Annotated in this window: 51 protein-coding genes and 1 riboswitch (1 of these 52 running past the window's edge); of the genes, 18 read left to right on the top strand and 33 right to left on the bottom strand. The window is 32.9% G+C overall.

Annotated elements, in window-relative coordinates; genetic code table 11:
- Window positions 1-1008 carry the 5' portion of a glycosyltransferase family 4 protein gene (locus ABJM36_RS12465; protein ID WP_348451826.1) on the bottom strand. The gene continues 228 nt to the left of window position 1, outside the view, so 1008 of the gene's 1236 nt are visible here — the first part of the coding sequence; its start codon is at window positions 1006-1008; its stop codon lies beyond the left edge, outside the window.
- 143 nt (window positions 1009-1151) lie between these two features.
- The gene (locus ABJM36_RS12460) at window positions 1152-1616 is read right to left on the bottom strand and encodes a heme-binding domain-containing protein (RefSeq protein ID WP_348451825.1); all 465 of its coding nucleotides are present in this window, start codon (window positions 1614-1616) and stop codon (window positions 1152-1154) included.
- A gap of 126 nt (window positions 1617-1742) precedes the next feature.
- Between ABJM36_RS12460 and ABJM36_RS12455 the strand changes: the two genes are divergently transcribed.
- From ABJM36_RS12455 to ABJM36_RS12445, 3 genes are all read left to right on the top strand, one after another.
- Window positions 1743-2315, top strand: a complete 573-nt coding sequence (locus tag ABJM36_RS12455; RefSeq protein ID WP_348451824.1) for an adenylosuccinate lyase — start codon at window positions 1743-1745, stop codon at window positions 2313-2315.
- Between the two features lie 302 nt (window positions 2316-2617).
- Entirely contained in the window at window positions 2618-3961 is a 1344-nt protein-coding gene (gene purB / locus ABJM36_RS12450; RefSeq protein WP_348451823.1) for an adenylosuccinate lyase, read from the top strand.
- A gap of 10 nt (window positions 3962-3971) precedes the next feature.
- Window positions 3972-4148: a hypothetical protein gene (locus ABJM36_RS12445; RefSeq protein ID WP_348451822.1), complete on the top strand. Its 177-nt coding sequence runs from the start codon at window positions 3972-3974 to the stop codon at window positions 4146-4148.
- A gap of 83 nt (window positions 4149-4231) precedes the next feature.
- On the opposite strand, the gene ABJM36_RS12440 is transcribed toward ABJM36_RS12445, so the two are convergent.
- From ABJM36_RS12440 to ABJM36_RS12425, 4 genes are read right to left on the bottom strand one after another with little or no spacing between them, the layout of a single operon-like run.
- Complete coding sequence (locus ABJM36_RS12440) at window positions 4232-4774, bottom strand: DUF4252 domain-containing protein (RefSeq protein ID WP_348451821.1); 543 nt, start codon at window positions 4772-4774, stop codon at window positions 4232-4234.
- Between the two features lie 19 nt (window positions 4775-4793).
- The gene (locus ABJM36_RS12435) at window positions 4794-5354 is read right to left on the bottom strand and encodes a DUF4252 domain-containing protein (RefSeq protein ID WP_348451820.1); all 561 of its coding nucleotides are present in this window, start codon (window positions 5352-5354) and stop codon (window positions 4794-4796) included.
- Window positions 5355-5388: 34 nt separating this feature from the next.
- Window positions 5389-5865 (bottom strand): hypothetical protein, encoded by a 477-nt coding sequence (locus tag ABJM36_RS12430; RefSeq protein ID WP_348451818.1) that lies wholly within the window; start codon window positions 5863-5865, stop codon window positions 5389-5391.
- A complete protein-coding gene (locus ABJM36_RS12425; protein WP_348451817.1) occupies window positions 5852-6361 on the bottom strand; it encodes an RNA polymerase sigma factor in 510 nt (169 codons plus the stop codon). Before ABJM36_RS12425 ends, ABJM36_RS12430 begins: the two co-directional genes overlap by 14 nt.
- Window positions 6362-6709: 348 nt before the next feature.
- On the opposite strand from ABJM36_RS12425, the gene ABJM36_RS12420 reads away from it, so the two are divergent.
- Both ABJM36_RS12420 and ABJM36_RS12415 read left to right on the top strand, forming a co-directional pair.
- On the top strand, window positions 6710-8143 hold the full coding sequence (locus tag ABJM36_RS12420) for a S41 family peptidase (protein ID WP_348451816.1): 1434 nt from the start codon (window positions 6710-6712) through the stop codon (window positions 8141-8143).
- A gap of 11 nt (window positions 8144-8154) precedes the next feature.
- Entirely contained in the window at window positions 8155-8871 is a 717-nt protein-coding gene (locus ABJM36_RS12415; RefSeq protein ID WP_348451815.1) for a diphthine--ammonia ligase, read from the top strand.
- A 15-nt stretch (window positions 8872-8886) separates the two neighbouring features.
- Here ABJM36_RS12415 and ABJM36_RS12410 read toward each other — a convergent pair whose 3' ends face one another.
- From ABJM36_RS12410 to ABJM36_RS12395, 4 genes are all read right to left on the bottom strand, one after another.
- Window positions 8887-9045, bottom strand: a complete 159-nt coding sequence (locus ABJM36_RS12410) for a hypothetical protein (RefSeq protein ID WP_348451814.1) — start codon at window positions 9043-9045, stop codon at window positions 8887-8889.
- Window positions 9046-9232: 187 nt separating this feature from the next.
- Entirely contained in the window at window positions 9233-10198 is a 966-nt protein-coding gene (locus ABJM36_RS12405) for a T9SS type A sorting domain-containing protein (protein WP_348451813.1), read from the bottom strand.
- 143 nt (window positions 10199-10341) lie between these two features.
- Window positions 10342-11415 (bottom strand): DUF5074 domain-containing protein, encoded by a 1074-nt coding sequence (locus ABJM36_RS12400; RefSeq protein ID WP_348451812.1) that lies wholly within the window; start codon window positions 11413-11415, stop codon window positions 10342-10344.
- A 2-nt stretch (window positions 11416-11417) separates the two neighbouring features.
- On the bottom strand, window positions 11418-13244 hold the full coding sequence (locus ABJM36_RS12395; RefSeq protein ID WP_348451811.1) for a TonB-dependent receptor: 1827 nt from the start codon (window positions 13242-13244) through the stop codon (window positions 11418-11420).
- A gap of 29 nt (window positions 13245-13273) precedes the next feature.
- Window positions 13274-13504, bottom strand: a riboswitch (cobalamin riboswitch).
- A gap of 208 nt (window positions 13505-13712) precedes the next feature.
- Here ABJM36_RS12395 and ABJM36_RS12390 point away from each other — a divergent pair.
- The 6 genes from ABJM36_RS12390 to ABJM36_RS12365 all read left to right on the top strand — a co-directional run bounded on the left by ABJM36_RS12390 (window position 13713) and on the right by ABJM36_RS12365 (window position 19090).
- Window positions 13713-14858 carry an ABC transporter substrate-binding protein gene (locus ABJM36_RS12390; RefSeq protein WP_348451809.1) on the top strand — a complete coding sequence of 382 codons (1146 nt, stop codon included), beginning with the start codon at window positions 13713-13715 and terminating at the stop codon, window positions 14856-14858.
- On the top strand, window positions 14859-15890 hold the full coding sequence (locus ABJM36_RS12385; RefSeq protein WP_348451807.1) for an iron ABC transporter permease: 1032 nt from the start codon (window positions 14859-14861) through the stop codon (window positions 15888-15890).
- A gap of 1 nt (window position 15891) precedes the next feature.
- Window positions 15892-16686 (top strand): ABC transporter ATP-binding protein, encoded by a 795-nt coding sequence (locus ABJM36_RS12380; RefSeq protein WP_348451805.1) that lies wholly within the window; start codon window positions 15892-15894, stop codon window positions 16684-16686.
- Between the two features lie 98 nt (window positions 16687-16784).
- On the top strand, window positions 16785-18176 hold the full coding sequence (gene rmuC, locus ABJM36_RS12375; RefSeq protein ID WP_348451803.1) for a DNA recombination protein RmuC: 1392 nt from the start codon (window positions 16785-16787) through the stop codon (window positions 18174-18176).
- A gap of 8 nt (window positions 18177-18184) precedes the next feature.
- Window positions 18185-18451, top strand: coding sequence for a 6-phosphogluconate dehydrogenase (locus ABJM36_RS12370; protein ID WP_348451801.1), 267 nt, complete (start codon window positions 18185-18187; stop codon window positions 18449-18451).
- A gap of 93 nt (window positions 18452-18544) precedes the next feature.
- Window positions 18545-19090, top strand: coding sequence for an acyl-CoA thioesterase (locus tag ABJM36_RS12365; protein WP_348451799.1), 546 nt, complete (start codon window positions 18545-18547; stop codon window positions 19088-19090).
- A 99-nt stretch (window positions 19091-19189) separates the two neighbouring features.
- Here ABJM36_RS12365 and carB read toward each other — a convergent pair whose 3' ends face one another.
- Together carB and rpmH are read right to left on the bottom strand one after the other, a co-directional pair.
- A complete protein-coding gene (gene carB / locus ABJM36_RS12360) occupies window positions 19190-22042 on the bottom strand; it encodes a carbamoyl-phosphate synthase large subunit (protein WP_348451797.1) in 2853 nt (950 codons plus the stop codon).
- A gap of 113 nt (window positions 22043-22155) precedes the next feature.
- A complete protein-coding gene (gene rpmH / locus ABJM36_RS12355) occupies window positions 22156-22317 on the bottom strand; it encodes a 50S ribosomal protein L34 (RefSeq protein WP_034059443.1) in 162 nt (53 codons plus the stop codon).
- 294 nt (window positions 22318-22611) lie between these two features.
- On the opposite strand from rpmH, the gene ABJM36_RS12350 reads away from it, so the two are divergent.
- Window positions 22612-23190 (top strand): DUF2892 domain-containing protein, encoded by a 579-nt coding sequence (locus ABJM36_RS12350; protein WP_348451794.1) that lies wholly within the window; start codon window positions 22612-22614, stop codon window positions 23188-23190.
- A gap of 12 nt (window positions 23191-23202) precedes the next feature.
- Here the strand turns inward: ABJM36_RS12350 and cls are convergent, their stop codons facing one another.
- The 3 genes from cls to ABJM36_RS12335 are packed head-to-tail and all read right to left on the bottom strand — an operon-like array spanning window position 23203 to window position 26281.
- The gene (gene cls, locus ABJM36_RS12345) at window positions 23203-24654 is read right to left on the bottom strand and encodes a cardiolipin synthase (RefSeq protein WP_348451793.1); all 1452 of its coding nucleotides are present in this window, start codon (window positions 24652-24654) and stop codon (window positions 23203-23205) included.
- 6 nt (window positions 24655-24660) lie between these two features.
- The gene (locus ABJM36_RS12340; protein WP_348451792.1) at window positions 24661-25581 is read right to left on the bottom strand and encodes a lytic transglycosylase domain-containing protein; all 921 of its coding nucleotides are present in this window, start codon (window positions 25579-25581) and stop codon (window positions 24661-24663) included.
- A 34-nt stretch (window positions 25582-25615) separates the two neighbouring features.
- Window positions 25616-26281: an alpha/beta hydrolase gene (locus tag ABJM36_RS12335; RefSeq protein WP_348451791.1), complete on the bottom strand. Its 666-nt coding sequence runs from the start codon at window positions 26279-26281 to the stop codon at window positions 25616-25618.
- Between the two features lie 115 nt (window positions 26282-26396).
- On the opposite strand from ABJM36_RS12335, the gene ABJM36_RS12330 reads away from it, so the two are divergent.
- A complete protein-coding gene (locus ABJM36_RS12330; RefSeq protein WP_092852019.1) occupies window positions 26397-26693 on the top strand; it encodes an N-acetyltransferase in 297 nt (98 codons plus the stop codon).
- Window positions 26694-26749: 56 nt separating this feature from the next.
- Here ABJM36_RS12330 and ABJM36_RS12325 read toward each other — a convergent pair whose 3' ends face one another.
- Complete coding sequence (locus tag ABJM36_RS12325) at window positions 26750-27139, bottom strand: hypothetical protein (RefSeq protein ID WP_348451790.1); 390 nt, start codon at window positions 27137-27139, stop codon at window positions 26750-26752.
- Window positions 27140-27259: 120 nt separating this feature from the next.
- On the bottom strand, window positions 27260-28588 hold the full coding sequence (mtaB, locus tag ABJM36_RS12320) for a tRNA (N(6)-L-threonylcarbamoyladenosine(37)-C(2))-methylthiotransferase MtaB (RefSeq protein WP_348451789.1): 1329 nt from the start codon (window positions 28586-28588) through the stop codon (window positions 27260-27262).
- Between the two features lie 88 nt (window positions 28589-28676).
- On the opposite strand from mtaB, the gene ABJM36_RS12315 reads away from it, so the two are divergent.
- Window positions 28677-30296, top strand: coding sequence for an ABC transporter substrate-binding protein (locus ABJM36_RS12315; protein ID WP_348451788.1), 1620 nt, complete (start codon window positions 28677-28679; stop codon window positions 30294-30296).
- On the opposite strand, the gene ABJM36_RS12310 is transcribed toward ABJM36_RS12315, so the two are convergent.
- From ABJM36_RS12310 to ABJM36_RS12280, 7 genes are all read right to left on the bottom strand, one after another.
- Complete coding sequence (locus ABJM36_RS12310; RefSeq protein WP_348451787.1) at window positions 30293-30628, bottom strand: hypothetical protein; 336 nt, start codon at window positions 30626-30628, stop codon at window positions 30293-30295. The two genes, ABJM36_RS12315 and ABJM36_RS12310, sit on opposite strands and share 4 nt — an antisense overlap.
- 130 nt (window positions 30629-30758) lie before the next feature.
- Complete coding sequence (locus ABJM36_RS12305) at window positions 30759-33536, bottom strand: bifunctional aconitate hydratase 2/2-methylisocitrate dehydratase (RefSeq protein ID WP_348451786.1); 2778 nt, start codon at window positions 33534-33536, stop codon at window positions 30759-30761.
- Window positions 33537-33769: 233 nt separating this feature from the next.
- Entirely contained in the window at window positions 33770-34909 is a 1140-nt protein-coding gene (locus ABJM36_RS12300) for an acyltransferase (protein ID WP_348451785.1), read from the bottom strand.
- A 24-nt stretch (window positions 34910-34933) separates the two neighbouring features.
- Window positions 34934-35887 (bottom strand): AAA family ATPase, encoded by a 954-nt coding sequence (locus ABJM36_RS12295; protein ID WP_348451784.1) that lies wholly within the window; start codon window positions 35885-35887, stop codon window positions 34934-34936.
- A 6-nt stretch (window positions 35888-35893) separates the two neighbouring features.
- A complete protein-coding gene (locus ABJM36_RS12290) occupies window positions 35894-37345 on the bottom strand; it encodes a peptidylprolyl isomerase (RefSeq protein WP_348451783.1) in 1452 nt (483 codons plus the stop codon).
- The gene (locus ABJM36_RS12285; RefSeq protein WP_348451782.1) at window positions 37308-38159 is read right to left on the bottom strand and encodes a peptidyl-prolyl cis-trans isomerase; all 852 of its coding nucleotides are present in this window, start codon (window positions 38157-38159) and stop codon (window positions 37308-37310) included. Before ABJM36_RS12285 ends, ABJM36_RS12290 begins: the two co-directional genes overlap by 38 nt.
- A 2-nt stretch (window positions 38160-38161) precedes the next feature.
- Window positions 38162-40114, bottom strand: coding sequence for a peptidylprolyl isomerase (locus ABJM36_RS12280; RefSeq protein WP_348451780.1), 1953 nt, complete (start codon window positions 40112-40114; stop codon window positions 38162-38164).
- Between the two features lie 265 nt (window positions 40115-40379).
- Between ABJM36_RS12280 and ABJM36_RS12275 the strand changes: the two genes are divergently transcribed.
- Window positions 40380-40622, top strand: coding sequence for a hypothetical protein (locus ABJM36_RS12275; protein ID WP_348451779.1), 243 nt, complete (start codon window positions 40380-40382; stop codon window positions 40620-40622).
- A 1-nt stretch (window position 40623) separates the two neighbouring features.
- On the opposite strand, the gene ABJM36_RS12270 is transcribed toward ABJM36_RS12275, so the two are convergent.
- The 6 genes from ABJM36_RS12270 to bshC form a co-directional block, all read right to left on the bottom strand.
- A complete protein-coding gene (locus ABJM36_RS12270) occupies window positions 40624-40854 on the bottom strand; it encodes a DUF3820 family protein (protein WP_348451777.1) in 231 nt (76 codons plus the stop codon).
- A 33-nt stretch (window positions 40855-40887) separates the two neighbouring features.
- Window positions 40888-41427 (bottom strand): DUF922 domain-containing protein, encoded by a 540-nt coding sequence (locus ABJM36_RS12265; RefSeq protein ID WP_348451776.1) that lies wholly within the window; start codon window positions 41425-41427, stop codon window positions 40888-40890.
- Window positions 41428-41456: 29 nt separating this feature from the next.
- Window positions 41457-43412, bottom strand: a complete 1956-nt coding sequence (locus ABJM36_RS12260; protein ID WP_348451775.1) for a LysM peptidoglycan-binding domain-containing protein — start codon at window positions 43410-43412, stop codon at window positions 41457-41459.
- Window positions 43413-43714: 302 nt separating this feature from the next.
- Window positions 43715-45250 carry a glutamine-hydrolyzing GMP synthase gene (guaA, locus tag ABJM36_RS12255; RefSeq protein ID WP_348451774.1) on the bottom strand — a complete coding sequence of 512 codons (1536 nt, stop codon included), beginning with the start codon at window positions 45248-45250 and terminating at the stop codon, window positions 43715-43717.
- Window positions 45251-45341: 91 nt separating this feature from the next.
- A complete protein-coding gene (locus ABJM36_RS12250) occupies window positions 45342-46712 on the bottom strand; it encodes an aminotransferase class V-fold PLP-dependent enzyme (protein WP_348451773.1) in 1371 nt (456 codons plus the stop codon).
- A gap of 4 nt (window positions 46713-46716) precedes the next feature.
- Window positions 46717-48318, bottom strand: a complete 1602-nt coding sequence (bshC, locus tag ABJM36_RS12245) for a bacillithiol biosynthesis cysteine-adding enzyme BshC (RefSeq protein ID WP_348451771.1) — start codon at window positions 48316-48318, stop codon at window positions 46717-46719.
- Window positions 48319-48582: 264 nt separating this feature from the next.
- Here bshC and ABJM36_RS12240 point away from each other — a divergent pair, with 264 nt between their 5' ends.
- The 3 genes from ABJM36_RS12240 to ABJM36_RS12230 all read left to right on the top strand — a co-directional run bounded on the left by ABJM36_RS12240 (window position 48583) and on the right by ABJM36_RS12230 (window position 53346).
- Window positions 48583-50115, top strand: coding sequence for a hypothetical protein (locus ABJM36_RS12240; protein ID WP_348451770.1), 1533 nt, complete (start codon window positions 48583-48585; stop codon window positions 50113-50115).
- A gap of 74 nt (window positions 50116-50189) precedes the next feature.
- A complete protein-coding gene (locus ABJM36_RS12235) occupies window positions 50190-52007 on the top strand; it encodes a cytochrome c peroxidase (protein ID WP_348451769.1) in 1818 nt (605 codons plus the stop codon).
- Window positions 52008-52083: 76 nt separating this feature from the next.
- Window positions 52084-53346, top strand: coding sequence for a carboxypeptidase-like regulatory domain-containing protein (locus ABJM36_RS12230; protein WP_348451767.1), 1263 nt, complete (start codon window positions 52084-52086; stop codon window positions 53344-53346).
- Between the two features lie 30 nt (window positions 53347-53376).
- Here ABJM36_RS12230 and ABJM36_RS12225 read toward each other — a convergent pair whose 3' ends face one another.
- The 3 genes from ABJM36_RS12225 to ABJM36_RS12215 all read right to left on the bottom strand — a co-directional run.
- Window positions 53377-56052 carry a DNA gyrase/topoisomerase IV subunit A gene (locus tag ABJM36_RS12225; protein ID WP_348451766.1) on the bottom strand — a complete coding sequence of 892 codons (2676 nt, stop codon included), beginning with the start codon at window positions 56050-56052 and terminating at the stop codon, window positions 53377-53379.
- Window positions 56053-56061: 9 nt separating this feature from the next.
- On the bottom strand, window positions 56062-56196 hold the full coding sequence (locus ABJM36_RS12220) for a hypothetical protein (protein WP_348451765.1): 135 nt from the start codon (window positions 56194-56196) through the stop codon (window positions 56062-56064).
- Window positions 56197-56352: 156 nt separating this feature from the next.
- Window positions 56353-57671 (bottom strand): toprim domain-containing protein (locus ABJM36_RS12215; RefSeq protein ID WP_348451763.1); only part of this gene is annotated, 1319 nt, incomplete at its 5' end.

The following is a 57671-nucleotide window of genomic DNA, read 5'->3' as shown; positions in this document are numbered from 1 at the left end:
ATATAATTGAATAGCCTTATTTGCAAAACAATTAGCATCATCCTCAATAAATCCGTTAGGTTCAAAATCGCCAAACATCCCTTCTGCCCCAACCGTAGTGGTTACCATAGGCGTTCCATTTTGCATAGCATCAATTAACTTCCCTTTTAGACCCGCTCCAAACCGAATTGGCGCTAAACATACTTTGGCCTGTTGCATAACCATGTTTACATTGGTGGCAAAACCTTTTACTATAAAACCTTGCTGCTTGTTACTTAGTTGGGTAACTTTTTGAGAGACATAAGCACCATAGATATGTAATTCCGCTTGCGGTAATTGCTTTCTAATTAATGGCCAAATGGTATCTTTTAAATAAAGTACAGCATTGTAATTAGGTTCATGTAAAAAATTACCTATACTTAAAAAATGTGCTCTGTCCTCAAACTTAGGAAAGGTATTTATAGCATCATTAGGAACCTGTTCTAACATAAATGGAAGATAAAGCAACAAAGCTTCATCTACCTTAAAATCATTTTTTAAAATTTCCATTTCTGCTTGCGAAATAATTAAAGTTATATCGCAACGATATATACTAGCTATTTCTCGCCTTGCAGTATCGCTAAACAAATAGGTTTTATTAAATGGTTTATGATCTTTAAAGGCTTGCTGCCTGCCTTTTCGCAAACAATGTAAATCTTCGGTATCTAAAATTTTTAAGGCATTGGGACATTGTTCTGTAACACGCCAACCAAACTGCTCTTCCATCATAAAGCGATCGAAAAGCACAACGTTTGGGTTTAAATCTTTTACAAAATTATCAAATGAAGTGTTATTTAATTCAATGGAAACTTGAGAAACACCAATACTTTCCAGATCAAAAGCATTGTCACTTTTAGCACAAGGGCTTGCAAACGTTATTTGATAATTTTCAGATTGAAACACATTAACAAGTTGCATCATTCTACTTCCTGCCGCAGAACTTTTAGGTTCTGGCCATACAAAACCAATAATGAGTAGATTTTTATTCATGAAAATTTTCTAAATCTCAAAATATAAAAAAACCAAATTCCAATTATGAAACGAATCGCCTTGGCATTTGGAATCCGTTTTTATAACACGCCTTTTACAAGAATCTTTATTTCTAGCTTTCTTTGCCAAGAATACGTTAAGTATTACTCCGGTTTAGGTTCTAGACCATATTTTACGCGAACTAATTTTGCCCAATCAATAACCGATTTAATTTGAGCTTCGCTAAGTCTAGCTTCACTATGTGTCCATGTATAAGAGTTTAAAGGCATCTCACCTTCTTCAACCATTTCTATAAGTTCTTCAAATTTATGATCTTTTCGTTTTATAGAATTCCCTTCCCAATTAGACAGATTAAAATGTTTTTTTCCATCTTTAACATGGTGGTTTAACCAATAATTAACAGGGGTAATGTTATTATACCAAGGATATTTAGTAACATCGCTATGGCAATCTATACAAGCATCTTTTAAAATAATTTTTACATCTTCTGGCGGATTGGTTTCAGCCATAAAAGCATCGATAGACGTTAAATCACCTTCATTTTTTTCTGGTCCAAAAAACTGAGCAATTACAAATACAAGAAGCAATAACAGTACTATTTTTTTCATTTTAATTAATTTTAAGTTAACTCACTTTCTATGCCTAAAAACTTATAAAAAATCATATTTTATTGTAGTTTTAAACTTAATTACACTTTTTAAACACAAAAAGTGGGTTAAAAATAAGAAAACCATTTGACTACAGGGCAACTTTATAACGAATTAAATTATGTAAATCATTCGCGAGAAAAACGGTTGTTTTATGCCCATCTTTTAATAAAAAACCCAGACTTAATTCCAAAACTATTGGATATCCTATTTAGGGTAGATGATAAAATTTCGCCACGTGCCGCTTGGGTTTTCGAGTTTATGTGCAACCATAATATTGAAACGATTGTACCATATTTAGATGTGTTTACTGAAAACATGCATAAGGTCCATAAAGAATCGGCAGTAAGACCTATAGCTAAAATTTGCGAATTTTTAGCAACGGCTTATTCTACAAAAACGGATAATCTAATTAAAAGGAATTTAACCCAAACACATATACAACGCATTGTAGAAACCTGTTTTGATTATATGATTAACGATATAAAAGTAGCTCCAAAAGCGTATAGCATGACAACACTTTTTTTGATTGGAAAAACTTTGGATTGGGTACACCCAGAGCTCGCTCGTATTTTGGAAGACGATTTCATGAAACAAAGCGCTGCATATAAAGCACGAGCACGCCATATTTTAAAAAAGATTAAGCGAGAACAAAAGTAACTTGATCTCCCATTAGCATAGATTAATTTATAACTAGTATACGTAGACAAGCTATCCAAGAGTTAAATAGCAATGAGAACTTTAGCAGATAGACCCGCGTGAGGGATTGAAGCGGCATCCTTTTTTTGCTGCCATAAATGGCAAAAAAAGATACAGTGAAAAGCCCGCCCCTTGGGGCACGCCCAAATAATTCGTTAATAGAACGAGATTACTATGAATTTGCTTTAATCTTAGCGTTTGTAACTTCGTACTTCTAACTTTCTTTTCTATCTTTGCAACTTCTTAAAAACCAAACACAAATTATGTCATTATCAGCATTAAATGCCATCTCGCCAATTGATGGCCGTTACAGAAGTAAAGTAAGTGAATTAGCGCCATATTTCTCTGAAGAAGCGCTAATAAAGTATCGTGTTTTAGTAGAAATAGAATACTTTATTGCACTTTGCGAAATTCCGTTACCTCAACTTCAAGATGTAGATACCGCTGTTTTTACTAGCTTAAGAGCGATCTATAAAGAATTCTCATCGGAAGATGCCTTGGCTATTAAGAAGATTGAAAGTGTTACCAACCACGATGTGAAAGCTGTTGAATATTTTATTAAAGAAAAATTTGACACCTTAGGATTATCTGAATTTAAAGAATTTATCCACTTTGGACTAACATCTCAAGACATTAACAATACGGCTATTCCTTTAAGTATTAAGGAAGCTATGAATAACGTTTATGTTCCAGAATATTCAATAATTTTAGAAAAACTAAAAGACCTATCTAAAGACTGGGCAGACATACCGATGTTGGCAAGAACCCATGGCCAACCAGCATCTCCTACACGTTTAGGTAAAGAAATAGAAGTTTTTGTAGTACGTTTAGAAGAACAATTTAATTTATTAAACGATATACCAAGTGCCGCTAAATTTGGTGGAGCTACAGGTAATTTTAATGCGCACCATGTGGCTTACCCAAACATTGATTGGAAGGCTTTTGGCGGACAATTTGTACAAGATAAGTTAGGATTACATCACTCGTTTCCAACAACTCAAATTGAGCATTACGACCATGTGGCTGCTTTATTTGATACTTTAAAACGTATTAATACCATTATTTTAGATTTAGATAGAGACATCTGGACTTACGTTTCAATGGATTATTTTAAACAAAAAATTAAAGCTGGCGAAGTTGGAAGTTCTGCAATGCCACATAAGGTAAACCCAATAGATTTTGAAAACTCTGAAGGAAACTTAGGAATAGCAAACGCTATTTTTGAACACCTTTCGGCTAAATTACCTGTTTCTAGATTACAACGTGATTTAACAGACAGTACTGTTTTAAGAAATGTTGGCGTTCCTTTTGGTCATACATTAATTGGATTTAAATCGACTTTAAAAGGTTTAAACAAATTACTTTTAAATGAAGGTAAATTTGCTGAAGATTTAGAAAACAATTGGGCGGTAGTTGCCGAGGCGATTCAAACTATTTTACGTCGTGAGGGGTATCCAAACCCATACGAAGCGTTGAAAGGCTTAACAAGAACCAATTCTAAAATCAATCAAGATTCTATTTCAAATTTTATTGATACCTTAGAGGTTTCTAATTCGATAAAAGACGAATTGAAACAAATTACACCTAGTAATTACACAGGTATTTAATAGATAAAATATGATAAACGACAAACAAGCTTTAATACTTTCTGGAGTAATGATTGGGGGTATTTTTGTTTTTGGAATATTAAAAATTCTCGACAATTTTGTTGTTTTAACCGTACTAACTATTATTTTTTTTACTATTATTTTAAGTATACTTTCTAAAAAGTCAAAACAAAATAATCAGGATTAAATAGAGTACCTATAACATACCACAACAAAAAGGCTTCCTAATTAGGAAGCCTTTTTGTTGTGGTAATTTCAGAAAATAAAAGTCTATTTAAAGAAATTTATAATAGGATCTATTTGCCCTTCTTCAAAATTTGCATGTTGCATAGCCTCAACTAAGGTCACCATTTTTTCAGGATTCATATCGTCGCCTAATATTCTAACAATACCAAAACCCATATCTTTATGGCTACCAAAAACAATAAACTCATCGGTATCATCATCTTCATCCAAATATTTTATCGATATTTTATTGCCTTTATCGCTAAACTCCATTAAGTCATTATATTTACTATGGCTTAAAATAGCTTTTACTTTTTCAACCTCAGCGTTAAAGGTTTGGCTATTCGTCTCATCAAATTTATATCCTAAAAAATTTAATTTATTTACAGAGTTATAAGCTTCTTCTTGCGCTTCTGAAAAATTAGATTTATCAATATCTAGCATCGATAAAGGTAAATCTTGAGAAATAAAATTTTTACTTTCTTGGTGCTCTACAAAATACCGTTGCAAACTAACATCATTACCACAGCTAGTAAAACTTACTGCGGTAATTAATGCTATTGTTAAAAAGTTAATTGTTCGTTTCATGATTGAATAAATTGATGAATTATTTATTTTTTTCAAGGTGTTGCCCTCCCGGAATATTCATTTTATCGGTAAGTTTCGAAATTTGATTAAGATCAATATCTCCAGTAAGCGATACCACTACAGTTTCAATTTTACGTTCCTTACCATTAATTTCAATTTTATCTTCCATCATACTATCAATGCCGTTTACAAAAATTAATAGCTCTTTTACGTGGTCTACATCTTTTCCTTCTTTTACATAAAATTTAACCTCGCTACCATCATCTTTAACTTCCATTAACTCTTCTAAGCCACCAGATCGCGATGAAACCCATTTAGAAATTTCGGCCGCAATGGATTTATTATCGGTTACAATCGTCTTAAAACTAGTAATACTTTGAACCATATCCATATAAGCTCTAGCCTCGGCATCATCAACATTAATACCCATTTTGGCTATCATTTGAAACATTTTAGGCTTTATCGATACATAAGTAACATCTGAATTGTCACTATATTTATCAAAAATATCCTTCTGTGCCATTCCTGTTAACGGTAATAACATCAAGGCCATTACGAATACTATTAATCTATTTTTCATTGTTCTTGTTTTTAATTTATTTGTAATCATTTTTTTAATTCGTTTTAAAAATTATACGTGTTGTGTTTTCAACTTCGTTAAGATATCCAAGAGTCGAAGTGCCTTTACTCATCTCATTTAAATAACTAACAGTTGATGCGCCTTTATTAAATTTAGACGAAATCATTTCCATAGATTTCGAAAACTCATTAAACGCTAATTCGGGATCTTCGTAAGTACCTAAATCACTTTGATTTATTTTAGTACCAAAATAAAACCCTAGCATAAGCACAGCTATTGCTGCGACCGAAATCCATTTGTAATCAAAATTACGTGTTGTTTTTAATGGAACGTCTTTAGTAAATTGCTCTTGCTTGTTTACCAAAAAATACGTGAACATAGGTTTGTACACCTCTAAATGTGGCGCTACAGTTTCTTGCGAAAAATAGTTTTTTAACTGCTGCTCTTCCTTAAGCGATGTTTCACCGTTTTCGTACTTTTCTAGTAATTTCTCTATATTATTTAACACCATAACTGTGTGTATTTGTTAATTTTTCTCTTATTGTTTTTCGTGCTCTAGATAGGGCTACTCGTACTGCTGTATTATTCATATCCAGCATTTTGGCAATCTCATCAAAATCATAATCCTCAATATCTCGTAACTGGATTATCATTTTTTGTTGTTCTGGTAAATCTTCAATAATTCTTGATACCCAATTCACACTATCTTTTAATTCTAATTGCTTTTGTAACGGTGTGTTTTTTTCCTCATAATTGCTATGTACAATTTTTAAATTTTTGGATTGTTTCGATTTTAACCTATCAAAACAGTAATTCTTAGTCATGGTCATTGAAAAAGCCTCAACATTTTTATACTCTGCTATTTTCACCTTATTATTCCACAATTTCAATAATACTTCTTGCGTGGCGTCCTCGGCCTCTTCTGTCGATACTAATAAGCGTTTCGCCAATCGAAATACTTTGTCCTTAAAAGGCATTACAATATTTAAAAACTCTTTTTGAGTCATTTTGGTTTGGTTTAAATAAACAGCTTGGTTACGGCTATTTCTATTACGACGACACAGTATTTGTTTTGTTACGCAACATATTAAAAAATATAAAACAATTCTATTCATTTGGGGTGTAACCCCGAAGGTTCGGTCTTGAAGCTTGTATTGAGCAAAGTCAAAATACCACAAGTCCGCGCTCCTCAAAAGGCCCCTTAGGGCTTTCTTCTGCAGTCTCCTACACGGGTATATCCGGTAAATTACAGGCAGAAGCCAACTAAAATCTTATTTTTTAATCAGAAATAGGATATATACAATAATGTAACTAATTTTAAAGTTTTACCTACGACACTTATAAAAATGTAAAATATGAAAAAATTAAATGCCCTAACACTAATTTTTGCTACGCTACTTTTTACCAATTGTTTTCAAGATCATGATGATGTTCCCGCTACAGACAATGACATATTAGATTTTGTATGGAAAGGCATGAATATTTTTTACTTATATAAGGACAATATCCCTAATTTGGCAGACGACCGATTTACTAATAACGCCGAATACACGGCCTACCTAAACACCTTTGATTCACCATTCGATTTATTTAATCATCTTATATACCAACCCGAAACCGTAGATAGATTTAGTTGGATTGTGGACGATTATCTAGCCTTAGAGCAGCAATTTCAAGGTAACACGCTTACCAGTGGTATGGAATACGCATTATACGCAGCACCAAATAGCACAACCGAAGCTTTTGGTGTTATTCGTTTAGTACTACCCGATAGTCCAGGAGATAATGCAGGTTTAAAAAGAGGTGACATTTTATATGCTATTGATGGTATAAAATTAACTCAAGCTAATTTCTCAGCTCTAACCAACCAGGATAGTTACACATTAAATCTCGGCTTTTATAACGATAAAGGCACCTTAGGAACCACAGACGATAGTATAGACCCCTTAAATGAGAATATACTTGTTAGCAAAGTACAATTTACGGAAGCCCCTATCTATAATACTCAAATAATAGATATAGGTGGCGAAAATGTGGGCTATATTATGTACAACGGGTTTACATCTGGCTCTGAAACCGAATTAAACATTGTATTTAGCGAGTTCAAATCTAAAAACGTACAGCATTTGGTTCTCGATTTAAGATACAACCCAGGAGGATCGGTAAGCACAACAACTTATTTAGCAAGTATGATAACTGGGCAATATACTGGTGAGCTTTTCGAAAAACTTATATATAACAACACTTTACAAAGTAACAATACCGAATATAATTTTACTAACACACTAGACAATGGGACTACAATTAACAGTTTAGGTTTAAATAAAATATATGTTCTAGTCACTGGAAGATCCGCTTCTGCTAGCGAAGGCTTAATAAATGGCTTAGAGCCCTATTTGGATAACGTTATTAAAATTGGCTCTAATACCGTTGGTAAAACACAAGCCTCAACAACACTTTATGATTCACCAAATTTTGGAAGACAAGGTGCAAACCCTAGTCATACATACGCTTTGCAGCCTTTAATAGCCAATGGTGTTAATAAAAATGAAGAGACTGTTCCTGGTGATGGCTTACCCCCTTCAATAGGCTTTGAATACTTAGAAAACCCACTTAATTATGGTATTTTAGGCGATGTAAACGAACCTATGCTAGCCCTTGCTCTTGCAGATATCGAAGACTCAATGGCTAAATTTTCAGTAATTAAATCAAAATCATCTCAATCTTTTAAATTATTAATGGATAGTAATGAATTAAACCCACTTGATGGTGGCATGATTATCGACTAAAATCTAGTTAATTGAAAAAACAAAAAACATACTTCAACTGGAGTTCTGGTAAAGATTCCGCTTTAGCACTTTATTACTTACTACAAGACAAAGGTTTTACAGTAAACGAGTTAATTACAACCGTAAACAGCTATTACAATCGGGTTTCTATGCATGGGTTAAGAAAAGAGCTTCTCATTGCTCAAACTCAGGCCATAGGTATTCCTGCTAGTTTAATAGAACTACCGGAAATGCCAAGTATGAATGTTTACGAACAAAAAATGCTAGAAATCACTTCTAGGTTAAAAAAAGAAGACTTTACACATACTGCGTTTGGCGATATTTTTTTAGAAGATTTAAGAACTTACCGCGAACAACAACTAGAAAAACAAGGTATAAAAGCCATATTCCCGCTCTGGAAAAAAGATACAAAGACACTTTTAAACGAGTTTTTAGATTTAGGTTTTAAAACCATTGTAGTTTGTGCCAATTCAAAATATTTTAACGAAGATTTTGTCGGAACAATAATAGACGAAAACTTTATAAAAAACCTACCCGAAGGCGTTGACCCATGTGGCGAAAATGGCGAGTTTCATACCTTTTGTTTTGATGGTCCTATTTTTAAACACCCTATTCAATTTAACATTGGCGAAAAAGTATACCGAGAATATAATGCGCCTAAAACGGACAATGATTCAGTTTGCTCCACAGATAATTATGGCGTTTGGTACTGCGACTTAATTCCATAAATAGCGTGGAAGGTTTTATTTATCAACTTGGTTTTTATTTCTACTATTTATTCGCCTTTCAACATCTTTGAAATAACGTTTTTCCTTGTATTTCCTAAAGATAAATACAGATATAACAACTAAGCCTAGAAGCATCATTCCGCCTTGACCTGTTAAGTATTCAATTGTTTTCATTGCTAGTAATTATGGGTGTTTTAGTCGGCGATAAATATAAAACTTTCATTTCTAAAGTTTATTTATCAGAACTAAATATTTGTGCTTTAAAAAAATTATCAAACATGTTGTGCATTACGATTTAATCCCACAAAAAAGGCTACCATAAATTGGTAGCCTTCCTTAAAACAACATAAAATGGGTATCGTTATTTCTTTATTAATCTTTGGGTATTCACACCGGTTTCATTCGATAATTTCACAATATAAACACCAGATATTAATTGGTCTATGGTAACAGGAATACTTTTATTATTTACAACCTGTTCGTGAATTAAACGTCCAGAAACCGAGTATATGGATACAGTTCCCGATTTAGGAACATAAAAACTAGTTAATGCAGGATTAGGATATAAAGCCAATGCATTTTTGCTAATGTGATTTAAGCTTAATGAAGCCGAATTAATAACACCAACAGCATCCAAATCGAAACCTGAAGAACCAAACGGAGTCGCGTAAGGATCGTTAACGATATTCCCATAACTATCATAAGTGGCGTATGTAGGATCTATGGTGCCAATAACATCAATAAGTTTTACGTGTGTAATAGCATTTTTATCCAACAAAGCATCATCAGTAATATCATCCAAATCGAAAGGCGTACCATAACTCGCTCTATATTTTCCTGCTAAATTATTTATATACGTTGGGTCAACACTTCCAAAACCTCCAACTTGAGTATCGGTTTGTGTTTGGCTATGTGAAGGAAACCTAAAATAGTTTACACCATCTGAACTAACTTCAACAAAAGCTAATTCTAAAAAGGTATCGCTAAAGCTGTTTTCAAAAACCGCAAAATCAAAACCAGAGTTATTGCTTATAGCATTCTCGAAAGTTAAAATTGCTGTTCCGCCATCGCCTAGGCTTACAATCTGCCCATTAGATTTATCGATGGCATTTTCTGGAACTCCAAAATTTGCGACATCTCCGGTTGGGTTCGTAATATTTTGAGGTCCGCGAACAACAGTAACTCCTGTTGCCCACGCTGTAAAATCTTCAGAATCGCGATGAATAGCTGTTGTGCCTTCTGCTCCTGCTTTTGGGGCATAAGATTGTGCGATAACAGATAAATTAAACAGTAAAAAAAGTACTAAATTGAGGGAATTTTTCTTCATAATTTTTAAAATTTGGTGTAAAAAAAACAGTCACAAAATGCAACTGTTCTTATATGTTGTTACTTACTTTCTAATATTAACCCCTTTAAATCAAAGCATTAAAATACCTTAAGTGGTTAAATTTTCTTTATAATTAATGATTTTTAGTTAAAATAAATTTTAGCAGCTCCAATTGACAACTCAACAGTTTCAATAAGCGAAGCGCTATCTAAATCGTAAATAAGTAAATCGCTTTCTTCTGTAAAATTAGAGTTCGCTACGTATAATGTATCATCATCAACAGAAATTCCATAGGCGCTAATTGATGACACATCCAAAATAGCTGATGTTGGCAGCACATCACTACTATCATCTAATTCGTATACTTCACCATTCAAAACATAAAACAATTCATCATCATCATCATGAGTCATTATACTTGGATGCTCTCCTTGAGCAAATTCCATTACATCCAGAATAGCAGAATTATTAGTGCTTATACGAGTAATTGAAGCCAAAGTTTCAACTGCCGGGGTTAACCAATATTGATTAGCACCACTACATAAAACAACTAAGTTCCCATTGGAATCTAGAGCCATTGCTCCCGGAGCGTCGTTAACTTCTATAGTTCCAACATTATTATCTGAAATGTCAATTACAGAAATAATATTGTTTACACCCCAACCACCTTTATGTGATACGTATAACAAATACTCGTTTTCTAAAATATATTCAGGCCCTTCACCTACCTGAATCGTATTTGAAACTGTATTGGTGTCTAAATCTATAATAGCCACAAAATCATCAGTAGAATCACCACCATCTCCCCAATTTGTTACATAACCTTTTCCGTTTGAAACGGTCATATATCTTGGATTTAGTAAGCCCGAATTTATGGTTGCTACAGACTCAAATGTGTAGCGATTTAAAACTTCTATTTTATTCGAAACATTTAAAACTACATAAGCAAACTCATCACTAAAGGCTATGCTTTGTGCTGTATCCCCTAATGGTGAACCATTTACGTTACTAAATACATTATTTTCGACTGTTAAAAGATCATCCGACACAAAGGATACAGACGCATTTCCTTGTCCAAAATTGCCTTCGTGAGAAATTAATAATCCATTTTCATAATTACCTTTTGGTACAACTGGGGTATCATCGCTATCTTCACTACAAGAGGAAATAAAAATGCTTGTTAATAAGGCTAATACTAGTAATTTGTTGATTTTCATTTTTAAAATTTAATTATTGTTTGTACTTGAACGTTTCTATTAGGCATGGGCCTTAAGGCCACATTTTCGTAATATGTATTGTATAAATTATTTACTTTAAAATTTAATGTTAATTTGGTTTCCCTTGTTAGGTTAAACAAATAGCTCATGTTTAAATTCCCAAAATCATACTCTGATAAGGAGTTTCCTAATATAGAAACATCTCCATTAAACATGTGTTGGTAACGCAAAGTAAATCGTTTAACCCCATACGAGACACTTAAGTTCCCTTTATGAAAAGGCACATAAATAAGCTGCTTATTAGTTTCTAAATCTTCAGAAACGGTGTAAGAGTAATGTCCCGAAAAATTAAATTGATTCTTATTAATGGTGTAATGCGATTTCACCTCTACTTCCGCCCCATAACTGGCAACCTCACCTATATTTATGGGAGACCATATACCTGTATTATCTGGCACCCACTGAATCATGTCCTTAGTATTAATATAATAGCCATTAAGCTTTACATTAAAATTTGGATAATTAAAATGCTGCCCTAAATCTATTTGATAAGACGATTCTGGAACCAAATCTAAATTACCTCCAGGTTGCCAATACAAATCGTTAAATGTAGGAATACGGTAGTTTTTAGAACCGTTTATTTGAATATGATAATGTTCAAATAAATCCAAACCAGCATCAACAGAATATACAAAGGGTCTCTCACCTCCTGTTGTAAAATCTTGTCTAAGGTTAATGCCGTAACGAACTACGTTATTAAGTTTGTGATTAAGTAACGCTGTTGTAGAAAATGCGTTTCTTACCGGTTCCTTAAAACTATCTCCTTTTCCTTTTGTGTTCGAATATTCTATTATGGTTTTAAACTGTAATTTATCGCTAAAACGCACATTAAAATTATGATTAACTAATACTGTATTTACGCTACCTAAACTAAAATTAGCTTTGTCTTTGTTTTCAAAATATTTAAACAATTCGTGTAAATGCACTGCTTTAACTTTCGAGCTAAACTTCCCCGAAATTCGAGACCACTCCAACATGGTTCTAAAATTTTCGTCTTCATATTTACTTTTAGAAGGGCCAACTAAAGTTCCTGAGAAATTTCGATTACCAAAATAACTTTGATGGTAAAGCTTTACAATATCCTTACTCGATACATAAAACCCTAAGTTGGCGTTTAAATTTAGGTTACTAAACTCGCCATTCTCGTTTACTTGACTGGTTCCTAAATATTTATAATCGTTATCGGAATCCAAATAAGATACTGCAACATTTCCGGTCCATAATTTACTTCCAAAACCAGTATTAAAACCTAAGTTTTTAGAATTAAAGCTTCCGTATCCTGTTCTTATAACAGTCTCGAAATGCTCGGTAAAACTTAAATTATTATTTAAATGAATGCTCCCTCCAATAGAACCGCTACCATATTGCACGCTTCCCCCACCGCTTCTAATAGCTATGGAATTATAATTTGATGTATTAATGGTATTGAAATCTGTTTGACCATTTAGTTGAGAGTTTATATTTATCCCATTCCAAACCACAGCTGTTTGCGATGCGTTCGTACCTCTAAATGAAGGAGATGAAACCATTCCGAAACCGTTTTCTTTAAAATATATATTGGAATTAAAAGCCAATAGCCCTGTTAGGGACGTTGCATTATTAGTGATAATGGAATCTGAAAGTATTTCTATTTTTATACCATTGGCGTAATCCAATAACTTGGTATCGCTAATTACAACTTCATCTAACTTTTGCACAGCATCAACCTGAGCCTTTGCTACAGTAGAAAAGCCTAAAACGAATGGTAGTAATATGTATATATTTTTCATAAATCTTTAAAACTCTTTACCCGAGAGTTATTTTAGATGATGAAAATGGCAGGTCTCCTGACTTATCTAATGTTGCTTTTCCTTCCCAGCCTAACGCCAGTGGTTGTAGTGCACAACACCCTCTTTAAGAGGTACTAAAACATGTTTAGCATAAACTTACAGTTGCGGGAACAGTTCTGGAATTAATTATAAAATTTCACCAGATTCCCTTTTAATTTGTTTTGCAATTACAAAACAAAACCAAAATTCTCTGCAAAAGTAAAGGATTTAAATAAAGTAAACAGATAAAATTTTACTTTTTCTTATTCATTTTATAGAGGAGATAAATAAAGCCTGCAAGAAAATGAACTATAATAACTACAGCTACTATATATATTGTTAAATTTGACCCGTTTCGCATAGGATTACTATTTTTTTCAAAATTAACTATCTAAAAAATATACTGCGTTCCTAATGTTACATGATGGTATGAGGTCTAAACTATTTTTATTATTACTATTTGTTATTTGCTTCAATTGTAAAAATGAAACAAAGCATCACATTGAAGAACTTGAAATAAGCCAAGAGCTACTTGTAAAATATGCTAAAGGCTTTTCGATTAAAAACTATAAAAACTATAAAGTTTTAACCATTGAAAAACCTTGGCCTAATGCCGAAAAAAAATTCAAATACGTTTTAGTTAATAAAGAGAACGCAGCCAAAACTAGTTTTTTGAAGGATGAATATGATGATCTTATTATCAATCCTATTCAAAAAATAGTGGTAACATCTACTACACATATTCCGTCATTAGAGCTTTTAAATGTGGAACAAACTTTAGTCGGATTTCCGGGAACCGATTATATTTCTTCTGAAAAAATAAGAACACAAATAAATAACGGAAGTATAAGAGAATTGGGTAAAAATGAAGGATTAAATACCGAAATACTTTTAGAATTAAACCCAGACTTAGTAGTCGGATTTGGAATAGATGGCAACAACCGATCTTTAGAAACCATTAAAAAAGCAAGGATTCCTGTTATTTTTAATGGCGATTGGGTAGAACATTCGCCACTTGCTAAAGCAGAATGGATTAAGTTTTTTGGGGCCCTGTACAATAAGGAAAATAAGGCGGACTCCATATTTAAAACCATAGAAAAGGAATATTTAAAAGCTAAACAATTAGCAAAAAACGTAAAATACAAACCTACCGTTTTGAGCGGCGCAATGCATAGCGATATTTGGTATTTACCTAATGGCACAAGTACTGAAGCCCAACTTTTTAAAGATGCTAACATTAATTACCTATGGCAAGACACCAAAGGGGTTGGAAGTTTAAAATTAAATTTCGAATCGGTATTTGTAAAAGCTAAAGGTGCCGATATTTGGCTAAGCCCTTCTAATTATTCAAGTTTAAAAGCTTTAGAAAATGGCAATAACAACCATACGCTATTTGATGCTTTTAAATCGAAAAATATTTATAGTTTTACCAATACAACAGGAGCTTCTGGAGGTGTATTGTATTATGAATTAGGGATGACGCGACCAGACATCGTTTTAAAAGACCTAATTAAAATTTGCCATCCAGAATTATTAGAGCATTACACCCCCTTCTTTTTTAAACGCCTAGAATAGTTGACAGATAAAAAAACATACCATTTACCCTTTATTATATTGATTGCTATGTTAGTAGCGTGCTTTTTCATGAATATAAGTTTAGGATCGGTCTCTATTCCTTTTAAAGCTATTTTTAATAGTTTAATAGGCAGTACCACAGAACAAGAAACTTGGCAACATATTATTCAAAATTATAGATTACCAAAGGCTCTAACAGCAATAATTGTAGGTTCTGGTTTGGGGATTTCGGGTCTTATTATGCAAACCTTATTTAGAAATCCTTTAGCAGGCCCTTTTGTTTTAGGTATTAGCTCTGGTGCTAGTTTGGGAGTTGCTATGGTTATTTTAGGCTCCAGTGTTTTTGGTGGCATTTTTGCCGCATTATTTCTATCAAAATGGGGTATTGTCCTTGCTGCTAGCGTAGGAAGCTTTCTAGTACTATTGGCTGTTTTAATGGTTTCTATAAAAGTTAGAGACACCATGGCTATTTTAATTATAGGGCTTATGTTTGCAAGTATTACCGCTGCCATAGTTAGCGTACTCTCTTATTTTGGTTCTGCCGAACAATTACAGCAATATGTGTTTTGGGGTTTTGGAAGTCTAGGTAATTTATCATGGACAGATCTTACCATTCTATTTCTAATATATAGTATCGGTTTAATGCTTGCCATATTTTCAATAAAAACATTAAACACGTTGCTTTTAGGCGAAAACTATGCTAAAAGTTTAGGTTTAAACATCAAAAGAAGCCGATTAACTATTATCATAGCCACCAGCTTATTAGCAGGAACGATAACAGCATTTACTGGACCTATTGCGTTCATTGGTTTAGCAATTCCGCATCTTACAAGGCAAGTATTTAATACGTCTAATCATAAAATTCTTTTACCAGCTGTATTTTTATTTGGTGCTATTGTCATGTTAATTTGCGATAGCATTGCCCAATTACCATATAGCGATTTAACCTTACCCATAAATGCAATAACGGCATTAATTGGTGCTCCTGTAATAATTTGGTTATTAGTAAGTAAACGAAAAATGGTATTTTAATATGAATAGCAAGCAGCCACATATCATTTTAAAAACTAACGATTTATCAATAGGTTATGTTTCCAAAAAGAAACAAACATGTATTGCTTCAAATATAAATATCGAATTAAAAAGAGGCGAACTTGTTGGATTAATTGGTGCAAATGGTATTGGAAAATCGACATTACTACGAACATTAACACAAGTTCAAAATCCATTAGATGGCGCTATAGAAATTAACGGCAAAAAGGTATCGGATTATGCGCCAATAGAATTAGCCAAAGTAATGAGTTTGGTGCTAACCGAACAAATTACATCAAAAAACCTATCCGTTTTGGAGTTGGTGGCTTTAGGAAGACAACCTTATACAAACTGGATTGGTAATTTGTCCAAATTAGATACCGAAGCTATTAATAATGCCCTGGACCACACAAACATTACAGAACTAATACACAAAAAATGTTTTGAGCTAAGTGATGGTCAATTACAAAAAGTTATGATAGCACGAGCTCTGGCTCAAGATACTGACTTAATTATTCTAGATGAACCCACAACTCATTTAGACATGTATCATAAAGCATACATTTTAAAACTGCTTAAAAAACTAGCTAAGGACACCAATAAAACGGTTCTGTTTTCATCTCACGAAATAGATTTAGCCATCCAATTATGTGATAATATAATTGTTATGACTGAAAATCAAGTGGTTTCAGATGTACCATACAACTTAATTAAACAAGGTGTTTTCGAAACCTTATTTCCAAAAGATTTAATAGCTTTTGATGAAAAAACAGGAAGTTTTAGGGTGAAAAATTAAGAATGATGAAAAACTCATTTTAAAACATAAATCTTCTTTACCCACCACTAGAAGTTCAAACTAAAAAAATTATCTTTGATTTTATCACACTTTTCTAAATGAACGACAGTCTTATTCTCATTATCGCAATACTAATTTCCGCAGCTATAGGTGGTTATTTAGGTATGCTTTTCACAAAACTTAAAAGTAAAAGCGAACAAAGTACCCTTGAAGAACGCAATACCAACCTTCAACTACAAATTGATGATTTAAAAGCATATCATCAATCTGAAAATGAAAAACAAAACAACAATTTTTCAAGTCAAATTGAAGAACTGCGTCAGGTTATTTCTAAAACAGAATCAGAACGCGAAGATATTCGACGCGAGAAAGATTTTTTAAACACCGAATTGGCTAGAAAAAATTCTGAATTCGAAAACCTTCAAGAATTAAACTTAAAACGCGATAAAGAATTAGAGCTACGCCAAGAACAACTTCGTAAAGATTTTGAACTATTGGCTACTAAAATACTTGATGAAAAATCGGAGAAATTCACACTACAGAATAAAGAAAACATTAAAAACATTTTAAATCCGCTTCAAGAAAAAATTAAAACTTTTGAAGAAAAGGTAGATTTAACACAGAAGGAAAGCATTAGTATGCATTCGGCTTTAAAGGAGCAATTGTTAGGTTTAAAAGATTTAAATCAACAAATGACAAAAGAAGCCACTAACCTCACTAGAGCTTTAAAAGGCGATAGTAAAATGCAAGGAAATTGGGGCGAATTAGTTTTAGAACGCGTTTTAGAAAAGTCTGGACTAGAGAAAGATAGAGAATATTTTGTACAACAAAATTTTACTCGCGAAGATGGAACCCGAGTATTACCTGATGTGGTTTTAAATCTTCCGGATGGAAAAAAGATGATTATTGATAGTAAAGTATCTTTAACAGATTACGAACGATTGGTAAATGCAGATGATGATGATAAAGCCTTGCACTTAAAAGCGCATGTTAATTCTATTAGAAGACATGTGGATCAACTTTCTGAAAAAAACTATCAAGATTTATACGATATAGAATCACCAGACTTTGTCTTGTTATTTATCCCCATAGAGCCTGCATTTGCAGTAGTTGTAAATGAAGACAACTCCATTTACAACAAAGCTTTTGAGAAAAATATTGTTATTGTAACACCATCTACACTATTGGCTACATTACGTACTATTGATAGCATGTGGAATAACGAAAAACAACAACGTAATGCCATTGAAATAGCCAAACAAGCTGGGAATTTGTATGATAAGTTTGAAGGCTTAATGAAAGATTTAATTGGTGTAGGTAAAAAAATTGATGCTTCTAAAGTGGACTATAATTCTGCCATGAATAAGTTGTTTGAAGGTCGAGGCAATTTAATTACCAGTGTTGAAAAACTTAAGAAGATGGGTGCGAAAGCTAAAAAATCACTTCCAGAAGCTATAATTAAACGTGCACAAGGCGATGACGGTATCTAAATGTATTTATGAAATTTCTATTTAAAACATTTATAGCTTTCCTTTTAATAGTAGCAGGATATTTCAGCTTTATATCTTTTGTACATTATAATGAAGGTGTTCGCGCTAGCAAACTCGTTAAAATTAGCAGCAGAGGTATGCTTTTTAAAATTTGGGAAGGCGAAATAAGCCAAGAGCTATCTGAATCCCAAATATTTATTTTTTCGGTTGAAGACCATCAAAAAGAAGGTATTGAAGACCTCACAAAGTGTCAAGATAAGTTTGTAAAACTTTAATATTTTGAGCCTAACAAAACCTTATTTTGACTAGTAGATTTTAAATATTTTATAACAAACGTAGTAAAAGTAAAACACTAAAACCAACACAATATGTTTAAACACGCTAAAGATTCTCAAGTATCAATTACAGAACTCATGTTACCTGCGCACTCCAATTTTAGTGGTAAAATTCACGGGGGGCATATTTTAAATTTAATGGATCAGATTGCATTTGCTTGTGCATCAAAACACTCTAGGCATTATTGTGTTACGGCATCGGTAAACAAAGTTGATTTTTTAAACCCAATTGAAGTTGGCGAATTAGTAACCCTTAAAGCTTCGGTAAATTATACGGGTAGAACATCAATGGTAATTGGCCTTCGTGTAGAGTCTCAAAATATTCAGACTGGAGAAATAAAACACTGTAATTCGTCTTATTTTACCATGGTAGCTAAAGATGAAAACGGTAAAAACGTTCCGGTTCCTGGTTTAATTTTAGATAGCAAACAAAGCATTAGACGTTTTGCTAGAAGTATTGCTAGGCAAGAACAAACAAGAACGAGGTCTTCTCGCTTTAATTCTTCGGAATTTAAAATGGAAGAACATATTGACTTGATTAAATCGCAAAATGCCACTATTGAGTTTTTTGAGTCTTAATATACTAAAAGCATAATCTCAAAAACGATAACAACTAGTACTTTATCTAACAAAAAAATCCCGTATTAAACGGGATTTTTTTATATATAATACTTAGAATTATTTACTTAAATACATTTTACGTCTTGAATATAAATCGTAAAAGGCATCATCTTTTAAGCTGTCTATAAATAAGATGCTTTCTCCAGTACTTTTCATTTCTGGTCCTAGTTTCTTATTAACATTATGGAATTTATTAAACGAGAATACCGGTTGTTTAATAGCATAACCATTTAACTTTGGTTTGAAATCGAAATCTGTTACCTTCTTCTCTCCTAACATTACTTTTGTTGCATAATTTACATAAGGCTCGCCATATGCTTTGGCTATAAAAGGAACCGTTCTAGATGCTCTAGGGTTTGCTTCTATAATATAAACTGTGTCGTCTTTAATTGCAAACTGTATGTTTATTAAACCAACCGTATTAAGCGCTAATGCGATTTTTTTAGTGTGGTCTACAATTTGTTGCATAACTAAGTCGCCTAAGTTAAATGGAGGTAATAATGAGTTACTATCTCCTGAGTGGACACCACATGGCTCGATGTGTTCCATGATACCAATGATATATACATTCTCACCATCGCAAATGGCATCGGCTTCTGCCTCAATAGCACCATCTAAATAATGGTCTAATAATAATTGATTCCCTGGCATTCTGCTTAATAAATCCACTACATGCTTTTCAAGCTCTTCTTTATTAATTACAATTTTCATGCCTTGACCACCAAGTACGTAAGAAGGACGAACTAATATAGGAAAATCTAATACATCGGCAATTGCAGCAGCTTCGTCGGCTGTTGTAGCAATATCAAACTCAGGATAAGGAATGTTGTTTTCTTTTAATAATCTTGAGAAATGCCCTCTATCTTCTGCTAAATCTAAAGATTCAAAACTAGTTCCTAATATTTTAATACCGTATTTTGTTAATTTTTCAGCTAATTTTAAGGCTGTTTGCCCTCCAAGCTGTACGATAACACCTTCTGGTTTTTCATGTTTAATAATATCATAAATATGCTCCCAGAATACCGGTTCGAAGTATAACTTATCGGCAGTATCAAAATCTGTTGAAACCGTTTCTGGATTACAGTTAATCATGATGGTTTCATAACCACATTCTGCGGCAGCTAAAACACCATGAACACAACAGTAATCAAACTCAATTCCTTGACCAATTCTATTTGGACCAGAACCTAAAACAATCACCTTTTTCTTGTCTGTTACTACACTTTCGTTATCTGCATAACGGTTACCATTGGCAGTTTCCATATCACTTTCAAAAGTAGAATAGTAATATGGTGTTTTTGCTTCAAATTCTGCAGCACAAGTATCCACTAATTTATAAACTCTGTTTACACCAAGCTCTTCTCTTTTGCTATAAACTTGACTCTCCAAACAGCCTAACATGTGTGCTATTTGTCTGTCGCCATATCCTTTTTGCTTTGCTTCTAAAAGTAAATCCTTTTGTATGGTATCAATAGTAAAGGTTGAAATTTCGTTATTTAAGAAATGTAAATCTTCATATTGCTTTAAGAACCACATATCGATTTTAGTAATCTCATGGATTCTACTTAATGGGATTCCCATTCTAATGGCATCATAAATTATAAAAACCCTATCCCATGAAGCATAGGTTAGTTTTTCTATAATTTCGTCGTAATTTTTATTCTCTTTTCCATCGGCACCTAAACCATTACGCTTAATTTCAAGTGATTGCGTTGCTTTATGTAGCGCTTCTTGAAAAGAACGTCCAATACCCATAACTTCACCCACAGATTTCATTTGAAGTCCTAAGGTACGGTCTGATCCTTCAAACTTATCGAAGTTCCAACGTGGTATTTTAACAATCACATAATCTAAAGTCGGCTCAAATAAAGCTGAAGTCGATTTTGTAATTTGGTTATTCAATTCATCTAAATGATACCCTAAGGCTAATTTAGCAGCAATTTTTGCAATAGGATAACCTGTTGCTTTACTAGCTAATGCCGAAGAACGTGAAACACGTGGGTTAATTTCAATGGCAATAATATCTTCTTTTTCATCAGGACTAACAGCAAATTGCACGTTACAACCACCAGCAAAATCTCCAATATTACGCATCATGTGTATAGCCATATCACGCATTTTCTGAAACGTTTTATCGCTTAAAGTCATTGCTGGAGCAACCGTAATAGAGTCTCCGGTATGAATACCAATTGGATCCATATTTTCGATAGAACAAATAATAACAACGTTATCATTTGAGTCTCTAAGTAACTCTAACTCATATTCTTTCCATCCAATTAAAGCTTTATCAATCATAACTTCATGAATTGGAGAAATCTCTAATCCGCGAGTTAATAATTCGTCAAAATCTTCTTCCTTATATACAAAAGAGGCTCCTGCACCTCCTAAAGTAAAAGAAGCTCTAATAATTAAAGGGAAACCAAACTCTTGCGCAATTTCTTTTCCTTTTAAATAAGATGTTGCTGTTGCTTGAGGTGCCATAGGCACGCCAATTTTAAGCATTAACTCTCTAAACTGTTCTCTATCCTCAGTGATGTTAATGGCATCAATGTTAACACCAATAATTTCAACATCGAAATCTTTCCAAATGCCTTTTTCATCAGCTTCAATACATAAATTCAAAGCAGTTTGCCCACCCATTGTTGGTAAAACGGCATCAATTTGAGGATGTTCTTTTAAGATTTGAATAATCGATTTAGTATTTAAAGGCAGCAAGTAAACATGATCGGCCATAGCTGGATCGGTCATGATAGTTGCAGGATTAGAATTGATTAAAATAGTTTCAATTCCATCTTCTCTAAGTGAACGTAAAGCTTGAGTTCCAGAGTAATCAAATTCACATGCTTGTCCGATTACGATAGGACCTGAGCCAATAATTAATATCGATTTAAGTTTAGGATTTTTCGGCATTTTTACTCGTTATTATGTTGTATTTTAATGTGTTGCAAAAATAGTAATCAGCAGATATAAAAAAAGGCATTACCGTTAAGTAATACCTTTTAATTATCAACAATTGTTAATCATTATTTTTTATGTCTAGTTTCAGTTGAAACAGATAATTTTTTTCTTCCCTTAGCTCTTCTACGTGCTAATACCTTTCTACCGTTAGCAGAAGCCATTCTTTCTCTGAAACCATGTTTGTTTCTTCTTTTTCTCTTTGATGGCTGAAACGTTCTTTTTGGCATGTCTTATGTTTTTAAATCTGTATAGTAATTTATGAATAAATGGCTATGTTAAAACCGAGGGCAAATATACAAAGCCTTTATTACTTTGCAAATCATTTTTAAAAAAAATTTAGAAATATTTTTAAGAAACTTAAAACTCATGTTAGACCTTTATTTATTTGGGGTACCACTATACATTGTCAATTATCTATATGTATATTTTAATAAAATTTTAGTTTCTTTGCACTCTTAAATTCTAAAAGCAGTATATTTTAATATTTAAAAAGCGCTTTTTTCTATTATCAAAATAACATTATGTACAATAAAATTATAAAACTAATCATTGCAGCAGGAATAATTGCTTTTGCTATTTATCAATTTATAGAAGGTGAAATTGGAAACGGTATTGCCCTTATATTTTTATCTCTAATTTTTATATTTCTATATTTTAAAAATGAATTTATTTTACTCGCATTTTTAAGATTAAGAAAACAAGATTTTGAAGGAGCAAAAAAATGGTTAAACAAAATTAAAAATCCTGAAGCTGCATTAGTAACAAAGCAACAAGGCTACTTTAATTACTTACATGGTATAATGGTGTCGCAAGATAATATGAATGAAGCCGAGAAATACTTTAAAAAATCGCTATCATTAGGATTATCAATGGATCATGATATTGCAATGGCTAAATTAAATTTAGCAGGTATTGCTTTTTCTAAACGTAGAAAACAAGAGGCTCAAAAATTACTGTCTGAAGCACAGAAATTAGACAAACAAGGTATGCTTACGGATCAGATTAAAATGATGAAACAAAACATGAAGCAGGCAGCTGGTCCTAATCAACATTATGGTGCTGGTGCTTCATTAAGGTCTCAAAAAAGACGTGGTAGATAATATAAATAGAAATTAAATTAAAGGTGACCACAATCTACAATACGATTCTTTAATTTTTTCGAATTTAGACCTATATAGCCATTGATTTGGATTCACTTTTTCACATGCCTTAAGGTCATTTAAAAAATGCTTTTTTAATACTTTACTAGTATCTATATCGTAAATAAAAGCATTTATTTCAAAATTAATATTAAAACTTCTGTAATCCATATTAGAGGTTCCTACTGTTGAAAAAATATCATCAACTACTATCGTTTTGGCATGAATAAAGCCTTTGGTATAGCGATACACTTCAATATCAGCATCAAACAATCGCTCTAAATAGGAATTGGTTGCATGTTTAACAACCCAAGAATCAGATTTTTTAGGAATAATTAGTTTTACATCTACACCACTTTTGGAGGCCACTTGTAATGCTGTAATAATTTGATCGTTTGGCACAAAATAAGGCGTTGTAATATAAACATAATCTTCTGCAGTTGTTATAGCCGTAAAAATGGCTTCCATAATATTGGCCCAATCTGTATCAGGACCACTTGCAGCTATTTGAACCGCAACATCATTTTTACATGTTACTTCTGGGAAATAGGATTTATCTATTTTAAGATTAGTATTTGAAACAAAATGCCATGTAGTAAAAAAATTGATTTGCAATGATTTTACAGCTTCTCCAACTAGTCTTAAATGGGTATCTCGCCAAAATTTATTGTTATTTGCATTAACGTATTCATCAGCAATATTAATACCACCAACATAAGCAATAGCCCCATCAATAACAGCTATTTTTCGGTGGTTTCTATAATTCATCTTCCCTGTGAATTTAGAAAAAACAACGGGCATAAATGGATAATGCTCTACACCGCTATTGTTTAATTGCTGCTTCATTTTAGAAGATAGCTTACTTCCAACATCATCATAAGTTAACCTTACATCAACACCCTCGGTTGCTTTTTTACATATAATATTTAAAAGTTGCGTACTTATATTACCATCTTCAACTATATAATATTCTAAATGAATATGATGTTTAGCTTGTTTTAAATCTTCAAACAATTTTTTAAACTTGTCATCACCAGTGGTAAAAAGTTCTAATTCGTTACAAAGCGTTAAAGGTGAATTTTCATTACTATAAAGAAGTTTTACTAATTTGACTTTATTGTCTAGATAATCATCAACTTTTCTAATAGCCTTACCATCTAATTCTAACTCTTCATGTATTCGTTTTACGGTAGATTGGTTAAGAACTTGTTTTCTGTTGAAAATTTTATTTTTCCTATATTCTTGCCCAAACAGGTAATAAATAAGAATTCCTAGAAAAGGAAAAAACACTAAAACAATAATATAAGATAGTGTTTTAGTAGGGTTTACGTTTTTAAGAACTATAGTTATAACTGCCGTTATAGCTACTACATAATTAATTATTAAAAGAACACTCCACAAATCACTATTTAAAAAGCTAGACATAACATGTTAGTTATAATAGCCTTCCTTAGGAATTTCCAGATAATATTGTTTTCTTGATTTATTATTGAGATGCGGTTCGCGTAACCAAGGGTTATGAAGTTTTAAAACTTTATAATTAATCCCGAAACGTTGTGCAAACTTAGTAAAATCGGTTACTGCAGTATCTACTTCTACTTTATAGGTTGGAACATTGGTGTATAAATCTTTATCTCGAAAGTTAAATCCGTAATTTTTAGGATTCGATAAAATCTCCTTTAAAGCTACAATTCTAAATAAATAACGCCCTGTTTCTTCTCCTAATAGTAAATCGTAATATCCAGTTACATCTTGCTCGCGTAAACGTCTAGAAACACCTGCATTTCCTGCGTTGTAAGCAGCAGCAGCCAGTGTCCATGACCCTAATTGATCCTTAGCCTTGATAAGATACTTACATGCTACTTCTGTAGCTTTTTCTAAATTATAGCGTTCATCAACATTTTTATTAACCTCTAAGCCATTTTCTCTTCCCGTTGCTGGCATAATTTGCCATACCCCCCTTGCTCCTGCTGGAGACACTGCGTTTGTTAAACCACTTTCAATAACCGCTAAATATTTAAAATCGTCTGGTACGCCATGTTTTGCTAAAATAGGCTCTATAATTGGAAAATATTTTTTGGCACGTTTAAACATAAGTAATCCGTTTGATTGCCAATACGTATTTACCAACAACTCTCTATCCATACGTTCAAAAATATCAGGATTTTCAAGCGGCATAGGCTCTCCTGCAAAATCTAAATAATCTGGTACCTGAAGCGCATAAACATTATAATCATTTATTAATTTAGTTTCAAAATTTTCGTCTGTTGGAGCATCTTGTAACGCAAAAATAAATAAGCCACATAAACTTAATAGTCCCACAAACGCCAAGGCTTTCTGTATAATCTTCATTTTAATAAGTTTTTTATAAAATTACAAAAATAGTTTAGCTACCTATAATTAGTTTAGGTAAATTTTCGTTAAACCATTTATATTTATTTATAATGGCAATATGAGTACCGTTTTTAATAACGATACAATTTTTAATGTTTTTTATAGGGAATACTGAGTCTTTATCTCCATGGATATGAATGATATCTCGATGACAAGTTTCTTGACACCAACACACCATTTCTTTAATTGCCCAACTTAAATATTTATTATCATTTACGGATAAATATTTTTTATAAAGTTCAATTCTTTTGGCAATAGTTTCTCCAAAAACATAGTTCTCAAAAACATCAATTTTACTTGCTAATTTAGTAGGTACTAAAGCATAAGCCTTGGTAGCTTTAGCAATACGCATCCTATTAGGTAGCTCATGCATAGACTTTACGCTAGACACAATAATAAGTTTTCTAACTAAAATAAATTTACACATTTCTTGAACTATTACACCTCCAAACGATACCCCTAACAACACTATGTTTTCATGCTTTATTTTTTTACATAAACGGCGTGCATAGTCAGCAATAGATTCTTCTCCGAGTGGAATTAGCCATTCTAAAAAATGAATTTCAAATTGGTCTTTGGGCAATTTAATATATTCAAAAATTTTAGGGCTAGCTGCCATTCCTGGCATGAGATAAACATGTATTAACTCTTGAGACATAAGGCATTATGCATTAATTAACTTTACTCTGTCAATTATTTTTCGTACTTTTGCACAAAGTTATTGAAATAGTACTCACTATTTTAACTTTCCTACAAATTAAAACAAAATTAACATGGTTGAAGCTGCAGAATTAATTGACAACGATTTTCTTCGTCAATTTGAAATTAAAGTAGACAATGATTTAGCAATAATTGAATACTCATTACAAGAAAGGAAAATATTTTTAACCAAACTAATTATCCCAGAAAACATTAAAGATGAAGATTTTAAAAAGGAATTTTTATCACTTGTTTTTGAAGAAATAGGATCCCGCAACTTAAGTGTTATGCCTACTTGCCCGGAAATTGCGAAATTTGTACGAAGTAACAGAAAATACAAACGAATGCTTCCCGTTGGTGTAAGAATTTAAGTTTTAAAAACACATATTAATTAAAAAAAAGCTAAGGTAACAACCTTAGTTTTTTTTTATTCCTTTCCGTAATATTTTGAATAATCATTAGAAATTTTACTCAAAACCACGCCTTCATCTGAAACTAAAACCAATTCATTGTCCACATTAAATTGATAGGTCGCTTTTACTGTTCCGATAACTTCAATAGTATCATTTGCTATTTTCCATAAAAATGGGGAAGCTGAAGATGTTATTTCTCCAGAATCAAATTCAACTTTATTAATCTCGAAACCGGTATTCTTTTTCCCAAAAACTAACTGTAAAGTATTGGTTTGATCGCCAACTACTTCTACTTGTTCCCAAATACCACGTAAATTATTTTCTGCATCATTTACATCCTTTGTACAAGAAGTAACAACAAGTAATAATAGGGCAATTACCACAAATTTTAATACACGTTTCATTGAGAGACTTTTAAGGATAAAACCAAAAGTAATATCATGATAAAACTTAAGACAATTAAATCGTTAAAAAGCATTAAAGAGAGGTGAATTACCTTAAAAATTACATGAATACATTGCTATTTAGCCTTTTACTAAGGCGGCAACAAACTTTAAACGTACAAGACCATCATTGTCTATTTCTGTTAATTCCACTTGATGCAATGAATTTACCAACTCTGGATTCCAAGGTGTTTTTACTTTTACATAGTTTTCGGTAAAACCATGAATATAACCTACTTTATTTTCACTTTCAAACAATACCGTTCGGCTGGATCCTATTTGTCCCTCATAAAAGGCGCGACGTTTTTTAACAGATAACCCACGTAACATTTTACTGCGTTTACTTCTAACAGAATTAGGAACCACATTATCCATTGCAGCCGCTTCGGTATTATCACGTTCCGAATAGGTAAAAACATGTAAATATGAAATATCTAAGTCCGTTAAAAAATTATAGGTTTCTAAAAAATGCTCGTCTGTTTCTCCAGGAAAACCAACAATAACATCCACACCAATACAGGAATGTGGCATAACTTCTTTTATTTTAGCAACTCTATCTACATATAATTCACGCATGTAACGGCGTTTCATTTTTTTAAGAATAGCGTTACTACCTGATTGCAAGGGAATATGAAAATGAGGTACAAAAGCTCTAGATTTTGAAACCAAATCTATGGTTTCATTTTTTAGTAAATTAGGCTCAATGGATGAAATACGCAGGCGCTCGATACCTTCTACCCGATCTAACTCGGTTACTAAATCTAAAAAAGTATGCTCGTGTTTTTTATTACCAAATTCACCTTTACCATAATCACCAATATTAACACCAGTTAAAACAATTTCTTTTATGTTTTTAGCCGATATTTCTCTAGCATTCTCTAAAACATTGGCCATAGTATCACTTCGCGAAATACCTCTTGCTAATGGAATAGTACAATAAGTACATTTATAATCGCAACCATCTTGAACTTTTAAAAATGCTCGTGTTCTGTCGCCTATAGAGTAGCTACCTACGTAAAAATCGGCTTCTTCAATCTCGCAAGAATGTACTTCGCCAAAATCGTTTTTAGATAGATCATTTATATAGTCGGTAATCTTAAATTTTTCGGTTGCTCCTAGCACCAAATCCACACCATTAACATCGGCCAATTCTTGTGGTTTTAATTGCGCATAACAGCCAACCGCGGCCACAAATGCATCTGGATTAGCTTTTTGAGCTTGCTTAACAATGGTTTTAAAGCGTTTATCGGCATTTTCTGTTACAGAACATGTGTTTATAACATAAATATCTGCTTTTTCAGCAAAATCGACCCTATCAAAACCCTCATCATTAAAATTTCTAGCAATGGTAGAGGTTTCTGAAAAATTTAGCTTACAACCTAAAGTATAAAATGCGACTTTTTTATTCATTATAATTTGTTAATCTGAACTTGTTTCAAGGTAATTTAAAATTTATCTTTACCACTAAAAGATTGCAAATTTACAACTTATAACTTACATGAAAAAAACTATTAAAACACAACTAATCCACTTTTTATCAGTTAGTTGTATTTTGTTTTTCCTTTTTTCGTGCCAGAATAGTGCTTCTAAACAAAATGATCATCTCGTATTTCGTTATAACGAATACGCCAATATTAACACTTTAGATCCTGCATTCTCAAGAACACTTCAAGATAATTCGGTGTGCAACCAGTTATATAATGGCTTACTTCAGTTAGACAACAATCTAAACCTTTTACCCTCAATAGCTAAAAGTTGGAACGTTTCTGATGATGGTTTAACCTATACTTTTAATTTGCGACAAGATGTTTACTTCCATAATCACAAATTATTTGGCAAAGATTCCACAAGAACGGTGGTTGCTAACGATTTCACCTATAGCTTAAACAGATTAAGAGATGAAAGTATTGCTGCTCCAGGCAGTTGGGTTTTAAACAAGGTTGATAACTTTAAGGCTATTAACGATACTATTTTTCAAATCAAATTAAAACAACCCTTCCCTGCTTTTATAGGCCTTTTAGCCATGAAATATTGTTCGGTTTTACCTAAAGAAATTGTAGAACATTATGGCGTCGATTTTCGTGCTAACCCTATAGGAACAGGTCCTTTTAAATTTAAACGTTGGGAAGAAAACATAAAACTTGTTTTTAGAAAAAATGAAAATTATTTTGAAAAAGATAGTACCGGGAATAAACTACCATATTTAGAGGCTGTGGCACTTACCTTTTTACCCGACAAGCAAAGTGAATTTTTACAATTTGCCCAAGGTAATATTGATTATTTATCTGGTTTGGATGCTTCATATAAAGATGAATTGTTAACGGCCGATGGCAGACTAAGAGAGAAATACAACGAAACCGTTGATATGATTCGGGGACCGTATTTAAACTCTGAATACCTTGGATTTTATTTAGATTCTAAATCTCCAGAAATTCAGTCTGAGTTAATTAGAAAAGCCATTAACTATGGTTTTGATAGAAAAAAAATGATGCTGTATTTAAGAAATGGCATAGGAAACCCAGCTAATGGTGGCTTTATTCCTAAAGGATTACTAGGACATGATACCTCTATAGGATTTAGCTACAAACCTGAGTTAGCAAAACAATTGGTAGAGCAATTTAAAGCAGAAAGCGGTATTAGTAAACCTGAAATCACATTAAACACAACCAGTAATTATTTAAGTTTCTGTGAATTTATACAGCGTGAACTTGAAAAAACAGGCCTACAAATTAATGTTGATGTGTTACCAGAAGCAACCTTAAGATCCGCCAGATCTAACGGGAAAGTAGACATGTTTAGAAGTTCCTGGATTGCCGATTATTTAGACGCCGAAAACTACCTGTCTATTTTTTACAGCAAAAATTTTGCTCCTGATGGTTCTAATTACTTCCATTATAAAAATGACATGTTTGACAGCCTTTATAATAAAGCCTTTACCATAACCGACATTGAAAGGCGTAAACATTTGTACACTAAAATGGATTCCTTAGCTATGGATAAGGCCCTAATGGTACCATTATTTTACGATGAAGTTGTTCGTTTTACAAGAAAAAATGTAAAAGGTTTAGGCATTAACCCAATAAACATGTTGGATTTAAGGTATGTTCATAAAAATTAATTACCCTCTATATTTTTACCAATATCTTCTATTTCATCTTTAACAACTAGCATCGAGTTTTTCCACCTGTTTTCTAAAAACATGTAAAAACCCCACAATGAAAGTAAGCCCGCTGGTAGCCCTAAAAGGTTGGCGCCCCAGTTGCTATCCCAATCCATTCCCCAATCGAAAACATATATATCTAAAAGCGCTATAAGTATTCCAAAAACAAAGCTTGATGTATAATATAATACAACACTTAAAATAGCGTAAACCCATTTGTTTTGGTTGTATTCTTCAGATAAATCGTAAAACCGTTTACCAATTATGTAAATAAATAATAGTCCTAACATACATATGGATTTATAGTTGTAAAATTAAAAACCTGTTGTTTAAACAAACTCTTAAGATAACTAATACTATTAAAAACAAAATCCCGAGTCAAGACCCGGGATTTTCAAATATTATTATATAACCTTTTAATTAGCTTACCAATTGCTTTTGAGAAGGCTTAAACTTTGTTAAAACAATACCATCAACAGCTGCTTCATACTCTGCCATAGTAGGTGTTCTACCTAAAATTGTAGATAATACAACCACTGGAGTTGATGATAATAGGGATTCTCCTTTTTTCTCACCCGTATCCTTTACAACTCGTCCTTGGAATAAACGTGTAGATGTTGCCATTACCGTATCTCCTGGTTCTGCTTTTTCCTGGTTACCCATACAAAGGTTACAACCTGGACGCTCTAAATACAACATGTTCTCATACTTAGTACGTGCTAAACCTTTTGGAGCACTATCGTCAAACTCAAATCCTGAGTATTTAACTAAAACATCCCAATCACCTTCTGCTTTCAACTCATCAACAATATTATATGTTGGAGGCGCCACTACTAAAGGGGCTTTAAATTCAACTTTTCCGTGTTGTGCTTCAATGTTTTTCAACATTTGAGCTAATATTTTCATATCGCCTTTATGTACCATACAAGACCCTACGAAACCTAAATCTACTTGTTTAGTTCCTCCGTAGAAAGATAATGGACGAATAGTATCGTGTGTGTAACGTTTAGAGACATCATCATTATTTACATCTGGATCGGCAATCATTGGTTCAGCAATTTCATCTAAATCAATAACAACATCTGCGTAATAATTAGCATCAGAATCTGGTTTTAAAGCTGGTTTAATCCCTGTCTTTAATTCTTGGATCCTAGCATTTGCTTTATCTACTAAACCTTTAAGAACTTGCTTATCATTATCCATTCCCTTATCAATCATGATTTGGATACGGCCTTTAGAAATTTCTAATGATTCGATTAGAGTTTCTTCTTCTGAAATACAAATAGAAGCCTTAGCTTTCATCTCTGCTGTCCAATCTGTAAATGTAAAGGCCTGATCGGCAGTTAGCGTTCCAATATGAACCTCAATGATTCTTCCTTGGAATACATTTTCTCCTCCAAATTGCTTTAACATTTGTTGTTGTGTAGCATGAACAACATCACGGAAATCCATGAAACTTCTCATTTCTCCTTTAAAAGTTACTTTTACAGATTCTGGAATTGGCATTGTAGCCTCACCTGTAGCTAATGCTAAGGCAACAGTTCCTGAATCGGCTCCAAAAGCAACCCCTTTAGACATACGTGTGTGGGAATCTCCACCAATAATAATATCCCAATCATCAACAGTAATATCATTTAAAACTTTATGAATTACATCGGTCATGGCGTGATATTGCCCTTTAGGATCACGTGCTGTAATTAATCCGAAATCGTTCATAAAACTCATTAACCTTGGAATGTTAGCCTTAGACCTATCATCCCAAACAGAAGCTGTATGACAACCCGATTGGTAACCTGCATCTACAATTGGAGAAATGATAGTTGCCGCCATCATCTCTAATTCTTGAGACGTCATTAACCCTGTAGTATCTTGAGATCCTACAATGTTTACTTCAACACGAACATTAGAACCTGCATGTAATGTTTTTCCTGGTGTATTTCCAACAGCGTTTTTATTGAATATTTTTTCAACAGCTGTTAAACCTTGTCCTTCAACAGATACTTCTTTTGATGGCGCGTAAACTTGAGGAATATCAATTTCTAATATTTTACAAGCTAAAGTTTGTAATTTTTTACCGAAAACCACAGCATAAGAACCTCCTGCTTTGATAAACTCCATTTTTGGTGGTGTTAAGGCAGCAGAAATATCTTTTAACTCTTTATCTCCGTTATATAATTTTTTTGTTTTTGTATTTATCGTTAAGACCGTACCTGTAGCTACAGAATACACTTCTTTTAAAACTGGCTCTCCATCTGCATCTACAACAGTATTTCCATCTGCATCTTTTTGTTGTACCCAGTTTTTTAAATCGATACCAATACCACCTGTTACTCCAACAGTTGTTAAGAAAATTGGTGCAATACCATTTGTACCAGCAATTACCGGAGCAAAATTGATAAATGGCACGTAAGGACTAAAAGGAACACCTGTCCATAACGCTACGTTATTTACACCAGACATTCTAGAAGATCCAACTCCCATAGTACCTTTTTCAGCAATTAACATCACACGTTTATCAGGGTGTTGCTCTTTTAAAGCCAACAACTCGTTTTGCATCTCTTTGTTGTGCTCAAACATACACTGACCATGTAATTCACGATCTGATCTTGAGTGTGCATCTGCTCCTGGAGATAATAAATCTGTAGAGATATCTCCAACGCCAGCAATATAAGTAACTACTTCAATTTCTTCTTCAACCTCTGGTAACTTAGTAAAGAATTCTGCTTGCGAGTAACTTTCTAATAATTCTTTAGCAATAGGGTTTCCCGCTTTATAAGCATTCTCTAAAAGCTCCATGTCTGCTTCGTATAAAAACACTTGAGTTTTTAATACTTTAGCAGCCTCGGCAGCAATAGCAGCGTCATCGCCTAAAGCCAAAGCTAATAAAACTTCTATAGAAGGTCCACCTTTCATATGCGACAGTTGCTCAAAAGCAAAGCCAGGAGTAATTTCTTCAACTATAGATTCACCTAAAATAATTTCCTTTAAAAACTTAGCTTTTACACCAGCAGCACTCGTAGTACCGGGCAAAACATTATAAATAAAAAAGTTAAGAGAGTCTTCTCTATACTCATTATTTACATCTTTAATTTGCGCAATAATTTCGGTAAGTAATTCTGCTCCATCAATGGGTTGGGGATGTAGACCCTGGCCTTTTCGCTCTTCAATCTGGTTGAGATAGTCTTTATAAGTGTTCATAAAAGAATTGTTTTCAATGTTAAAATGACATGAATACTTATATTCAATGCCATGAAATATTATTTTAGTGTTGTTTTTTTAGTCCTTGCAAACTTAAAGAATTTAAAGCAAAGTTTTAAAAAGAAACTATGGAATACAACAAGTAATTATAGTTATTTATTATAGTAGTATTATTTATTTATTTGATTGCCTATTTTTTATCATTTCACCATTTAAACTGATAATTTTTCAAGCTAATCGCAAAAAAATCGTTTAATATATCTTGAATCTCTTAAATTAGTGATTGGATTTTCAAAAAACTTATATAATACATATGCCAATAAAAATGAAATTAACCAATAAGCCAGTAATATTACTAATTTCATAACATTTGAATATATGTCAATATTTACAAAATACTGAATTGTAAGCAACACTATTGAATAGTTAACCAAGTACAATCCATAGGATAATACACTTATAGAAGTGATTTGTGTGTTGAAAAACCACTTTGGATTCCATGTTATAAAAAAAGGAAAAAGCAATAATAAACTTATGGATAAAAGCGGCAAATAAAATATATTAAAAAAGAAGGTTGCATTTTCTGGCTGCACACCAAAACTAAAAATTAAAACATGAACTCCTAAAAAAAGCACAAGACCTAATCCAAAAAACAAATTCTTATATTTCCCTATAAAATTGTTGAATTTATAAATTACAAAAGCCGCTAAAAATCCATAATATATACTATCGATTCTATAAATAACGACTTTGCGAATATGCTGACTCCATTCATGCATAGAATGTATACTATTATTAAAATGAAAATTAAATCTGAAACAGGTTACCGCGATTATTACAGAAAAAACAGTTACTAAAAACAGGGTATTATTGCTTGTTTTTCTAAAGAAGCTTAATAAACAAAACAAAATTAAAGGCCCAACTATATAGGCATATTCTTCAATTGATAAACTCCATGCTTCGGTAAAAAAATCGGGATGTGGGCTTTTGAAATTTTGTAGAAACCCAAAATAGGCTGCTACTCCATTTAAAATCTCTCCTTTTAAACCCCACAAAAGTGCCATGTTTAAAACTAGAATTAAAAAATAATTTGGTAAGGTTCTAAACCAGCGTCGCACCCAGAAATACCCGAAATCTTTAAACTTTGTTTCACCCTTTTGTAATTGCTTTAAAAGTATGGTTCCTATTAGAAAACCACTTAACACAAAAAACAAATCGACACCAACAGTACCAAAAAACTGAATTACAGTTATTAAAATATGCTCTTGATTAGGAAAAAGTAAAAGTGTAGAATGTGAGAACAACACCAATAAAATGGCTAATGCTCTAAGAACATCTAGTCCGAAGATTCTATTTTTAAGATTTATATACATCGAAGTTTATTCAATGTAAAGCTATTAAAATAAACTTTTAATAATTTGCTCTTCTGAAATGCCTTCGGCTTCGGCCTTATAATTTTTTATAATTCTATGACGTAAAATACTTTGTGAAACGGCTTGTATATTTTCGATATCTGGTGAAAACTTACCATGAATAGCGGCATGAGTTTTTGCTGCTAACACTAAATTTTGCGAGGCTCTTGGACCAGCACCCCAATCGACATAATTTTTTATAAGTTCTGGCGCTGCATCACTGTTTGGCCTTGTTTTCCCAACCATAGAAACGGCATATTCAATAACATTATCAGCCACTGGTATACGACGAATTAAACCTTGAAATTCAACTATCTCCTGAGCCGTAAATAAGGCATTTACTTTTACTTTAACATCGGAAGTTGTTGCTTTTACAACTTGTACTTCTTCTTGATATGTTGGATATTCCAAATTAATAGCAAACATAAAACGGTCCAACTGCGCTTCTGGTAGTGGGTAAGTTCCTTCCTGCTCTATTGGGTTTTGAGTTGCCAGAACAAAATATGGTAAGTCCAAATTATAACGATGACCGGCCACCGTAACCGAGCGTTCTTGCATAGCCTCTAATAGGGCCGCTTGGGTTTTAGGTGGTGTTCTATTAATTTCGTCGGCTAAAATAATATTTGCAAAAATGGGCCCTTTTATAAATTTAAAATGGCGGTCTTCATCCAATATTTCACTACCTAAAATATCGCTAGGCATTAAATCTGGTGTAAACTGAATACGTTTAAAATCTAATCCTAAAGCTTGTGCAATGGTATTAACCATTAATGTTTTTGCTAAACCAGGAACACCTATTAATAGGGAATGTCCGCCAGAAAAAATTGAAATAAGTATTTGAGTTACAACTTCGTCCTGTCCAATAATAACTTTGGAAATTTCAGTTTTTAAAGCTTTAAACTTATTTACAAATCCTTCAATTGCAGCAACATCAGACATACCTTTTTATTTTTTTAACCAATTACCAGAAAACTCACAAGATCTATGCTCCTTACTTATTTTAATATAAGTATCAAGTATTTTTTCATCCTGCCACTTTTCAATAGCTCTAATTTTCTTTTCTTCTAAAGCTAAATCTTTAATTTTTAAATAATCACGAGCATAATCTGCTTTATGCTCATCTATTCTATCAGTAACCATTAAAAGTTTAAACTTCTGTCCTCCTGTTCTATCTTCTTCTCTTAAAACTAAACTTAATTCATTGTCTTTTAAATTTTGAATTTGAGCATATAACTCTGGATCCATTCTTGTTAATTCAAAATTATAATCTTGAGTAGTTGGGTTAATTAATTGCCCCCCATCACCTCTTGTTTCTTTTTCGTCACTCATTTCTCTGGCAGCATCAGCAAAAGTAATATCGCCTGCAACAATACGTTCTCTAACTTTTTCTAAACGCTCCTTGGCTTCTGCAACAGCCTCACTAGAAACTTTAGGTGTTAATAAAATATGCGCGACATCATATTCCTGTCCTCTAATTTTTTCTAATGTAATGATATGGTAACCAAAATCTGTTTTAAAAGGCTCTGACACTTCTCCTTCTTGCAGCGCAAATGCCACTTGTCTAAATTCCTTTACCATTCTTGGCTGCTTTTTGTTAAGCGTATACTTACCTCCTTTACTTGCCGAACCCGGATCTTGAGAATACAATACCGCTTTAGAGCGGAAACTTGCTCCGCGTTCTATAATATCCGCTTTAAATTGTTTTAAGCGATTAATAACACGTTCGCGTTCTTCTTCCGAAATCTTAGGCTCTGCTACAATTTGTGCTACTTTTAGCTCGGTACCAAAAGTTGGTCTTTGGTCTATTGGAATTTTATTAAAAAAATCTCTTACTTCCTCAGGAGTAATTTCAATTTCTTCAACAATACGCGCTTGCATTCTTTGAGCTAGTAAGTTTGATTTATTAATTTCAAACATTTCGTCTCTAAAAGTTTTCTCGTCGTCTTTTTTATAAAATTCTAAAAGACGCTCCATAGAGCCATTTGTTTGTTGTAAAAACTGCTGGATTTGATAATCTACATTTTTTCTTACTTCGGCATCAGAAACAGGAATACTATCTTGAATAGCATGATGAGCATAAAGTTTTCTTTCTAGCATTAAGCCAAATAATTCGCAATCTTCTACTCCGTCAATTGATCCTCCACTTGCTATTATTTGATCTTTCTCTTTTTGAATATCAGATTCTAAAACTATAAAATCACCAACTACAGCTGCTACACCATCTACCTTTCTAGCATTTGACGTATCAACAGAATCTACTTTTTTAGTTACCTCTTTAACTTCATCTTCAATAATCTCTTGCGCATTTACAGTATTCACTGTTACTAAGGCTACGCATAAAGAAAACACGTACTTAAGGTTAATTGTATATTTCAAATTGTTTGTTTTTAATCGCATCTTTAGTGATATCTTTTTCTAATTCTCTTATAAACTCAAGCTTACGCTTGTTAATAACTATTTGGTCGATGGTTGGCTTAACATATTCTAATGGAGCCGTATCATTTCTAACCAAAACATCATTTATTTGCATCAAATATACTCCTAATGAATCTTTGAGTTGTACAAAATTAGATTTTTTTAACAGTTGATTTCTATTTTCAGAATTTACAGCTGGAATTTTCTTAATAACTTGACTTAATTTAATCCAAATGGAGTCGTTAAGGGAATAGGATTTAAACTGAATTGAAATAGAATCTAAAGCTTTTTTATCTTCGGCATTATAGCGTTTCAGTTTCTTTTTAATATTTTCAAAATCTATGATATTTTCATTTACATGAATATAACGGAATTTAATAAGCTCTTCATTTAATTTAAAAACCTCTTTATTATTGTTATAATATATCTCTGCCTCCTCAAACGAAACTTTTCTATCGACACTACGCTCTACCAATGCTTGAATATAGGCTTTACTATATAAATCATTTTTATACTGTTGCACCAACCTGTCAAAGGCGGCTTGTTTATCTTCCCCAAGGTTTAATTTTGCTCCATCAACTAGTAATTGTTGGGTTGCCCAACGCTTAATAAAATTTTGTACTAATAAGGTGCTATCCTCTTTCGAGGCATCTTCGGAAACTAAATCTTCGATATCTTCTTGATAGAGGTAGTTTTCATTGACGCGTGCAATAGGACTTCCTTCATCCGATGTTTTTAAAAAACCGCATGAACAAACCGCCACAAATAATAACAGTATATATATTTTATTACGCACCTTTATTTTTTAAGTTTAGTTTTTACAGCTTGCAAAACGTCTTGATTAATATCTATTTTATATTTAGCTTTTAAAGCTTTAAGCCAAGTTTCTTCTTTATAATTTTGATAATCACTTATTACAGCACCTTTAGCCTCATCGAACGTTTTTTGTGCTTTTGGATATATTTCTTTAACCTTAACGACTACAAAAGCATCGTTATGCTTATATATTTTCGAAACACCTTTTTTAAATTTGAAATTTTCTGGAAGTGTTTGATGGTTAGCATCCATGACATCTGAAGTAAAAATAACATCGACATTATCATTACTATTTACTAGTGTTTTAATACGATCTATTGGCATATTTTCACTTAGTAATTTAGACACTTTTTTTAATGTTTTTTGTTTTGGAGATGTCGCCACCACAGCATCCATACGCTCTGGGAACATATAATTAGCGTTGTGACTGTCATAGTACTTTTGAATACCTGTGGAATCGGTTTTAGAGGCATTCCATATGGTTGTTTCCATTAAATCGAACAACAATAAACCATCTCTATATTCTGCAACTATATGCGCATAATCCTCATTATCTTCTTCCAAATGCGCTTCTTGATAACTGATTAAACTATCATTTAAAAAGGCTTCATATTTTTTTAAAACTAAGCTCTTTAAAGCTTCTTTACCGGAAGTGTTACGTTGTGTATTACTTAAATAGACTCCAAAGTCATTATATGTTATTTTTTTATCACCAATGGTAACAAGGGCCTGATTACCGGAAAAATCTGTTGGAAGTTTCCAAGTTCTTTTAAAATAATCATCATTCAAAATAGAAACAAAATAGTCTAAATTTGGTGTTGTATCGCTAATGGAATACTTAGCCCTAAGCTTATCGGTTAGTGCTTTATCAATAAGTTTAGATCTGCTATCGCGTTTTACTTTATCTACCAACTCTGGCTTAATTGTTTCTAGGCTTGGTACAGGCGAAATCTTATGTAATTTTACAATATGCCAACCAAAATCTGTTTTAAAAGGTTTAGAGATATCGCCTATATTTTTTAATCCGAAAGCCACATTTTCAAATTCCTTTGCTCTTAACTGCCCACTAGAAAAAGCTTTAAGCATACCTCCTTTTGGTGCTGAATTTTTATCATCGGAAAACTGCTTCGCTAAAGCATCAAAAGCCTCACCCTGATTTAGTTTTTTATAAATATCTTGAATTCTAACTTCTGGATTTTCTGCTAAAGAGTCATTTTTATTTTCGACAATCATAATATGAGCAACGGTACGCTCACCTTTAGACTCTCGTTTATCCAAAACATTAATAATATGATATCCAAACCGGGTTCTAAACGGCTGGGAAACATCACCTACTTGTGTATTAAATGCAACGTTTTCAAATTTATAAACCATTTTAAAACCACCAAAATAACCAAGCTTCTCACCATAAATCGTTTGTCCGTTATGTACTTCTGCCCTAACTTTCTCAAAACCTTCCTTTAAAGCTCTTTCTCTTAGTTTTGTTATTTTATTAAAAGCGATAAGAGAATCCTGAGGAGAAGCATTTTCATTAAGCTTAACTAAAATATGATTAGCGTTAACTTCGTTTAACGTTCTATCGTAAGCTTCTTCAACCAAAGCTTCAGTAACTTTAGAATCTGTTATATAGTTTTTTGCCAGTTGTTTTTTATAGCTCGACAATTCTCTTAAATAAGTCGGTTTCTTATCTAAATCCAAGCTTTTGGCTTCCTTAAGCTTTAACTTATAGTTTGTAAAAAGCGTTAAATAAGCATCTACATCTTTTTGGGATTCATCTTGAACCAAATCTAAATTTTTATTGTAAACCCTTATAAATTCTGAGGCATAAACAGGATCACCATCTACCGAAAAAAGCACATCGTCTTCTGCTGTTTGTCCGGTTACATTTAATACGGTTAAAAATGAAAACAGATTAAATAAATATCTTAATGTCATCAGATTAAATTTTATAGTATTCATCGATTGGGTAGAATTCGGCTGTAATTATCTATAACATTACAACTCCATAGTTTAGACTCCTAATTTATAGCGTAATATTTTTTTTTGAACGCTTACAAAAATAATAATATAAACGTATTAAACAAGTTGTTTTACTAACGATTAAAAAAAGTAATTATTATAACTAATAAACTTTAAAACAACAGATTATATTTGTTTCTATTAGCTTTATATTTGCACCCAAAAACAGCTACCAAAACACATGCGTAAACTAAAATTAATTTGGGACTTTCGCGGGCCAGATGCTTGTAAAATAGCAGAACATCACGAAATTCATTTAAAAGAATATATACAATTAGAAAACTTAAATATTTCCATTACGGGCATTGAAACTTTAAGCCAACTTCACACTATAGCTTTTTTAGTAGTTAATGAAGACCAAATGCGACCAATTAGAGATGCCTTAAAGCCACACCGAGGAGAAGTTTATAGTGACCCTAAATAAATTACCGTTTGGGATATTGCTTCCTAATATTCCAAATAAGTTCTTCCAAACCATTTAATTTCAATTCATAAACCTGCTCCAACATAGTGCCCAATTTCCCTTTAGGAAATCCTTTGCTTTGGTACCAAACCACATAATATTCTGGCAAGTCTATTATGTAACGATCTTTATATTTACCAAACGGCATTTTTGTATGCGCCAAGTCTATTAAAAATTGTTTATCAGGCAGCATAGTTCTAGTTTGTTAATTTAAATTTTATTAGTGTTAATTTAATTCGTATTTCGAATGCTTTCTAAGTTCAGAATCCATAAAAACATCCCATGAGGCCTGTGCTTCCCTATTTCTTGAAAAATCTGTTTCGCTATCGTACTTTTTTTGCATCACAGCTAATTCCGAATTAACCTCGTTATAAAGCGTATTGAGTTCTTGTTTAATAGAGTTGGATACTTTTAACTGACTAATCCTATACCTAAACTTTCGTGCAAATAACTCAGTAATATTAAAATGAGTTTGTTCATGTCCTAAAATATGTGTGGTAGCTCGTTCTTTTTTATACCATGATTTTTCGGGGTAAAAATGAGCAAATACCTCTGTAGTAAAACTTACCACTTGTTCTTTCTCTGTTTTAGTAACCGAATACCCAAATGTTATTCCAGAGGCTGTATTAGCAACTGCAACCTCATCCATTTTAGGCATTCCCTTAAAATCTTTCCAAGTTAGCTTATCGGCAGCACTCCAAACCAAAAATGACTCGGTATCTTGAATACTAAAAACACATAAAAAAATTAGAAAAACTTTACTCACAAGAATAGAACGACTAGTTTTAAGTATTATTATTTAACCTCAACAACAGTTAAATTGTCGTACTTAACTAGATAAACAGAATCGTTATAATAACCTCCAAAAAGCTTCTTTTTATAAGCAAACTTATTTTCAACATACTCCGTTAATGGCGCATTAATTACCGATGCATATAAATCGTTAGACGATACTAAACGCAATACAACATCCATAGTTAAATCAAATCCTTTAACAGCCCTTTTATTTGGCGTAATATTATAAAGTTCCTCATACGCTTTAACAAACGTATTATGATCATTTTCACTATACTCCTTTGATGCTGAAGCAAAATGAAACTGTAAACTAGATAAATGCGAGTTATTAATTTGGTCGCCTTCAAAGGCAGAATTAATATTAGTAGTAAGCAATATAATTTTTGTCGCTTCCTCGTCTAATTTATCGGGGTTTATTCTATTATTTAAAGAAGCTAATACACTTGTTACATTCGACGCATACCCTTCGTTTTGAGTTTCTAAAAACACCATGTTTTTACCTGGTTTGAGAGCCGACTCAATATCTTCTTTAGTTACAAAAAACTCATCTTTACCATCTTCATTTTTTCTAGAGTAAATCACTTTTGCAGCATTAAACTCACGTTTTAAACTATTAGCAATAGTAATATTTTTAGTATCTGCTATAATGATAATATTACTTGCAATAGTGTCAGATTTCACAAAATTAACCACCTTATCTTTCAATAAATCATTAGAGGGTCTTGATTGAAACACATTGTCATGTAATTTTAAGTTTGTACCAATTGGAGAAATTACAGGAACGTTATACGGTTTTAATTCTAAGGCAACCTTATTAAAACTTGTTGGTGTTAATGGCCCAATAACAGCATCGACATTTTCAAAATTATTTTCTCTTATAATTCTAGACACTTCACTAACCTCATATCGTGTATCATAAACATCTACTTTTAAAGACACACCCAAGGTTTTCAAAGAATCTAAAGCCATTAACACACCCGAATGAAAATCTAAAGACACATCTAAATAAGGGTCTCTTTTTAAACTGTTTTTCATATCGCTTACCGAATCAAAATCAACACGGTGCATTCTAAAAGGCAGCATTATAGCAATATGCTTTGTACCATAATCTGAGATATTTGTAGACAAATTACTTGCCTTTCCTTCTTGCGCTATACCCAGAGCGTCATTACCATTTGCTACGCCAACATTTGTGGTATATGGTATTTTTAAAATCATACCAGATTTTAATCCCGTTTCTTTTAATCCTGGGTTTAAAGCTTCAATTTCAGCTTGCTCCAATTCTAATTTTAATTTTAAACGATAAAACCCTTCTTTAGGTAGCACCTTATAATAGCTATATTGCTCATCAAATTGCATTTGCTCCTTAGTTTCAAGATTTGGCACATTAACAATCGCTCCTTCATTTAAAACAGCCGGCATATTTGGATTTAAGGTTTCCAACTCATCAACAGTAATACCAAACTTATAAGCAATACGCCATTTACCTTCTTTTGGCAGTACTGTGTAAGCTTTAGTAGCAGCAACCTCCTCAACGGTTTCTGTAATTTTAAATTTAGGAATTTGAAGTTTATCGCCTTTTTTAAGCGGGTTTGCATACAAGAATTTATTATACTTTTTTAAATCATCCTCAGATACCTTATACTTTTTAGCCAAACTGTAAAGCGTTTCTTTTCGCTTAGTTTTATGCTCTATAAAACCTGTTAACTGCTTATTAACAGTCACTTTTGGCTTATTAGCCTTAGATACGGGTATTATTAAAATCGTATTGGGCTTTAATTCCTTTTTAGCATCAGGGTTCAACTTATAAATATCGGAAGGCGATACGTAGTAATGCTTTGCAATCCCTTCAACCGTTTCTCCATTTTTAACTTGATGGGTACTAAAATTTTGTGCTTCAACCGCAGTAAAACTAAACGCTAAAACCCAAATAAGTGCTAAAAAAAATCTATTCATGTTGTTGTAATCTGCTAATAAATATAAAAATCTCGACTATCTAAAATTATATACGGATCAACCCAAAGAAAAGGATTGAAACAAAACTTTTTTTCTTAACAACAGCACATAACATGCCAAAAATTAATTGGGCGTTACCCAAAAAGGGTCGGGCTTTCCGCTACAAGTCCTCGCTTCCCATAAAAATGGGTGCGCTGTGGGCTATCCACTGTAATCCCTAACGCAAAATAGTACGCAGTATTCAGTTTTCAGTTTGTAATCATCAACAACCGCCTACTTCAACCTGAATACTGCTCACTAAATTATTCCCATTCAATAGTTGCAGGTGGCTTACTACTAATATCGTAAACTACTCTATTAACGCCTTTAACCTTATTTATTATATCGTTAGATGTTTTTTGTAAAAACTCGTAGGGCAAGTTTACCCAATCGGCAGTCATACCGTCAGTACTTTCAACAGCTCTTAAGGCTACACATTTTTCGTAAGTACGCTCATCGCCCATTACACCAACACTGTTAACAGGTAATAACATAGCTCCTGCTTGCCAAACCTTATCGTATAAGCCCCATTCTTTAAGGCCATTAATAAAAATAGCATCAACTTCTTGAAGCATACGTACTTTTTCAGCAGTAATATCACCTAAAATACGAATTCCTAAACCAGGACCAGGAAACGGATGACGCCCCAATAACTCAGGATCAATACCTAAAGTAGCACCAACACGTCTCACTTCATCTTTAAAAATGGCCCGTAAAGGTTCTACAATTTTAAGTTTCATAAAATCCGGTAAACCACCTACATTATGGTGACTTTTTATTGTAGCCGATGGTCCTCCAGTTGCCGAAACACTTTCAATAACATCAGGGTAAATAGTACCTTGTGCCAACCATTTAACATCTTCTAACTTATGAGCTTCATCATCAAACACTTCTATAAACGCATTACCAATAGCTTTACGTTTTTTCTCTGGGTCTTCAATTCCTGCTAAAGCATCTAAAAATCGTTTAGAAGCATCAACACCTTTTACATTAAGCCCCATGCCTTCGTATTGTTTTAATACACTTTCAAACTCATTTTTACGAAGCAGACCATTGTTTACAAAAATGCAATATAAGTTTTTACCTATTGCTTTATTTAATAGTACTGCCGCCACTGTAGAATCCACACCTCCTGAAAGTCCTAAAACCACTTTATCACCTCCTACTTTATCTTGAATAGCCTCTACAGTTTCTTCAACAAAAGAATCAGGCGTCCAATCTTGATTAATACCAGCAATAGTTACTAAAAAGTTTTCAAGTAGCTGTTTCCCATCTGTAGAGTGATAAACTTCAGGATGAAATTGAATAGCAAATGTTGTTTCACCTTGAATTTTGTAAGCTGCATTTTCAACATCTGTAGTACTAGCCAATAATACACCTCCTTTAGGTAAGGCTTTAATGGTATCACTATGGCTCATCCAAACTTGAGAACCTTCAGATATATTAGAAAAAAATGGTTCTCCCTTTTGGACAAACGATAAATTTGCACGACCATACTCTCTAGTATTAGATGGTGCTACTTCACCTCCCGAAAAATGAGCCAGGTACTGAGCGCCGTAACATACAGCCAGCATTGGTTTTTTTCCTCTAATTTCCGAAAGGTCTGGATGCAACGCATCTTCGCCTCGTACAGAGTTTGGGCTACCAGAAAGTATTACAGCTTTGTAATCCTCTATGTTTGTTGGAATTTTGTTAAATGGATGTATTTCGGAGTAAATGTTGAGTTCTCTAACTCGACGAGCAATAAGTTGTGTGTATTGCGATCCGAAGTCTAAAATTAATACCTTATCATGTTGCATGCGCAAAAATAGTAATGATTTTATAATTATAAATATCTATTCAAGTTTTTTTACGGCTACTTTTCAACAGTTTATTTTTATAACATTTTAATTAAACCATAGAATCTAAAATAGCTTTAATATCCTTTTCAGTAGTATCTGGATTTATAAAACAAAAACGCGAAACGGTTTCAAAAGTATCGCCATTTTTCCACTTAGTAGGCGTTACTAATGCAAATCCAGATTTGTGATTTTCATAGGTCCAATGCGTATAATCTTCTGGCTTCCATCCTATCCTTCTATATAACACACAAGACAAACTAGGTGCTCTTACCAATTCTACATTTGGGTTTTCTTCAATTAACCTGCCTGCAATTTGTGCTAATTCAATACCGCGTTCTATAGCTTCTTTATATCTCTCTGTTCCGTGTGTTGCTAACGAAAACCATAAAGGCAATCCTCTAACACGACGTGTTAATTGTATTTGGTAGTCGGTTGGATTAAACCCATGAGCGCCTTCATCTTTAAAAATATCTAAATAGGAGCCTTGTTGTGAATGAGCATTTTTGGCTAATTCTGGATCTTTATAAATAATGGCGCCGCAATCGTAAGGTGAAAACATCCATTTATGCGGATCTATGGTTATGCTATCGGCACGCTCTATACCATTAAATAAATGCCTCACCGAATCGGCAGCCAAAGCTCCACCGCCATAAGCCGCATCAACATGAAACCAAATATTTTCGTTCTTACATATTTCTGCTATACCCTGTAAATCATCAATAATACCTGCATTGGTTGTACCTCCGGTTCCTACTACAGCAAATAATCGTGTCCGTTGATGCTCAGTTAAACCATCAATCGTTTTTTGTAAATCTGAGCCATACATAACATCTTCTGTATCGACTAAAAGAATATCTACATCGGCTACCTTTGCCATAGCTTTTATAGAAGAATGTGCTCCAATTGAAGTAATTATTAATCCTTTTTCGCCTTTAAAAGCATCGTTCTTCCTCCAATGTTCCCGAGCAGTTACGATGGCCGATAAATTGGCTGCTGTTCCTCCACTGGTAAACACCCCAAAAGCACCTTCTGGCAAACCTGTTAAGGACACAATCCATTTCATGGCTTCATTTTCGCAAAAAATACCACCAGCACCTTCCATCCAATACGCACCATGAATACTTGATGCCGAAGTTACCAAATCGAACATAATCGCTGCGCGTGTTGGAGCCGCTGGGACAAATGCTAGATTTCGTGGATGATCTACTGGGACATTCGCTTTCATTAAATGCTTTCTCCACTTTTTAAATGCAACTTCCCCTCCAATACCTTCTTTAGTAATAGTTTCTCCCACCAATGCTTTTAACTCTTCAGCCTTTTTGGGTTTCCCTATTTTAGGGTTAGTAGATGAAATTCTATCAATGGTGTACTTCATGACATCCATAGTCATTTCTACTAATTCAATATCTATTTTGTGCATGCTTTTACAAGTTTAATATTAAAAACTCGCCTTTTAAAGGCTCTAAGTTTTTAATTAGATTAGGAATTAATTGCGCACCAAATTCCAAATAAAATTCTGAAAAATTGGCATTTCGTTCTTGCAAACTTCCGTTGGGAAATAAATCATTTTTTATTGCTGTCATCCTTTCTACCTCATCAGATAGTTTTCTTTTTTGTGCCTTCAGTAGTCGTTTTTCAAGATTATCAAGACCTTTTAACTGTTTCAACTCCTGTGCTTTTACAGCGCCATAAAAAGATTTATCAGTTTGCTCGGCCAATTCATACAACCCTTTAAACTGCTTTTCTAAATGTGCTTTTTGCGATGAAAAATCAATATCTATATTCGAAATATCTCTTACTTTTTTATTAATTAAAGAGGCTCGTTTTAAAAATAAATTTTCGGTTGTAATATTTAACTTCTCAAGTTTCTCCAATTGCTTTTCAGTCCTTATCAACACAGAATTTCTTAATAAGAATACAGGAAATGGCACGTTAACAGCGTCAAAATAATCTTTTAACTGCATCCAATACGCTAATTCTCCACCTCCACCTATATAACACAAGTTTGGCAAAATAACTTCTTGATACAAAGGGCGCATAATAACATTAGGCGAAAATTTTTCTGGATGCTCGAAAAGTTCTTTCTCTATTGCACTCTTACTAAACATAATAGTCGTGTTTAGTACCTTATAAACATCATCCTCAAAAACAATACGCTCTCGAATTCCCTTCTCTAAATAAAATAAATTTATTTCTCTTGGGTTTACCTGAATTTTATAGGAGTCTGATAATGCAGACAACCTGTTGTTTGTTTCTGTAACTTTATTAAAAGAGGTATGGTTAAATAACTCGGTTTCAACAAATGGCGTAAATAGCTTTTTTAATGCAGCATCATTGGCATCAACAATCACTAACCCGAATTCTTTAAATAATTCATTTGCTAAAAATCGTGTAGCATCAGCAAGATTACTATGATTTAAATAGGCATTTTCAAATAAGGTTTTTATATGTTGGGCATTTGTGGTTTGCCCTAAATCTTTGGAGAATATATTAAATATGGCATCTAAACCTTCGGTTGAAAGTTCTCCAACAGCTCCACTAGCCTCCTTATTCCATTGAAATTTCTTCCCTTTAAAATTAAAGTAATTAATTTCATCAAAATCATGATCTTCTGTGGCCATCCAATAAATAGGAACAAAATCCTGATCTGGATATTCCGCTTTAAGTGTTTTGGCAAGATTTATAGCTGAAACAATCTTGTACAAAAAATATAACGGCCCGGTAAATAAATTAAGTTGATGCCCAGTTGTTATAGTAAACGTATTAGTAGAATTTAAAAGCTCTATATGGGTGCTTGTTACATCTGAAGTCTCTAAACTTTTATATTGATTTTTTAAAACTGAAACTAGCGTTTTCCTGTTTTCTATTGGAAAAGACGCCTCTTTTTGTTGAATTTGAGCTTTAAAATTTTCGAGCTTTGGAAACCGATTATAAAAAGATTCTAACTCTGCTTTTTCATCTAAATAATCGCATATTAATGACGAAAAGTATCCTGTTTTATTAAATGCTATATAATCTTGTGTCATGCTTTACATTAAAATCATGTAAATATACGGCTATTCTATTTTTAGAAATCTAAAAAATAAGTTAAGAGTTTCTACATATTTACAACAAGGTAATATTAAGGTAACATACTCCAACAAATTATCAACTCCACTTAATACTATTTTAACCTAGTTAACTTTCGTGTAACCCTAAATTAATAGAACCACAAGACTAACTTAACAACATTACCACCTTGTAACAATAATTTTGACAGTATAAAATAACCAAATAAAACAATCAAAATTATGAAGAATTTTTTAAGACTACTATTAGCCTTTTTAGTAGTTTTTTCAACAAGTACAACACTTTTAAGTTGCGAACCAGAGGACGGTAAAAACGGTATTGATGGTATAGATGGTGAAGACGGTCTAAATGGTGAAGATGGAGCAGATGGTGAAGATTTTACGCCAATTGAAACCATGTTCGAAAACAAATCTACATTGGCACCTTTAGTTTCTATAGACTCAGAATTTAGCTCAGTAAATGCATTTTCTTTAATTAGTTCTACCGATGTACTTTCTAACGGTTTTAGACTAATAGGCGCACAAGATGGTGCTGGATTTCTTAAAGATGGAAATGAGTATATATATGTAGTTAATGCTGAAGATGATTATAGTGTTTCTCGTATCCGTTTTGATGAAAACTTAAATCCAATAAAAGGAGACTGGTTATTAAATGCGGGTGTTGCAGATTTTGCAAGACAGTGTTCTGGTACCATGTGGGAAAAAGAAATTCATGGTGGAGATAAAGACATCTTTTTATCGGCTTCTGAAAGTATTTCATACGATGTTAAAGCTATTGACCCTTGGGTTGAAATTCCTACACCTACAGCTGATTTTGGATTAGATGCATTAGGTGAATTTTCATGGGAAAACGCCGTACCATTACCAAAAAACACTTTTCCTGGAAAAACAGTTATTATTGGTGGAGACGATGATTCTAGTGGTTCTGAAGGACAAGTTACTATGTATTTATCTGAAAATGATGATGCAGATTTAGAAAACGGAAAAATATACGTTTTACGGTTTAAACAAATTTCTGATGGTGCTAGTGGAACGATTGCAGTTGATGCAAATACCGTTTACAACGAAGGTAGTCTAGATTTCCAAAAGACTTATGACATTGAATTTGTTGAAATCGTTAATGGTGCTTCTATGACAAAAAATGAAATGGAAGATGCCTGTACCGCTGTTTATGCCTCTCAATTTATGCGTGTTGAGGATGTAGATTACCAAAAAGGAAATGATGTTAATGCTTTAAATGTATTTTTTGCCGTTACAGGAAGAGGTCCTGGTAGAGGCACTTACAACGATTGGGGAACTGTTTATAAATTAAAATTAGACGCAAATAACCCCTTAGAAGGTAAATTAACTCAAATTGTAAGTGGTAATACAGACACTAACAATATGGACGGAAACCTAAATACGCTTCAAAGTCCTGATAACATTTGTGTTACAGAAAACTTCGTTTATTTTCAAGAAGACCCAAATTCATTTGACAGAAATCACGCAGCTTATATTTATCAATCAGATTTAGATGGTAATAATACTAAAGTTGTTTTAGAACTAGTAGTTGAAAACAATCTTGACCCTACAGGAAGCACAGGTTTTTCAGGTGAATTTGGTGCTTTAGTAGATATCTCAGATAAAGTAGGAATTCCTGATACGTTTTTATTAAACTTACAACCTCACTATTGGGAAAGTGACGAATTTGCTACTTCTGCATTACCACACAACCAAGGTGGTCAAATTGTTCTATTACAAGGCTTACCGAGATAACATTATATTTTATTAATAAAAAAAAGAATCTCCATTTATTGATGGAGATTCTTTGTATTTATATTTTTTTAAACATGACCTCAACCATTAAACTTTTAAGTATTTTAACACTAGTAACCATTCTTTATTCGTGTAACAAATCAAAAGAAGAAACTATTCCGCTTCCTAATTGGTTGTCGGCTCAAGATTACTATTTAGAGCAAATTAACACATCAATCGCATATCTTGATAGCTTAAAAGCAGAAGGCATAAACGGAGAAAAATCGAAGCACTATTTTACATTAGCTCGAGCTTTTTTTAAAAAAGCAGAACCTTACGCATCTTACCTTAACCCCGAAGTAGGACATAGAGCAAATGGACCTGCCCTATCTGTTTATAAAGAAGATAATGGAAAAACACTTAACCCTGTTGGTTTTCAAAAAATAGAAGAAAGTGTTTATGATAAAGAAACAACTACCGATGAATTTAATCAAGAATTATATGTAACTACAGGAATGCTACATATTCTTAAAAAAGGAATTGCCAAACGCGAATTAAATGCTCATCGCTTTTTTATTGCCACACACCAGCAATTATTCAGAATAGTAAGCTTAGGTATTTCCGGTTTTGATACCCCAGTAAGCCATTTAGGGATTAACGAAAGTAAAATTTCACTAGAATCATTAAATACGGTTTACAAATACACCATACAACCAATTATAAAAGTAAAAGACACCGCTTTAGATTCTGAATTTCAAAACAACATAGCGAAAGCAGTAGCTTACATTGAAACTAATTCTGACTTTAACACTTTTGATAGGTTTACTTTTACAAGAGACTTTATGAACCCTATAACCAGAAATTGGGTTCAAATACGTAAAACTAGTAACATTTGGGAACCTATAACTACAACGCCTTTTAATTTTGATGCGCTTACTTTTTTTGAAGACGACACGTTTAACCTTAATTATTTTACCCCAACAACCAACAGAAGCCCAACCGAAAAACAAATTGCTTTGGGGCAAAAGCTTTTTCTTGACCCTAAACTTTCTGCAAATGGCAACATGGCCTGTATAACTTGCCACATACCTAGTAAAGGTTATGCTGATGGTATGCCATTAAATCTAGACAACCAGGGTAAACCCTTGCAACGCAACACACCTACTTTACAAAATTCGGCATTTCAAAAAAGTTTCTTTTGGGACGGAAGAGCTAATAGTTTACTAGACCAAATTTCAATGGTTTTTACCAACAACAAAGAGTTTAACACTAATGTTCATGAGTTTTCAGATGCTATTCTTAAGGACTCTACTTATGTTAAATTATTTAAAGATGCTTACGGCTCAATTCCTGAAAATAATATTACAGTTATAAAGGCTATTTCATCATATATTTCAACCTTAAACGGTTCAAACTCCAAATTCGACCAAAACATTAGAGGAGATAAAAACACCTATACAGAAGCAGAAAAACTAGGCTATAATCTTTTTACAGGTAAAGCTTTGTGTGCCACCTGTCACTTTATACCTTTAACAAACGGCACAGTACCTCCTTTTTTCACTGAAACAGAACGAGAGGTTATTGGTGTTCCAGAAACTAATAAAAACAAAAAACTTGATGACGATTTAGGGTTTTATTGGAGGTTTAAGGAAGATATTCATTTAGGTATGTTTAAAACACCAACCATAAGAAACATAGAACTTACCGCACCATACATGCATAATGGCGTTTATAATACTTTAGAAGAGGTTATGGATTTTTACAACAATGGCGGCGGAGGCGGTTTAGGATTTAATCTTTCTCACCAAACCTTACCATTTGATAATTTAAATTTATCTGAAAAAGAAGTAAAATCTATTATTGCTTTTATGAAAACCTTAACTGACAATCCTGTAATCAACACCTACAAATAAAACAATTTGATTGATTTTTAGTTAGTTACACAAATATTTTGTATTTTAAGAAGAGAATTAAACACAAAATATAGTCATGAAAAAAATCACTTATTATACGATTGCCTATATAACTGTTCTATTATTATTTAACAGCACACAAATTACTGCTCAAAATTCTGATATATATGAGGAATTAAAGGGGAAAATTGTTGATGCCAATACCAATACACCTTTAATGTTCACCGACATTATTATAACCAACTCAAACATTAGTACGGTTACTAATACTGACGGTGAATTTCTTTTAAAAATACCAATTACACTTTTAGATAGTACGCTATCTATTTCTCATTTAGGTTACGAAAAAACAGCTTTAAAAATTAGTGGCATTAAGTCTAATAAAAAAATAAAATTAACTCCTGCACTTACAACTTTAAACACCATAAAAATTACAGCTACCACTAAGGATGCAAGACAAATAGTTATTAAAACACTTAAAAAGAAAAGCAGTATTTATAATAATAAAAACACGATTATGACTGCATTTTACAGAGAAACAATAAAAAAACGCAGGAAAAACGCATCATTATCTGAAGCTGTTGTAAAAATACATAAACAACCTTACAATAATTTTAAGAATGATCATATTGAGTTAATAAAAGCTAGAAAAAACACGGACTACTCTAAATTAGACACCTTGGCCTTAAAGTTACAAGGCGGTCCTTTCAGTAATTTATACACAGATATTATAAAATACCCAGAATTCATATTTACGTCGAATGATATCCCCTTATATAACTTTAGTTTTGGTAATTCAACGCTTATAAACAACAGAGAAATTTTAGTTATTAATTTTAAACAAAAAGGAAATATAAAAACTCCGCTATACTATGGCAAACTATATATTGATGCAGAAACCCTGGCGTTAACAAATGCGGTATATAGACTAAATATTTCAAACAGAGAATTGTCAAGTAAAATGTTTGTTAGAAAAAAACCTAAAAAGGTTGATGTTTACCCTACCGAGGCCGCATATCGAGTAAACTATAGAACAACAAATGGCAAATGGCACTATGCCTATAGTAACATTGCCTTAACCTTTAAAGTAAATTGGAAAGGCAAACTGTTTAATAGTACCTATACATTAAGTAGCGAGATGGCAGTTACAGATTGGCAATTAAACACCACCAAACTTGCAAAAACAAGAACTACATTAATTCGCCCTAACACCATTTTAAGTGATAAAACCTCAGGTTTTTCAGACCCTGAATTTTGGGGTTCTTATAACATTATTGAACCTGAAAAATCAATTGAATCGGCTATAAAGAAAATACAGAAACAACTTAAACGCACCTAATAGTGTAAGGCATAGACGCGATTTATAAAATTAGAACAAAGTAATTTGCCCTTCACCATCTTTATCACCTTCCTCAGTTGTATCATCACTGGAATTTGCTTTACTAATAGAAGGGTCTTGCTTTGGCTCCTTTGAAGTTGATTTGGACACGTCCTGCTCATCTACAACTTCTAAGTCATCAGCAGGAATATCTTTAGCTGCCTCATAGGGTAAAGGCTCCAAAAGATTAATTTGATTAACCTTATCCTTTGTTAATTGGTTTCCTTGAGCAGTTAGTCCCTTAATATCAATAAACTCTTCTAAATTAACCTCTAAATTATCTTTACGTTCCTTTCCGCGCTCTTTAGCAAATACAATTTCTGCCATAGGTTTCCAATCGGTAGATACTATTTCTAGTTGCGAATTTGGATGCTCCGATATAAAGGATTCTTCTTTCCCTTCTTGTTCTATTAAAAAACGCTTAACATAATAAAGCGCTTTTTCTCCATTATAATATACAACAGATATTGGTTTTTTAGGTTCCCATTTTTCCATGACAATCATATCGTCATCAAAATGCATAGTAACCTCTGGCGTAACAGTTTTAACTACTCCAGATTGATTGATAATTAATAATTTATCCTCACCTCTAAACTCCCCAATAAGCTCCCCTCTACCATCAACATTTAAACGTTGAACAGTATCATCAAACCAAATTTTTCTTGGCTTTAAGGTTGAAACTCCTTTTTCCTTTAACTCTATACGTTTAATAGGATATTTAGTAACTAAATTTCCTTTAGAAGCACGGCCTTTAATAAGAATATCTGAAAAATCTAGATCCCATTTTAATTTTTTAATACTACCAGCTTGTCTTAGGTTAATTGAAACTACTTCGGCCTCTCCATTAGGGTTTGCTGAAAAATACAAACAAACAGAACCTTTATTGCCATTGGTCAGATCGTATTCCCTATCGCGTGTTACACTTGTTACGGCAAATCTTTTTATATACGATGGCCCTTTAGTGCCATCCTTATAAATCATATTATAAATGGTGCGCTTATCTTTCTTTTTAAATATGGCTACATGAATAATATCCTTACCAATAAATGTTTTAGAATCGACTTTTGTTACCATCATTTTACCGGCTTTGGTAAAAACAATTATATCATCTATATCGCTACAGTCACCAACATATTCATCGCGTCTTAAAGATGTTCCAATAAAACCTTCTTCTCTATTCACATAAAGCTTGGTGTTTCTAATAACTACTTTTGTAGCATCAACATCATCAAAAGTTCTTATTTCTGTTTTACGTTCTCGACCTTCGCCATACTCTTTTTTAAGTCTAGTAAAATAAGCAATGGCATAATCAATCAAATGCGCTAAATGATGTTTTACCTCGGCAATTTGATCTTCTAAAGCATCAATTTTTTGTTGCGCTTTATCAATATCAAATTTAGAAATACGCTTAATTCGAATTTCAGTTAAACGTGTAATATCCTCAGTCGTTATAGCGCGCCTTAAATGTTTTATATGCGGTTTAAGTCCTTTATCAATTGCAGAGATAACACCATCCCACGTTTCCTCTTCTTCAATATCACGATAAATTCTATTCTCAATAAAAATACGTTCTAATGACGCAAAGTGCCATTGCTCTTCAAACTCACCTAACCTAATTTCAAGTTCTTGTTTTAAAAGCTGAACCGTATTGTCTGTTGATCGACGTAACATTTCTGAAACACCTACAAATAACGGTTTATTATCTTCAATAACGCAACCCAAAGGCGATATCGAGGACTCACAACTTGTAAAAGCATAAAGGGCATCAATAGTTTTGTCCGGTGATAATCCAGAAGGAAGATGAACTAAAATTTCAACCTCAGCAGCCGTATTATCCTCAATTTTTTTTACTTTTATTTTACCTTTTTCATTCGCTTTTAAAATAGAATCTATAAGCGAACTTGTTGTGGTTCCGAAAGGCAACTCGGTAATCACCAAAGTATTTTTATCCAGTTGCGATATTTTTGATCGTACGCGAACTTTACCTCCTCTTAATCCATCATTATAATTAGAAAAATCGGCTATACCAGCGGTTGGAAAATCGGGTAATAAAGTAAAACGTTTTCCTTGTAAATGCTTAATTGAGGCATCGATAAGTTCGATGAAATTATGTGGTAATATTTTTGTTGAAAGCCCTACTGCAATACCTTCGCCTCCTTGGGCTAAAAGTAATGGAAACATAACCGGTAAATTTACAGGCTCTTTACGACGACCATCGTAACTAGCCTGCCATTCGGTTATTTTAGGGTTAAAAACAACATCTAACCCAAATTTAGAAATGCGAGCTTCAATATAACGAGAAGCCGCAGCACGGTCGCCTGTTAATATGTTTCCCCAGTTTCCTTGAGTGTCTATTAATAAATCCTTCTGACCAATTTGCACCATGGCATCAGCAATACTAGCATCTCCATGAGGATGATACTGCATAGTATGCCCAACAATATTGGCGACTTTGTTATAACGACCATCATCTAAGTCTTTCATAGAATGCATGATACGGCGTTGAACAGGTTTAAAACCGTCCTCTATTGCCGGAACTGCACGTTCTAGTATTACATAAGATGCATAATCTAAAAACCAATCTTTATACATTCCCGTTACTCGGGTAATGGTTTCTTGGGGTTCTTCGTGGTTATTATTTAATTCTTGGTTTTGGTCGTCTGTCATTAATTTTTTTTACTCTTTTGGTTTACCGCTTAAGGTAACACGTCCTATTTTTCTACGTTTTTTAGCTTTTCCTGTAATATCATGCTTGTACAAGTATTCATAGGAACGTTTTTTTACTTTACTTTTTTCTTTTGTGTATAACATCTTAAATAATTTTTTGCGCTTAGTTTTAAGACTTAATTAATTAGCCTGAAACCCTGAAACTAAGAGGTTTATAATTTTATTGAGTTTTCTCCCCGCAAAATTACTAAATATTTAATTTTAAATACACAAAATTCTTAATTTGATAATAGAAACATATCATTCCTCGATTAAATCTAATTCTACTTTTAAATTATCAATAATAAATTCTTGACGTGTTGGTGTGTTTTTACCCATATAAAATGATAATAAATCTTCTATAGACATGTTATCATCTAACATAATTGGGTCTAATCTTATATCTTCCCCTATAAAATGCTTAAACTCATCTGGTGATATTTCACCTAAACCTTTAAATCGTGTTATTTCTGGTTTTGGTTTAAGCTTTTCTATGGCATTTCGTCGTTCTTCTTCTGAATAACAATAAATGGTTTCTTTCTTATTTCTTACCCTAAATAATGGTGTTTGTAAAATATATAAATGTCCTTCCTTGATGACTTCGGGAAAAAACTGCAAGAAAAACGTAATTAAAAGCAAACGAATATGCATGCCGTCTACATCGGCATCAGTTGCAATTACTACATTATTATACCTTAAATCTTCAAGTGATTCTTCAATATTTAAAGCGGCTTGTAATAAATTAAACTCTTCGTTTTCGTAAACAATTTTTTTAGTTAACCCATAACAGTTTAATGGCTTTCCCTTCAAACTAAATACCGCTTGTGTATTTACATCTCTAGATTTTGTAATACTACCAGAAGCAGAATCACCCTCGGTAATAAATAAAGTAGTCTCTAAATTTCTTTGGTTTTTAGTATCTCCAAAATGCACACGACAATCGCGCAATTTTTTGTTGTGCAAACTCGCTTTTTTAGCTCTATCCTTGGCTAACTTTCTAATACCTGATAATTCTTTTCGCTCGCGTTCCGCTTGAAGGATTTTACGTTGAATTTTATCGGCGGCATCTTGATTTTTATGAAGATAATTATCTAAGTTCGTTTTTAAAAAATCGTTAATATAAGTCCTTACCGTTGGTAAGTCTCCGCCCATATCTGTAGAACCTAACTTGGTTTTTGTCTGACTTTCAAAAACAGGTTCCATAACCTTAATGGCAATGGCACTCACTACAGATTTTCGTATATCTGAAGCATCATAATTTTTCCCGTAAAACTCACGAATGGTTTTTACTAAGGCTTCCCTAAAGGCATTTAAATGTGTCCCCCCTTGCGTTGTATTTTGTCCATTTACAAAACTATTATACTCCTCGCTATATTGAGTTTTACTGTGGGTAAGAGCAACCTCAATATCATCGCCTCTAAGATGGATAATTGGATATAATAAATCTGTGTCTGCTATTTTTTCGGCTAATAAATCTTTTAATCCGTTTTCACTATAATATTTTTCACCATTAAAAACTATGGTTAAACCTGGGTTTAAATACACATAGTTTTTAAGCATTTTTACAACATACTCACTTC

The organism is Algibacter sp. (assembly GCF_039977455.1).
Taxonomy (GTDB): Bacteria; Bacteroidota; Bacteroidia; order Flavobacteriales; family Flavobacteriaceae; genus Algibacter_B.
The sequence above is the reverse complement of the archived record's forward strand: the minus strand, read 5'-3'. Positions and strand labels throughout refer to the sequence as shown.

What these genes read in the sequence shown, in the direction of transcription:
- ABJM36_RS12430 (WP_348451818.1), bottom strand. Translation starts at nt 5,865, where the DNA reads ATGGTGTTAAATAATATAGAGAAATTACTAGAAAAGTACGAAAACGGT.
- ABJM36_RS12370 (WP_348451801.1), top strand. Translation starts at nt 18,185, where the DNA reads ATGAAATTTCTATTTAAAACATTTATAGCTTTCCTTTTAATAGTAGCA.
- ABJM36_RS12235 (WP_348451769.1), top strand. Translation starts at nt 50,190, where the DNA reads ATGACCTCAACCATTAAACTTTTAAGTATTTTAACACTAGTAACCATT.
- ABJM36_RS12240 (WP_348451770.1), top strand. Translation starts at nt 48,583, where the DNA reads ATGAAGAATTTTTTAAGACTACTATTAGCCTTTTTAGTAGTTTTTTCA.
- ABJM36_RS12270 (WP_348451777.1), bottom strand. Translation starts at nt 40,854, where the DNA reads ATGCTGCCTGATAAACAATTTTTAATAGACTTGGCGCATACAAAAATG.
- ABJM36_RS12230 (WP_348451767.1), top strand. Translation starts at nt 52,084, where the DNA reads ATGAAAAAAATCACTTATTATACGATTGCCTATATAACTGTTCTATTA.
- ABJM36_RS12275 (WP_348451779.1), top strand. Translation starts at nt 40,380, where the DNA reads ATGCGTAAACTAAAATTAATTTGGGACTTTCGCGGGCCAGATGCTTGT.
- ABJM36_RS12260 (WP_348451775.1), bottom strand. Translation starts at nt 43,412, where the DNA reads ATGAATAGATTTTTTTTAGCACTTATTTGGGTTTTAGCGTTTAGTTTT.
- ABJM36_RS12220 (WP_348451765.1), bottom strand. Translation starts at nt 56,196, where the DNA reads ATGTTATACACAAAAGAAAAAAGTAAAGTAAAAAAACGTTCCTATGAA.
- ABJM36_RS12390 (WP_348451809.1), top strand. Translation starts at nt 13,713, where the DNA reads ATGAGGTCTAAACTATTTTTATTATTACTATTTGTTATTTGCTTCAAT.
- rpmH (WP_034059443.1), bottom strand. Translation starts at nt 22,317, where the DNA reads ATGCCAAAAAGAACGTTTCAGCCATCAAAGAGAAAAAGAAGAAACAAA.
- cls (WP_348451793.1), bottom strand. Translation starts at nt 24,654, where the DNA reads ATGTCTAGCTTTTTAAATAGTGATTTGTGGAGTGTTCTTTTAATAATT.
- ABJM36_RS12350 (WP_348451794.1), top strand. Translation starts at nt 22,612, where the DNA reads ATGTACAATAAAATTATAAAACTAATCATTGCAGCAGGAATAATTGCT.
- ABJM36_RS12365 (WP_348451799.1), top strand. Translation starts at nt 18,545, where the DNA reads ATGTTTAAACACGCTAAAGATTCTCAAGTATCAATTACAGAACTCATG.
- ABJM36_RS12300 (WP_348451785.1), bottom strand. Translation starts at nt 34,909, where the DNA reads ATGTATATAAATCTTAAAAATAGAATCTTCGGACTAGATGTTCTTAGA.
- purB (WP_348451823.1), top strand. Translation starts at nt 2,618, where the DNA reads ATGTCATTATCAGCATTAAATGCCATCTCGCCAATTGATGGCCGTTAC.
- ABJM36_RS12325 (WP_348451790.1), bottom strand. Translation starts at nt 27,139, where the DNA reads ATGAAACGTGTATTAAAATTTGTGGTAATTGCCCTATTATTACTTGTT.
- ABJM36_RS12305 (WP_348451786.1), bottom strand. Translation starts at nt 33,536, where the DNA reads ATGAACACTTATAAAGACTATCTCAACCAGATTGAAGAGCGAAAAGGC.
- ABJM36_RS12225 (WP_348451766.1), bottom strand. Translation starts at nt 56,052, where the DNA reads ATGACAGACGACCAAAACCAAGAATTAAATAATAACCACGAAGAACCC.
- ABJM36_RS12295 (WP_348451784.1), bottom strand. Translation starts at nt 35,887, where the DNA reads ATGTCTGATGTTGCTGCAATTGAAGGATTTGTAAATAAGTTTAAAGCT.
- rmuC (WP_348451803.1), top strand. Translation starts at nt 16,785, where the DNA reads ATGAACGACAGTCTTATTCTCATTATCGCAATACTAATTTCCGCAGCT.
- ABJM36_RS12425 (WP_348451817.1), bottom strand. Translation starts at nt 6,361, where the DNA reads ATGACTCAAAAAGAGTTTTTAAATATTGTAATGCCTTTTAAGGACAAA.
- ABJM36_RS12290 (WP_348451783.1), bottom strand. Translation starts at nt 37,345, where the DNA reads ATGCGATTAAAAACAAACAATTTGAAATATACAATTAACCTTAAGTAC.
- ABJM36_RS12310 (WP_348451787.1), bottom strand. Translation starts at nt 30,628, where the DNA reads ATGTTAGGACTATTATTTATTTACATAATTGGTAAACGGTTTTACGAT.
- ABJM36_RS12440 (WP_348451821.1), bottom strand. Translation starts at nt 4,774, where the DNA reads ATGAAACGAACAATTAACTTTTTAACAATAGCATTAATTACCGCAGTA.
- ABJM36_RS12380 (WP_348451805.1), top strand. Translation starts at nt 15,892, where the DNA reads ATGAATAGCAAGCAGCCACATATCATTTTAAAAACTAACGATTTATCA.
- ABJM36_RS12400 (WP_348451812.1), bottom strand. Translation starts at nt 11,415, where the DNA reads ATGAAAATCAACAAATTACTAGTATTAGCCTTATTAACAAGCATTTTT.
- ABJM36_RS12335 (WP_348451791.1), bottom strand. Translation starts at nt 26,281, where the DNA reads ATGTCTCAAGAGTTAATACATGTTTATCTCATGCCAGGAATGGCAGCT.
- ABJM36_RS12315 (WP_348451788.1), top strand. Translation starts at nt 28,677, where the DNA reads ATGAAAAAAACTATTAAAACACAACTAATCCACTTTTTATCAGTTAGT.
- ABJM36_RS12395 (WP_348451811.1), bottom strand. Translation starts at nt 13,244, where the DNA reads ATGAAAAATATATACATATTACTACCATTCGTTTTAGGCTTTTCTACT.
- bshC (WP_348451771.1), bottom strand. Translation starts at nt 48,318, where the DNA reads ATGACACAAGATTATATAGCATTTAATAAAACAGGATACTTTTCGTCA.
- ABJM36_RS12460 (WP_348451825.1), bottom strand. Translation starts at nt 1,616, where the DNA reads ATGAAAAAAATAGTACTGTTATTGCTTCTTGTATTTGTAATTGCTCAG.
- ABJM36_RS12280 (WP_348451780.1), bottom strand. Translation starts at nt 40,114, where the DNA reads ATGACATTAAGATATTTATTTAATCTGTTTTCATTTTTAACCGTATTA.
- guaA (WP_348451774.1), bottom strand. Translation starts at nt 45,250, where the DNA reads ATGCAACATGATAAGGTATTAATTTTAGACTTCGGATCGCAATACACA.
- ABJM36_RS12330 (WP_092852019.1), top strand. Translation starts at nt 26,397, where the DNA reads ATGGTTGAAGCTGCAGAATTAATTGACAACGATTTTCTTCGTCAATTT.
- ABJM36_RS12250 (WP_348451773.1), bottom strand. Translation starts at nt 46,712, where the DNA reads ATGCACAAAATAGATATTGAATTAGTAGAAATGACTATGGATGTCATG.
- carB (WP_348451797.1), bottom strand. Translation starts at nt 22,042, where the DNA reads ATGCCGAAAAATCCTAAACTTAAATCGATATTAATTATTGGCTCAGGT.
- ABJM36_RS12445 (WP_348451822.1), top strand. Translation starts at nt 3,972, where the DNA reads ATGATAAACGACAAACAAGCTTTAATACTTTCTGGAGTAATGATTGGG.
- ABJM36_RS12340 (WP_348451792.1), bottom strand. Translation starts at nt 25,581, where the DNA reads ATGAAGATTATACAGAAAGCCTTGGCGTTTGTGGGACTATTAAGTTTA.
- ABJM36_RS12420 (WP_348451816.1), top strand. Translation starts at nt 6,710, where the DNA reads ATGAAAAAATTAAATGCCCTAACACTAATTTTTGCTACGCTACTTTTT.
- ABJM36_RS12405 (WP_348451813.1), bottom strand. Translation starts at nt 10,198, where the DNA reads ATGAAGAAAAATTCCCTCAATTTAGTACTTTTTTTACTGTTTAATTTA.
- mtaB (WP_348451789.1), bottom strand. Translation starts at nt 28,588, where the DNA reads ATGAATAAAAAAGTCGCATTTTATACTTTAGGTTGTAAGCTAAATTTT.
- ABJM36_RS12410 (WP_348451814.1), bottom strand. Translation starts at nt 9,045, where the DNA reads ATGAAAACAATTGAATACTTAACAGGTCAAGGCGGAATGATGCTTCTA.
- ABJM36_RS12435 (WP_348451820.1), bottom strand. Translation starts at nt 5,354, where the DNA reads ATGAAAAATAGATTAATAGTATTCGTAATGGCCTTGATGTTATTACCG.